The following is a 57,671-nucleotide window of genomic DNA, read 5'->3' on the forward strand; positions in this document are numbered from 1 at the left end:
TTTCGTCCCTTTTCTCCTTCCTCCTCACCTTTAAAATCCTCCCCGATATTTATAAGTGCTTGCTACCTTGTCAATTGCCACAACGTATGCAGCGATCCTGAGGGATATTTTATGTTTTAGTGATGTTTCATATACCTTGTCGAACGAGTCTTTCATGATACGGTCGGTTCTCCGGTTTACCCTTTCGAGCGTCCATTTGTAGCCGATACGGTTTTGCACCCATTCAAAGTAGGAAACCGTTACGCCACCCGCATTGGCCAGGATATCAGGTACTACCATGATACCCTTTTCGTGGATGATATTGTCGGCTTTGGCCGAGGTTGGGCCGTTTGCGCCTTCCACGATCATCCTTGCCTGAATACTTTCTACGTTTTTTCGGGTTATCACATCTTCTTTTGCAGCAGGAACGAGTACGTCGACTGGTAAAGAGAAAATCTCATCTCCAGACATGGCTTCGGCACCAGGGAAACCTTCAAGAGAGCCATCATTATTATTTCGATAGGCCATAGCAGCTTCAATATCAATTCCGTTATCATTGTAATATCCTCCTGACAGATCGCTGATAGCCTTTATTGAAACACCACGTTCCCGAAGAAGCGAAGCAGCGTGAGTGCCGACATTCCCAAATCCCTGAACTACTGCAGTGGCGCGATATGGGTTAATCCTCAATTTTTCCATACCAGCCAAAGCAGAAACCATTACCCCACGACCAGTTGCCTCTGTCCGGCCAAGTGAACCGCCTAACACCAGCGGTTTTCCGGTAACCACGGCCGGAATGGTCATTCCTTTTGCCTTGGAATACTCATCCATAAGCCAGGCCATTTCACGCGGGCCGGTCCCCATATCTGGCGCTGGTATATCCTGATCCGGACCGAAAACATCGAGCATCGCCGTGGTATAGGCACGCATCAATCTTTCAATTTCACCCGCCGACATTTCTCTTGGATTGCAAGCTATTCCGCCTTTTGCGCCTCCGTAAGGTATATCCACAACGGCGCATTTCCAGGTCATCCATGCTGCCAGTGCGCGTACTTCGTCCAGATTGACATCCGGGTCAAAGCGGATCCCCCCTTTACTGGGGCCGAGGATGGTAGAGTGAATGACCCTGTATCCTTCAAAAGTTTTTATTTTACCCGAATCCATCGTAACAGGCAGGCCGACAATGACTTGCTTCCGCGGGACTTTAAGGATATGGTACATTTCATCTGATATTTCCAAAAGTTCAACGGCTTTGTCAAAACGTTGCATCATTGACTCCAAAGGATTTTCCTTGTCCTTAATCGGAGCCGGTTCTATATATGACATATTGATAGGTAACTGGCTGTTATTTAATTAATTAAAATGTGTTATGTCCAATTACGACATAAACATACACCTTTTAATAATATGAATAAATATCAAGCCACAACCAGCCACCGATGCTCGATTTTGGGAAATAGAAGATTGTTTTTTAAGCTTGGTGTAACCTGAAAGGATATGAATACTTCCTCCGAATATTCAAAATAAACAATATGCAATTCCCAATTATGAGAAATCGATAAATTGTATAATTTTTATAAAAAATTTTGTACAACGTATTTATCGCCCAGCGATATGTTTTTTGACTAATAAGTGGTCGTTAGTGCAATCTCGTGAGATTCAAGCCATTTTTTACTGAGTCCAACAAAGTGCTTTAAGTAATTTTCAGTAAAAAATACGTTGGACCAGTTCTCGAATCTGGAAGCCTGGACGCCCAGGTAAAAGATCCAGATGGCGAAACCGACATATGGGATCAGCTTCATTTCGGCATCTGAAATGGGCTGTGTTTTTTGATAACCTTCGAGGAAATGTTTAAGTTTACTTTCATATGCCCCTTTATCAGGTTCTGTGTGAAAGAGTTGCATGATGAAGTATGCAATATCTAGTACCAACCACCCATTCCCACAAAAGTCGAAGTCGAATAGGGAAATTTGGTTTTGCTCCGTGATGTTCATGTTGTCATACCAGATATCCATATGTACGATTCCTGAACGAAATAGCTTTTGATCTACCGTCTCAAATTTCTGCTGAACGATCTTACTCATAGCTCTGACGAATTTCATCTCGTCCAATGATTCGTCGAAGAATTTGAGTGTGGTTTGATAGGGGATATGGAGCAGGGATTCGGTATTATATTGAATTCGATGCACGCTTTTGTTCACAGTAACGGTATGCAGATGCGCCATGATTTCTCCAATTCGGAAGCATTGATCGGCTGACAGATTTCGAACTTTTTTACCTTCTACAAAGGAAAAAAGAACCGCATATCGCAGCCCTTCGGGCGCCAGGATGGACTGTAAATAACCGCCTGATAGTAATGGAACAGGTCGGGAGACGGGAATATTTTCTTCAAAAAGTAGATTCAAAAGTCTGATCTCTTCCCGGATCTCAACTTCGGATCGCCAGCCAAAACTATATACCCTCAGAACATATCTTTCCAGGCCGTCCTGAACCATATAGGAATCGTTGATACCCGTACGAAAAATGGTGCAGGCTGTACTTTCTGAAAAGCCATATGCTGAGATCAGCAATTTTGCAAGGTGCGTGCCGGAAAGGGTGGAGTTGGTGACTGGGAATACTTGCATATGTGGTTTTGTTTAAACGCGGAGTTGTGAAGAGTTTATCTCGGAGTCACGCTGAGTTTTCAGATTTGACTGCGTTACTCATATAACTCTGCGTTAAATTTATAGCTCAAAAGCAACTGCAATTCATAAAAAAAGGAGACGCGAACCGCATCTCCTTTCCAATATATATGAAATGAATTAAACCATTTCAACCTTGTTAGCATAACGCTTACGATCATTTTCTTCCAAATAGATCTTACGCATACGCATGCTTTGAGGTGTTACTTCAAGATATTCATCCTTCTGGATATACTCCATAGATTCTTCCAAAGAGAAGTTAATTTTCGGAGCGATTCTCAATCCGTCATCCGTACCAGAAGCACGCATATTGGTCAATTTCTTCGCTTCCTGCAAGTTAACCACGATATCGTTCGGACGGTTATGCTCACCGATTACCTGGCCACCATAAATTTCATCACCTGGCTCAACAAAGAAACGGCCACGATCCTGCAATTTATCAATGGTATACCCTGTAGCCGGACCTGTGTTTTTCGAAATAATCGAACCACTGATACGACCTGGAATTGGTCCACGGAATGTTCCGAATTCCTTGAAACGGTGCGTCATGATCGCTTCACCTTGTGTTGCAGTCAACACGTTCGAACGAAGACCGATCAAACCACGTGAAGGAATTTCAAACTCAAGGTGTTGCAAATCTCCCTTCGGTTCCATAATCAAAAGCTCACCTTTTCTTTGAGTAGCCAATTCGATTACTTTTCCAGCAGTTGTTTCAGGAACGTCTACTACCAATGTTTCGATCGGCTCAAGGCGTTGACCGTTTTCGTCTTCTTTGAACAATACCTGCGGCTGACCCAACTGCAATTCGTAACCTTCACGACGCATGGTTTCGATCAATACAGAAAGGTGAAGGATACCACGTCCGAAAACAAGGAATTTATCTTCAGTATCCGTAGGCTCAACACGCAAAGCAAGGTTTTTCTCTGTTTCTTTCAACAGACGGTCACGCAAGTGACGAGAAGTAACGAATTTACCTTCCTTACCAAAGAACGGAGAGTTGTTGATTGTAAACAACATATTCATGGTAGGCTCATCAACCGCGATACGAGCGATTGGCTCCGGGTTTTCAAGATCTGCCAGCGTATCTCCGATTTCGAAATCGTCAATACCAGTAACAGCACAAATATCGCCAGCGCCAACTTCGGCAACTTTTATTCTTCCAAGACCTTCAAAAATCTGAAGTTCTTTCACTTTCACTTTTTTGATCACGCCGTCTGCTTTGCAAAGCGACAATGTTTGTCCTTCTTTCAGACCACCACGTTTCACACGACCGATCGCGATACGACCAACGAATGCGTTGTAGTCAAGAGAAGTGATCTGCATTTGCAAAGTTCCTTCTTCGATAACCGGTGCAGGAATTTGCTCAATAATAGTGTCCAACAAGAAAGTGATGTTGTCTGTTGGCTGTTGCCAGTCAGCGCTCATCCATCCTTGTTTCGAAGAACCGTAAACGGTAACGAAGTCAAGTTGGTCTTCAGTTGCACCCAGGTTGAACATCAGGTCAAATACACTTTCCTGAACTTCTTCCGGGCGACAGTTTTCTTTATCTACTTTGTTTACAACCACGATTGGTTTCAAACCAAGCTGAATAGCTTTACCCAAAACGAAACGGGTTTGAGGCATAGCGCCTTCAAAAGCATCTACCAAAAGTAGAACACCATCCGCCATTTTAAGTACACGTTCCACTTCTCCACCAAAGTCGGCGTGACCTGGAGTATCGATTACATTGATTTTTACATCTTTATAACGTACAGATACGTTTTTTGAAACGATAGTGATACCACGTTCCCGCTCAAGGTCATTATTGTCAAGAATAAGATCATCGAACTCCTGATTGTCTCTGAACAATTTTGAAGCATGGATGATTTTGTCAACCAGAGTCGTTTTACCGTGGTCAACGTGCGCAATGATTGCGATGTTACGAATGGCTTGCATTGTGTTATTTTTCAAGTGTTTATGGCCTCCGAATGGAATTAAAATTTCGCCTCAACTAATTCCGCTACATTTTTCCGGCCAAATAGGGTGCAAAGGTACAGAGTTTTTTAGCTGAATCACAGTGTTTTACAATTAATTTATCGTGAACAATCAAAAAAAGGCATACCGACTTTGATAAGTGCAAAAAAGTGAAATTTAATATTGGATGGGTTCAATATCGAGCTTTTGGCGCTAACCCTTTCATTTTGGAGAATGGTAGGGTTAGCCACCGAAAAATGACCTCCGATTGGGTCGCTGGAGAATATTGCCTTTAATCTCAATTGCTTTCTTTCAGGATTAATTCGCGAAATACTTATTAGGGAGTTTCGAAGTATTTACCGAATTGTTCAGCCTTCTTGGGATATATATGTTTAGATAAACTAAGGCTTGTAACCACCGTTGTCTATAGTTATATTTATCTGAAAATAAGTAGAACCCAACTTACTCACCCTCCCATGCCTAACACTTTAACTGAAACTGTAAAAAATCTCCCTATTCTGGGAAAATGGGTCCGCAAATTTAATACTTACAGAACGAGGGTTCCGGCCGGGCATTACTACAGCCCTATCGTTTCAGTCGACGAAGTGAAAAGAAGAGAAGCGCAGATATATCCGGTATTAAAAAAACAGGTTCCCGGAATAGCATTGAATGAAGAAAAGCAATCAGAGCTTTTGGCGCAGTGTGCAAAAAGTTACTATTCCGTCTTGCCTTTCACGCAAGACGTCAGTTCTGAAACGAGGTACTATTACAATAATAAATACTTCGGACACGCCGATGCTACTTCTCTGTACTTTGCTATTCGGCATTTCAATCCAAAAAGAATAATAGAAGCAGGATCAGGATTTTCATCGGCAGTTATGCTGGATGTAAACGAACGGTTTTGCAACAATAGCATAAAACTCAGTTTTATAGAACCTTATCCCGATCGATTGAATTCGCTATTGAAAGACAGCGATCGCAAATCAACGGAAGTGAAAGTAAGTGATTTGCAAGGGGTTGATGTTGAGTATTTTACGCAACTCGAAAAGAACGACATATTATTTATCGATTCGACGCATGTTTCGAAAACCGGTAGCGATGTCAACTATCTGCTTTTTGAAATTTTACCCAAAATAAAGCCCGGCGTAATCATCCATATCCACGATATCTTTTTCCCATTTGAATATCCCAAGGAATGGGTGATATATGGGAACGGCAGATTTGGCTGGAATGAGGCGTATATCCTTAGAGCGTTTTTAACCAACCAGGAGCAGTATGAGATTATTCTTTTCAATGATTTCATGCAGTCATTCCACAAAGAAGGTGTTTTGAAGGATATGCCAAATTATACAATGCATGGGCGCGGAGGAAGCATATATCTCAGAAAACGTGGTTGATTTTTAAACGGAGGTCGACTTCCAGGTGTAAGTTTGTTGATTGGACATCTGGAAAGAAATCGAAATACCGTTTATGGGCTAGGACCGGGGCAGCGGGGCTCTGGTTGGAATCTGTTTTTCAGGCTAATCAACATCATGTTTCCGTCTGTTCGTCTCCGTAAAATATTTTGCAATCGCAGGCTCGTTTCGTTTCTTTGCAAAATATTATTTTCAACATAAGCCCAGAATGAATAGAAACCTATTGGCCGGGGCGTTCCTGGCTTTCAGTACTTTGTGTTATGGACAGGACGATGCAAGCAAATTTGCAGCATCTATTACGCCTGAGGATTTGAAGAAGCATCTCGTCATCATCGCCTCCGATAGCCTGGAAGGACGAGATACCGGGTCGCCGGGGCAGAAGAAAGCTGCTGAATATGTAAGCAAGTATTTTAAGCAGTATGGTTTGGCTCCAATTGCGGTTGGAGAAGATGGTGTGAAATCTTACTATCAGAAGTATAAACTTTACAAAAGAAGCTGGGGTGAGGTTTCGGTTGCAGCAGATGGTCAGAAATACGAATTCAACAAGGATTTTTATATCAATGGCATAATCAACATTCCTAATGAAGTAACTACCGCTGCGGTTTTTGCGGGATATGGTATCGTGGATGCTTCGTACGACGATTATACCTCAATTGACGTGAAAGGCAAAACGGTTGTAATTTTTGACGGTGAGCCAAAAAGTGCAAACGATACCTTTGTACTTGGCGGAAGTTCGGAGAAGTCGAAATGGAGCAACAGTCTGGCTTGGCAAGAGAAGGTAAAACTGGCTCATGAAAAAGGAGCGACGTATGTTTTTATTATCTCCGAAAAGACGGGTGATGATTTTGATAAAGAGGTAAGACAGCGTGCGGTTATGGCCAGAAGATTTGGTGCTCCAACTCTGAAACCTGTTCAGGAGTCTCCAAACAATGTTTCGGCATTTGTAATTTCTCCAGAGGTGGCCGCAAAAATTCTGAAGACTACAGTTAAAGTTATTGCTGATAGCAAAACTAAAATTCAGAAAACCGGCAAGCCACTTTCAAAAACAGTTTCAGGGAGTGTAGCCGTGAAAGCTGAACGTATCGACAGCACAATTGATACTGAGAATGTGGCCGCCTATATGGAAGGTACTGACAAAAAGGATGAAGTACTGGTAATCAGCGCACATTTAGACCATATCGGAATATCTCCAGATGGTCAGATTAATAACGGAGCAGACGACGATGGTTCCGGAACTGTTTCCCTGCTGGAACTTGCTCAGGCATTCAGCGAGGCGAAAGCAGCCGGAAAAGGTCCGCGCAGAAGTATTTTGTTCCTGAATGTTACAGGCGAGGAGAAAGGACTTTTTGGTTCAGAATATTATGCCGAAAACCCATTGCTACCTTTAAAAAACACGATCGCCAATTTGAATATAGATATGATTGGTCGTGTGGATGATGCGCATAAGAACGATCCGAAGTATGTATATGTAATCGGTGCCGATAAGTTGTCTTCCAAATTAAATGAGATTAGTGAAGAAGCAAACAACAAGTATATTCATTACCAGCTGGACTATACCTTCAATGACCCGAAAGATCCGAACCGTTTCTACTATCGTTCGGACCACTATAATTTTGCTAAAAACGGTGTCCCGGTAATTTTCTATTTCACAGGTGTGCATGAGGACTATCACCGCCCGGGCGATGATGTTGAAAAGATACTGTTCGACAAGCAGGCTCCGATTGTGAAGCTCGTATTCTATACCGCTTGGGAGTTGGTAAATCGTGATGAAAGAATAGTGGTCGACAGCAATAAACAATGAGGTGAAATAACCCAATATATAGCATTCAAAGGTCCTGGCGTAAGTCAGGACCTTTTTTTGTTACTTCGGTTTTACTTACTGTATATCAGTTTTTTATATTAAGTAAAGTGTGCAAAACCACGGAGAATTACGTGTTTTGAAAAACGCGTACTCTGACTCTTAAAAAACGATGCAGGCCGACATAATTTTGGGGCATAAAATCTATTAGCCAAAACACCATGAATAAGAGTCGCATAACTTCCTCAGGAGGTAAATCAAATTGCCGGTCGCCAAGCCAGAATCGTGTTGGGTGATTCCCTGATAAAACAAGCTTATCCGTTTTATTCCATTCGTTTTTCGATAAAAATATGGAGCAATTTTATTAGCCATTCTTAACGAGAACATTATGAAAACTTTCAAAATCAAGGACTTAGTGATATCCGTCGGCACTGCCGAAAATGCGAAATTTACGCAGACACTTTGCGCGGTACCGTCTCATTTCTGTAACTGGCCAACACTTTGCGGCCACTTTACTTGTGGTGGATGTAGTGTGTTGTATTGTAGCCATTTGCCATCTCTGATTCCTACCGATATTACCATTTGGAAAACGACAACTCCGATTCAGCAGACGGTTGATGATATTGAAGAAAAAGAGCTTTTGGAATTCAAAAATCACTTAGCAGATCTTCAGAAATATGTGGACGTGAAAATCAAAGAAGCGCCGAATCAACTTGACAATCTGGAGAAAAAGCTGAACGAAGCGATTGAAGAAATAAAAGCACAAAAAGGAAAGTTCAGACCTAGATAGAATTCATCAATTCTATATCAACATACTATCTTCTTTAAACATGGAATTAGAGACGATAGTATGTTGATTACAATTAACAATGCCGCAATTAAAGTCTTGTTCAAAATTAGAAATGCCAGTAGTCATGATAAAGCTTAATTTTCTCCTCAACGCCACGTTTCGTTCCAATCCGGCATTTGAACTTATAGAATGGGGAAATCTAAACCAATCGGAGCAGGAAGCTTTGAACGGTTTGATAGACAACCCGGATATATATGGCGTTTTTCGCCGTCACAACAGTAAAGAATCGACAATCGCTAAACTCGCGTATACGGATGTTGCGTTACTTTTCTTTGCACTTCAAAAACCAGGTAATTTGCCGCAATATTTTCAGGTTGCTTATGATGACGAAGTGAATGAGACAATGGTCAAACTGGTTCTTGAAGGAGTATTTGAAGTTGAGGTGGAAGGTCAGTTTGTTTCCGGAGCATCTGCTCAGCGAACAGTATATCTTACAAACCCGGATGCGGTCAAAACAAATGGCGGTATCCTTTCCAAACTTTCAGAAAAAGCGATCGAATATGCATTGCATTTGAAAGAGGCAGATTCCCGGACATTGGCCAGCAAACTATATGGCTTCAATTCAATGCCCGGTTTCCCTATTTCGGAATATGATTTTGATAGTGTTGAAAAAGTGGAGCATTTCCTGGGTGTTGGAAAGGATGATTTATATAGCTGGGAACTGTATAAAAACTGGAACAAACAGGAGCCAACAGATAGCTATCACTGGCTTTCATGGTCAAGAAAAGACCGGGCAGAGTCGCATAATTCACGCGAAAATGATACCTATAAGATATACATCAGTCCGGTTCTCGCTTCTTTTCCTGAAGTGTTTATCAGAAGTGTGAGAGCCCTGACAAAATCAAAAGCATTCAGTTTTAAGACTGGAATGGACCGTGCAGGGCTGCTTCGCCCAGATAAATTTGTCGTTTACTTTCACCAACATGAAGATCTGCTGGAAGCTGCTGAGTTGTTAAAAGAAACTTTGAAAGGATATGAACCTCAAGGAGTGCCTTTCACTGGCGCACTGGATGACACCGGGATGCTTTCGTGGGGAGTGGATCCGCCCAATCAGGAGATGATGTCTGAGGCCGAAGGAGGAAGCTGGCGCGCCAGAATATCCGAAAAAATTGCCGGCACGATATCCCAAACCGATCTCGAAGGTTTGTCAGAGCAGAAAAAGCTGGATTTTATATTAAACAGAATATCACTAGACGGAATAAACCCGGTCCATTGGATTCCAAATTGAGGCGTTCGCTGGATAACACCATTTAAATAATAGAAATTAAATAATTGAAACCATGGCCGTTAATGATCTATATATATTGCCTGAAGATGTACAGCTACTACCCGTAAAGGAGCTGCCCGCTCAGACAGCCAGTAAATTTGAATACGAGGAGGATGATTTTGTGGTAACCTATACAAATGCCCGGAATACCAGTAAAGTAATAGACGCCGCGTCGGCTGCGCTGTTGAAAGAATTCAGAGCCCCTAAATCGCTGCCGGAAGGTGTTTTTACCTATTCGATGTTAAATAATCTGGACGCTGCCAAAACAATGGATGGCGCATATCCAATGTTGGTAAGATTGAGAAAAGAAGGATTTTTGGTCGCGTTCGACGGAGGGTCGCAGGAACAAAAAGTGAAGGTATATGGCAAAGGCGACAAGTTTAAACAATATGAAATTGTTTCGAAACTGGATGGCCCGAAGGATACGGAAATCTACAAAGTGAAATATAACAATGCCAATTACGCGCTCAAACTTCTTAAATCAACAGCAAAGAATCAGGTGTTGCTAACCGGTTTTTACAATGAGATAGAGATTTTGGAAAAGCTGGACGGCGGCGTAAACCCTCGCCTGATTGAATCCGGTGAATTTGAGCAGGATCACTATATGGTCATGAACTGGGTGGACGGCGAAAATATTATGGAAGCAACGGAACGTTACCGAAATCTTTCCGATTCGAAGAATATGATCGATATGCTGAATACGGCTATCAATGTGCTCGGAGCTTATAGCCATATCCACAGCCAAGGAATTGTTCATTCAGATATCCATCCGGGGAATATTTTAGCTGGCGAAAAAGGAGAAGTTCGGATCATTGATTTTGGCTTGTCCAGAGTGGCTTCAGATGAAAAATATGCTGGTCGCGGAGGGGTTAGTTTTTTCTTTGAGCCTGAATATGCCCATGCTATTTTGAGTCAAAAACAACCGCCTGTTTCCTCATTTTTAGGCGAGCAATATGCGTTGGGCGCGCTGGTCTATCAACTTTTCACAGGGAAACAATATCTTGATTTTTCATATGATCAGGAAAAACTATATACTCAGATTGCACAAAACGACCCGATCCCATTTATAAATTTCGATATCGACACCACGGCCGATGTTGAGGCGGCTTTGCGAAAAGCACTTTCAAAAAATCCGTCGGATCGGTTTGCTTCGGTGCATGAATTTTACGGCGAGTTGACGATGATCAAAAACGGTCTTTTGAACAAAGGGAGAGATAAGAAAAAGCTTTCAAATCTGGTTTACAATCAGTCGCTCAAGGATCAATATGGATTTAGCAGCAAGCTTCTGGCAAAAGGCCTACAGCAATCACCGACTTGCAATGTGAATTTTGGTGCCGCAGGTATCGCATATATGTACTTACGGATGGCGCAGTCGGAATCGGACACGAATCTCCTGTCATTGGCTGATATCTGGTCTGATCGTGCTTTGGGATATATCCATAATTATGAACGCAGCTTTTACTCCAAAGAAATGGACTTGAATCCTGCCACAGTTGGGGCAACATCGATATATCATACCGAAAGCGGAGTACATCTGGTTCAGGCGATGATCAGTAAGGAAATGGGGGACCACCATTCTTTTCTCACCGCAGTCCGGAATTTCATGTCTGCCGTAGAAAAACCATGCGATAATCTGGATTTGACTTTGGGTAAATCGGCTTCCCTGATGGGTTGTGCGCTACTTTACGACACGATGCGCTCTTTTATTCCTGGCATGGATGCGGACCTTTTAGCTTTGGGTAAAAAGATTACAAAAGAGATATGGGATATTTTGGATACCTATGCGGCAATCGGAGAAGAGAATCCAATCAGATATCGCGGAATTGCACATGGCTGGGCAGGTATTTTGTATGCGACATTGAAATGGAAAAAAACGTCCGGACAGTCGCTGCCTGCTAATTTCTTCCAGAGAGTGAATGAGCTTGCTGCCCTGGGTATTGAGGAAGGCGATTCAATGAGATGGAATATTTCAAACGATGAGCCAATATCCTGGACGGGTTGGTGTCATGGGTCAGCGGGATATACATTTTTGTGGACTTTGCTTTACAGCTATACGACTGATATCAAATATCTCACGATGGCCGAAAAAACTGTCCAGCATTTTCTGAAGGCCTCGGAGCCTAAGATCGTCAACGGGAGTTTATGCTGCGGAAAGTCGGGTGAGGGGTATGCGCTTCTGAATATTTACAATACAACAGGAAACGAATACTACTACAACGAAGCTAGAAAAATGGGCAAAAAGTTACTGCCTGGTATGCACGCTGGTCAAATGAAAAATCATAGTTTATACAAAGGAAATGTTGGTGCCGGAGTATTCCTTGTCGAATTGGAGCAACCGGCTTATGCAAAAATGCCTTTGTTCGAGTAGGTCTTACAGAAAGATTCTCCCGCTTGTTTTGACTTTTATTCCGGATTTTTTCTTCTTATTTGAGGTAGAATAAATCCGGAATAATTATGAACAGACTCCTGTTGCTGGGGATATTTTCCCTTTTTTATATACAAGCAAAAGCTCAGAAACCAGCGGGAAACTCGTTGTTGTGGGAGATTAAATCACCCGGCCAGACCCAGTCCAGCTATCTTTTCGGGACTATACATCTGATTTGTGCGAAAGATTTTTCGATCAGCGATTCATTGAAAAATTTGTTTTCAAAAACGCAGCAACTGGCTTTGGAGATCGACATGGACGATCCGACGATGACTGCCAAAATGATGAAAACCATGATGATGAGCGGAGATTCCCAACTCAAAACCTTGCTCACCGAAGTTGAATATACTCGGCTTAATACCTTCTACAAGGACTCAATGGGTATTTCAATTGACATGTTTAATAAAATGAAATCGTTTATTCTGATGGCTCCCCTCTATAGTAAAGTCATGAATTGTGAGCCGCAATCCTATGAAATGAAGCTTGTCGAAATGGCGACCCAACAGAAATCCGAAGTGCTCGGAATTGAAACGATCGAAGAGCAAATGGCGGTTTTTGATACGATATCTTACAAGGACCAAGTGAAAATGGTATTGAATATGGTGGACAGTTTACCAAAGGCCAGGAAGGAATTGTCTGAAATGATAGAGCTATACAAAGCGGGGCAAATGGATAGTTTGTATCAGGTTTCGATACAGAGTGACTATGGTATGGAAGGAGACGAAAAGGTGTTGTTAACAGACCGAAATCACCGTTGGATAGCGAGAATATCAAAAATGATAAAAGATAAACCTACCTTTTTTGCCGTCGGTGCGGCACATTTGGGAGGGCCGGATGGAGTGGTGGAACTATTAAGAAAGAATGGATATCAACTGCGGCCAATTGCAACCAAGTAAGATTCTTTGGGTGTGACGTTGGATTTTTTACCATTCAGAAGTTAAGCAAAGTTAGGTCTTAATGACTCTTAATTTCTAAATGGTTTAATCATAAATATCTTGATATCAGTTTTTAAAACCTTGTAATCCACTGCAAAAGCAACTCCGGTTTAATGAAAAGCGCAATGACCGCTACCAACAATACACCAGCCACAACACGGCCGGTCAAGATGTGATAGGTTTTATTAGCTACTAGATTGCTTGATTCCTGTTTTTTGAAAAACAAAAGATATGGCAGTCGCAAATAATAAGCCAGTGATATCGCTGCGTTCAATATACCTCCAATCAAAAGCCAGAGTATCCACGAATGCTCACGATTCAGGTAACTTTCCCAAAGAGAAGAGAAAATCAGCAATTTGGACGTAAATCCAACCGTTGGGGGTAAGCCTGCCAAACCGACCATTACTACGGTCAGAATACCGGCAATCCACATATTACTTTTACCCAGCCCTTCAAAATCCGACAGTTTTGTTTCTGAATTAGGATTCAGCAAGTCGATCAGGAAAAACGCCGCCATATTTAATATCAGATATCCCGCGGTGTAAAAAACCGCAGATTCGAAACCAAACTGGCTATATGCCACCACACCGACGATCAGATATCCGGCCTGAGCGATAGAGGAATATGCCAACAAGCGTCGCGCATTAGTTTGCCATAAGGCGGAAATATTTCCGATAGTCATACTGATCAGGCCCATTCCGCCAATGATCGGAAGAAACTGGCCGGGCATAATACTCGCCAGTCGCAGCAAAACCAATATGACTGCCGCCTTTGGAGCAACGGAGAGAAACGAAATCAAAGGCGTTGGTGCTGATTCGTACACATCAGGCGTCCAGACGTGAAAGGGTACAAGCGAAAGTTTGAACAGCAAACCACCGAGCGTCAGGATAATGGTACCCGTTACGACCAAATTTGAATTGTTGGCCAAACCGGAGGTCAGTGCCTCATTGGTGATATCCAGCGTGCCGGTAATGCCATATATGAATGATATACCATATAGCATTACCGCGGAGCTTGCCGCCCCGAAAAGTAAATATTTAATACCTCCTTCGGCAGCTTTTTTATACGGGGATATCGCTACGAGCAGATAAGATGATATGGAAACCAATTCAAGCGATAAGTATATCGTCAGAAAGTGAGTGGACATGGTGAGCAAATGAAGCCCCAAAACGACACTGACTATAAGTGCATTGAATTCAGCTGGAAAGTCGTATTTCAAAACACGAATATGCACCAGCGTGAAAAACCAGGCTGTTATAATCATCAGTTTAAAGAAAACAGCCTGATGATCTAGAAATAAAAGTGGCGCGAACCGGAAACTTGCGCGGTCATTCCATTGAGCAAAAACGAGTGCAAAAGTTAGTATGCAACCTGCCAGTGCTATATTCTGCAAGAGGGGAGTTTTCTTTGACGTCTCAGGATTCTTACGAAACAGAATTTCGGCCAGCAACAGGACACAGAATAATATCGCGAGGAAAATTTCGGGGATAATTCCGTCCAGGCTACTTCGTATATTGATCAGCTGTAGATTTAAATCCAATTTTGCAGGTACAATTTTTGTGGCAAAAGTAAACAAAGATGGTAGTGATTCCATCGTAATGTCACTAAACAAATCGTAAAATGAAAAATCTTGTTGGTGTTTTCTATATTTTGACTGTTTTCCTTGGGCATATTTCGATGGCTCAGGATTCAACAGCATTGGCGGGAACGAAGGTTACTGAACTTCAGGCTTCGGCAGGATCTTCACCTTTTCTCTTTGACGACTGGTATTCCGGCGCTGTAACCACAAAGGATGGCCAGGTATATGATGGCGTAAAATTTCGATATGATACCAGTAAGGATCAGCTTGAATTCAAGAAAGGTGCAGATACTTATCGAACGGGGCCGGACGTCACCGCATTTTCTTTACCCACCGGCGATGCGCTTTACAATTTTAGAAATGGCTTTCCGGCTGTTGGCAAAGCATCAGAGCAGTCATTTTATCAGGTTCTTTACGATGGTAATGTGAAATTGTTAAAGAGGTTCAGTCCGACTGGAAACAGCGTAACTGTTGCAAATGGCGGACAACTGTTCATTTTGAAAAACGAGAAAATGAATCCAGTTAGTCTTAGTGACCGGAATAGCTTTTTAAAAGTGCTCGCCGATCAGAAAAACAAGATGAATTACGTGATCAAAGAATCGCTGCTCGACTTTGACCAGGATGAAGATCTGGTGACGTTATTGGAGGAGTACGATTCGTATGTCGCAGGTAAGGGAGGAAATTAAAGAATATCGGGCAAGCCGGGATGATTCGAGGTATGTCTTGCCCGGTATAAATAGTTTACTTTGCCATCTCGCTTTCCGGCTGTTTTTCTCTTCTTCCAAAGAAGTATATTAACCCGAAATTGCTTTTCAACACTCCGCTTTCGAGGTCATCTTTGATATATGGGTTCAGTTCAATCGCAAGCTGTATATTTCTATTTTGTGGAAGTGGAGCAATTCTGGCTCCGAAATTGATTGAATATCCGTCGATTGTGATCAAATCGGCTTTGGGATCAGCTATTCGCAAAAGTGGATTGATTCTTACACCTCCACCGAGGTAATATTGCACGACCTTACCTCTCTTGATATTCACCATAGGAAGCAAATCAAAACTCAGGCCACTGAAAAGTGAATTTGCTTGTACCCGTGTGTCAAGCCAAAGCACTTTTGTGGGATTGGTGCTCACCGTTAAAAGACTATTCCAAGGATAGTAACCAACTGAAGCCTGAGCAAATAATGATGAACCGGATAATATAACCAGGGCAAAAACAAGCGGAATTAACCGTTTCATTAATATGGAGTGTTAAGTTAGATCTATTTCGGCTTCTAATGCAATTCCGTTTAGGCAAAGACTCAAAGGTTAAGATCCTGAATTACAGATCTCTTCGTTCCTTTCAGTCTTTGCTGCCAATCCCATCGCCGCAATGCAATTACCATTTTTCGCCAAACAATAATAGTTCTGGCGAGTGGTAAGATATTTTTATCGTTTCAAGGCTTTGGTCAGCTTGCCGGCCGCCTGCATGGTGTTCATTTTCTTCATCATCTTACGCATTTCATCAAATTGCTTGATCAAATTGTTGACTTGTAAAACGGAAGTTCCACTACCAGTTGCTATTCTTTTCTTACGGCTGCCATCGATGATATCCGGATTTTCTCTTTCCTTTTTGGTCATCGACTGGATGATCGCTTCGATCGGTTTGAAAGACTCGTTGTCGATATCCATATCTTTCATAGCACTTCCCATACCCGGAATCATACCAATCAGATCCTTCACATTACCCATTTTTTTGATCTGCTGAAGCTGACCAAGGAAGTCGTCAAAATCGAATTTGTTCTGACGCATTTTTGCGTTGATACGCTTGGCTTCATCTTCATCAAAAGCCTGCTGAGCACGTTCAACGAGCGATATAACATCACCCATCCCCAATATCCTGCTCGCCATACGATCAGGGTAGAAGGAGTCAAGCGCTTCCATTTTTTCACCAGTACTGATGAATTTAATTGGCTTGTCAACGATCTGACGAATCGATAACGCCGCTCCACCACGCGCATCACCATCCAATTTGGTAAGGACAACTCCGTCGAAATTCAGTCTTTCGTTAAAGGTTTTTGCAGTATTTACCGCATCCTGACCAGTCATTGAATCTACTACAAAAAGAATTTCAGATGGCTTGACAGACGACTTAATTTCTTCAACCTCTTTCATCATCACCTCGTCTACAGCCAAACGACCGGCCGTATCGATGATCACGATTTTCTTGCCGGTTTTGCGAGCATGGGCTACTGCATTTACCGCAATACTTACAGCGTTTTTGTTTTCCGGTTCAGAGAATACTTCAACGCCTACCTGCTCACCCAATACTTTCAGCTGTTCAATCGCCGCCGGACGGTATACATCGCAGGCGGTTAATAGTACCTGACGACCTTGTTTCTTAAGATGCTGAGCAAGTTTTCCGGAAAATGTAGTTTTACCAGAACCCTGAAGACCTGCGATCAAAATCACGGCAGGATCACCTTTGATATTGATCCCTTCTGCCTGGCCACCCATCAATTCGGTCAGCTCTTCCTGAACGATCTTGACAAACATTTGTCCGGGCTCAACCGAGATTAAAATCTTCCGGTCAATGGCTTTATCCTTGATCCGGTCTGTAATTTCTTTGGCAACTTTAAAGTTTACGTCGGCGTCAACAAGTGCTTTTCTTACTTCTTTAGTCGTTGCCGCAACGTTTATATCGGAGATACGATCTTTACCTTTGAGGGTTTTGAACGCGTTATTAAGTTTGTCCTGTAAGTTTTCAAACATGGGATTGAATGAATCAGATTCTGAATGCTATTGGAAATAATTTGCAAATGTAAGAATAAAATAAGGAGTACAGGAATCAACATCCCGTACTCCTTACTTTATTATCAATCTTATAATAAGAAATTACTGCTGTGGCTTCATCGAAACTGTAATGCCGGCCGGAATCGGTGCCCCTATCTCGTCGATCGCATATTGCTTGCTGATACCCTCATGCATGAAGTAATATGTGTCCCAAAAAGTGGCACTTTCGGTCCAAACGCGAACATCAAAATAAATGGCATTTTCAGTCAGCTTCGTAACCAATATATCATGGTCCACATCTCTCAATGCAGTCGGGCACGCATCAATTACCTTTTTAATAGCTGCACGAATCTTGTCTACTCCGTTTTGACTACCTGCAGCAAATACCATATCGACTCTGATTCGGCCTTTCCCTGAGATATTGGTAAGTGGGTTGGTCGACAATGGGCCATTAGGAAGAATAATGGTTTTGTTGTCAACTGTTACCAGAATGGTATTAAATATCTGAATCGCTTCCACAACTCCCACAAAGTCGCCTGATTTGATCAGATCACCTACGCGGAAGGGCTTGAAAATTAAAATCAAAACTCCGCCTGCGAAATTGGCCAAACTTCCTTGTAATGCCAGACCAACTGCTAAACCTGCGGCACCAAGAATGGCAACAAAAGAAGTTGTCTGGATTCCCAATATTCCTGCGATACTGAGGATCAGCATAACGTTTAACGTAACACTTATCAGGGAATTCAGGAAAGGTTGCACATCCCCGTCTACATGCCTGCGGTTCATTGCCGCGCTGAATAGCGATGTAATTTTGGAAATTATCAATCGACCAATAACCAGGACGATGATTGCCAACAAAATTTTGCCACCATATTGAGCCGCAGCGGCTAGAAGTGTGGCCTTAATCAGATCAAAATTTAGATTCTCAGGGATCATAGCTGGTTAAATGATTTGAAGTTGGACGTATACTGGCAAACATTGTCACGATAATACGTTAATTTTTAGCCAATCGCCAGACAGTCAATCGATAATAACAGAAAAATCAAAAAAGAAATGGGGTCGAAATCTGGCATTTTTCCAGATCTCGACCCCAACTAATTTAGCTACTTGTTGTAGTAATTATCTAAACTTTGATGCGATCCAACGGAACATTTTCTTTTCCTTTTCCCAGAAAAATGAGAACTGGCCTAGAAGAAATCCGTATATCAATAGCAGCGATTGATATGTAGGGAAGATGAAAAGAATATAGGTAATTGTTTTCAACCACATGGGTGTGGCGTCATCATATCCGAGCAAATGAAAGAGCCCTTTGCGGAGCCAAACCACAGAAGAGCCTGACAAACTGAAAACGGCTAAAACCAACAAAACCTGTCTGGTTGTTTCCAAACCCCATTTTTCTTGCATTTTTCCCAACCAGGGCTGCGCGTTTTTTGTCATCGTTTCGTAAGCTTGTCTATCAAATTTTTTTGCAAAGAAAGCATGCAATCGTCAATATCCCAGTATTGTAAAGAAGGTTTAATGATGATCCACGTCATTTGATATGTAAAGAACGACTCTTGGTAATTTTACTTAAATCAGTTATTCCGGTAGTCAGTCCTACTTTTTTTCAATAAAATGGGTGGCATCTTCAAGTGAAGTTTCCATCACTTTTTTCACTTCCTCAATTTTTGTTTTCTGATCCTTCAAATATGTTGTGGCCTGTTCTGCCGTCATGCCTTTTAGCGTATCAGCTTTGTACTGGTGCATCCAACCCATCATTTCATGATCAGCTTTTTCTAGTTTTTGAGAAATTTCTATCGCCATCTTTTTACGCGAATCCAGCTTGCTATCGGTCTTTTTAGATAACAGACTGTCCAATGACTTGATCTCTTTCCCAACTTTCGTTTTCATGATCATCAGATCATCCATTCGAGGCATGATGCTGTCATGGATGGCCATAATTTCCGCCGTTCGGGGATCCCCAGCGTGTTCGTGAGACATCGGATCGTGATCGGCTACTTCTTTTTCCTCTTGTTTTTCTTTTTGATTGCAGCTCAAGATAACAGACGCCATGAGAAGCAACGACATGATATGTTTAATCATAATGTCAAGTCAATGATTTAGATATGTTATTCAGCGAATCGGACGCTCGCCCGAGTTCTTTGTTTAAAACAAAAATCCCAACTGGATGAGCCCGCGGGAGTGAGCTTGGACGAAGTCAGCTGAAAGCTTTTGAGCTACTGGCGTTTGAAAATTTACGCCTAAAGTCCAGCGTTCCGAAAATAGGGTTAACCCTGCCGTGGCGTTCACAAGATATCCGCCCGTTTCCAGCACTTCCTTTCCATCCTGACGTCCTTTTTCGCCATTTTCACCATACACGCCTACACTTGGCGTCAGGGTTAGTTTTCCAGCCTGAAAGGAGCGGTATATATCAACAGTTCCAAAAACCTGATTTCCGAACCTGTAGTTTTCTGCATTTTCGGTATTGAATTTTCTGGAAACGTTGGTAGATAAACCCCACTGATCTTTATTAAGTGTGTAGAAAACGTTCAGGATGAAGTCGGTACTTCCCGTTCCGGACTGAAAATTTGGATTAGCAACTTCGGCTGTGTTGTTTTCATCATACTGAAATTTGCCGGTAGGCAGCTTCACCCCACCTCCGACCATTAAAGTATGGTTGAAAGATGTGGCCTTTTCCTTATCCATGAAGGTGTTGAAAATATTGTAGTTAGCCAATACCGTCGCATCTCCAATACCATTTTGCTTTTTGGTTTCAGAAGTTGTGACCTGTTTTGCAAAACGGTAAGGAACAAATGCCATCACCTGAACCCGCTTTACAGGGAAAAAACGACCATATAGTTCAGTGATATGGAAACTCTCCTCCGTTCTGAGTACATGACTGTCCGGATGTGTTACGAAGTTCAGACTCTGATATCTTACTCCTATCAACGACTTATGCGACTGAGGCATCAACCCGAAGTAGGATCCGCTATTGGAACAGCCACATGCGTCGCAGGCCTTTGCAGTCGTATTTGTGATAATTAATATAATAACAAGACCAAGTATCTCTTTGATTTTCATACAATTGAAGTTAATTAGATGTGCCGATGCCCGGATCAGAAAACCGTTTGTCCTGGGTAAATTGCTCATCGCTTAAAGTTCTTAAAAATGCAATAATGGCAAGCTTCTCAGTTCCTGTCAAACGGATTCCCGGATTTTGAGGGTCAGTCAACAACAAAGGATCCAGCGTCGGATTGGGAAACATTATATCTGTGGTACTGCTGTTCTGGTCATTGGCGTAATGATCCAAGACCTCGCTCAAAGCAGTAAATCTTCCGTCATGCATATAAGGTGCCGTCAGACCAACATTTCGCAAGCTGGGTACTTTGAATTTGTACTTGTCTTCTTCATTTAACGTTACATCATATCGGCCTTTGTCATCAATTAGCTTATTAGGTGTTAATCCGTTATTCCGGAAGCTGTAATCCGTAAAAAGCTCACCGGTATGACAGGAACTGCATTTTTGCTGAAACAACTCCATCCCCTGTTTTTCCTGGGTATTCAATGCCGAAGCATCTCCCAATTTATAATAGTCATATTTTGAAGTGGCCGAAACCATCGACAGCATAAATTGGGATAAGGCTTTAAGTGTTCTTTCGGATGTGATTTCCTCAGTTCCAAAAGCGGCTTTGAACATTTTGGGATAATTAACAGCTTTTGAATTGCCTGTCGCGGGCGTGTTTGTGAGTTTAAGTATCACATTGTTCATCGTCTCATCCATCTCGACCACATTCGTTATGGGAGCGATAGGGGCAAAATCCAGATCATGAACGCCGCCGTCCCAGAAAAACGAAGTGTTCCAGGCCATATTCTGTACAGCAATCGAATTCCTGATACCCAGCCGATCATCCACACCATGGCTCAAACTGTGTCCATGATGCGTGAAGGCAAAAGCTTGTTGGTGACAGGTTCCGCAGCCGATGTTTCCCGTTCTTGACAAAATCCCATCGTAAAACAAAAATCTTCCCAACTCCACACCCTCTTCTGTCAATGGGTTTTTGGAAAAATCGTATACGGGATCAGGGAAGTTGGCAGGTTTGGTCCACGTGATGGGAGTGGGGCCAGTAGGTTCCGGTTCAGGGCTATCCTCCCGCTCCGGTTTACACGAAGCGGCGAGAATAACGATGGGCATCATGAAGTATAAAACGGACTTCTTCATGCATTCAAAACCTTTATATGGAACCTTAATCCGCATGAATATGGTCTAAACTAAACATAGTTGAATAGTTTTTCGAAATATTAAGTGAATAGTCGGTGAACATTACGCTTGGATTGGCGGCGATGCTTACCTGCGTACTACCGTTAAATATTTTTAACGCATCTACCATCAAATGTACTTCCGGACTTAACTCCTTCGTTACAGTCGCTTTCTTTCCACCAAAATCAACTTTTACCGTTCTCAAGTTGTTGATAGTCTTCGTGGCATAACCTCCAAAAAAGCCAATATGATACTGAAATTGACCGGTTGGCACGGATGCAACAGAAGAGCCTTCCAACATCAGGAAAATATAACCCGAGTTCCATGCCCAGTACATCGCGTTCGGATTTTGAGGATCCAAAACTCCGGTTCTTTTTGATACATCAGAAACGCTTCTCAAGCTATCCACACCCACCACAAACTCAACTCCAGTGTAATCTGCGGAAGGGACATTTTTAAGATTTACTTCCTGAGAATCCTCATCTTCTTCTCTGATCAGAAAATAGCTGGAATCCTGAGGAACCACGTAGCTTGACCCGTCCGCTTTCAGCAGCTTGATATTGGAGATATAGTAGTTAAGCTTGGAAATTGTAAAAGTTTCTCCGGCAGCATTGGTATAATTGTCGGTATTCAATTTTAGATCGCGGTCACCAACGATGTTATCATATTCAATTGTGATCTCTCCGGTAGCTCCTGGCTCCGCCGCCACGTCATCGTCTGAACATGAGGTTAATACAATACTGGAGGCCGAAAAAAGTACACAAAAGGCAAGCAAAAATATATTTTTCATTTTTGGAAATTCATTAATAAATAAGCAGAATTGAGGAAACCAACAGATATCATGACCTGCGATGTGGAACATCTAAATACCACCTCACTAAAGTCAATGCATCGTTACAATACGGACCTCTTTTAAAAAATAAGAAAGCAAAAGTGATCAGGCCACGCAGGGTGGATGAAAAATATCGTCAGCGGCAAGACGTGCCGCATAGGGAGATTTGTAGCTAAACAGGGAGACGTTTTCAGCAGGGAAAAACGTTTGAGGTTGCAGGCGGAAAGCGTACACTTCCGAGTTTACCGAGGTATCAATCACCTTATTCAGAAGATTCTGTTCGGCTCGCTTTTTTTCCTGTTCTTCCAGCGATTTCAGCTTTTTAGCAAGGTAACATTTGCCGTTACAGTTGAGCATAGGTCTGCTTCTGTTAACGCAAAGATTGGCGGCAATATAGTCGCGGCGAATTTCAAAATCCAGATATAACAACGGTATTACCCATACTTTGATCAGCATGAGGCTTAGAAGGCCTAGGGCAACGGTTTGTCTGGTAAGTTGGTTCACAGATACTAAACGAATCCAATATCAGATTCTGTATTTTGCCTCAAAGGTAAGGCCTAAAATTTTTAAACTATAATTTTATTAAATCCTTATTTCAGATTGTTGAAAGGATGAATGCCTCTGTTAATTCCTCCTGTAAGCATGCCATGCCCTGGAATTGTGTTGGTTCAGTTGAATGCTCTTTTTATAAATCCTCCTATAAAACTTCCTGAAAGCGTCGGGAAAATAGATATATATGTTGCAAAATCTGCAATGTCTCTATGTTCGGGGACGAGCGTTGCGGTGCCAGTGAGCAAGAAATACGAAATCATAGTGGAAGTACCTTGAATAAATGCCAATATCCAACCTTTCCGCGGTTCCAGCCACCCGATGATCACACTTAATAATGTATTGACAAAAATCGGTAAATGGATACTGTCGCTATAACAGTTGCTTACTGCAATGATGACGCCGAAGAGTAAAGCTATTGGGATGTTTCTTAACAACGTGGGAGAAGAATAAATAGGCATAGAAACGTATACAGTATTTGATCACGCAAATATATTCATACAACCCACAGCAACGACAGATTTTTGAGACAACTTTTGATCAAAATGAGGTATTAGTGCAATTTTAAAGTAGGCAGGGAAACTGACTTTGGATGGTAGCTACAAGAGTAATTTTTCTATATTTGCCGCTTAAACAATATGGAGGGTTTTACTCCGTTTATGTTCAAAGCCATTCTATTGGCCACGAGCCGATTGTTATTTGCTAAACTTATCACTTTTCACCGTTTAATATGATGCTTCTTCAAGCACTTGCTGACTCTACTTTGGTGACGCCCTCAGCAGACCCGGGGCTTTCTCTTTTTGACCTGCTTGGAAAAGGCGGATGGGTAATGTTCCCGTTGGGATTGTTATTTCTGGCCACATTATTTTTGATTATCGAGCGCTTTCTGGCCATCAGCAGCAATGGTAAAATCGAAGGGCAGTTTGTGGACAACGTAAAGGATTTTATTCAACAGGGAAACCTTAAATCTGCGGAGTCACTTTGCCGCAATCAGCGTAACGCCGCCGGTCGGATTTTTGAAAGAGCGATCGGGAGAATTGGGTATCCTATTAAAGATATTGAGACAACCATAGAGAACGCAAGTCAGATTGAAATTCAGAGATTGGAAGGAAATCTGCCATATCTGGGTGTTATAGCTGGTATTGCGCCGATGCTAGGTTTTGTGGGAACGATTGCTGGTATTATCCGTATTTTCTACGATATATCTGTTTCTAACGACTTTAATATCAGTACGATCGCGGGTGGTATGTATGAAAAAATGATCACGTCCGGAACGGGTCTGATCCTTGGTTTGGTTGCATATGCCGCGTATCACCTTCTGAATATGAAAATCGACCGTTTCACTTTGCGTTTGCAAATGGCTGCTTCCGATTTCATTGACGTTTTGCAAAAACCGGTAACATCCAAAGGATTATAGGGCTGAGAGGTTTGAATGTTATTTTCTCTCAATCCTCGTCCGAGACCCCGGTTCATTCTCTCATTCACTCATTGAAATTCTTTGTATGAAAATACGTCGTAAGGGTCGGTTCGCGCCGGAGGTGTTCACACACTCGCTCAACGATATCATGTTCTTTCTATTGCTTTTCTTTTTGATCATCTCCACGATGTCAAATCCGAATGTGATTAAACTGATGCTTCCCAAAGCGTCGGCTACACAACAGATGTATAAGAAGCAGATTACACTGTCTATTGACGAAAATAAGGCATACTTTATTGATAAAGAGCCCGTTGCCGCCGATATGCTGGAATCGCAGCTTCAAAGCATTTTTGCAGGCGCAGAAGACAGGACCATCGTGCTTCGTGTTGATAAAACAATCGCAGTTCAGGATTTGGTGGACGTGCTTCAGATTGGCGCCAAGCAGGATATCAAAATGGTGATGGCTACCGCAAAATAGAAATTGGAATTATAAGTCAATATAAAACGAGCTTTGTCGATTTCCGGCAAAGCTCGTTCGTTTTATGATTTTGCGCTGGCGTAAATTTGCTCGACAATTTCCTGCAAAATCGCTCCTTCTTCTGCGTTGCAGATATTTGACGGTTTTCCATCGCAAGCATCCAGAAAAGCCTGTATATTCAGCAGCTGACTATCCGTTGCATTCAGAAATGGAAAATCTACATTGACCAGCTCGCCAGACACCTCAGTTGATATTGACAAGGGATATAGCGTTGCGCCGCCTTTGTCGCCAAAGACTTCGAGGTTGGTAATTTCTTCTTCTTTCTGATTCAAAGCAAAAGAGCAGGACAGCATCAGACTGATATTGCCGGGCAGAGATAAGTATGCAAAACACGCATCTTCCACTTCAAAGGCGGAAGGGTCCCAGGAACCCTTGAGGCCTTTACCGCCAGTTTTTCCAATAAAATCATAGGTATTCGCCAGGATTTTTTCAGGTGCCTGATATCCGGTCAACCCCATGGCCAGATCCAGAACATGCACGCCCAGATCTATCAGCGCCCCGCCACCCTGAATGGTTTTGTTGGTGAAATTTCCCCAGCCCGGAATTCCCCGGCGTCGGAGATAATTTGCTTTGATGTGGTATATAGCGCCTAATCTTTGTTCGATTGCTAATTTTTTCAGTGTGACATATTCGGTAGAATACCTTCTCTGAAAGTTATATGCCAATACCGAACCATTTTTCTTAGCCAGGTCAGCCATTTCTCTTGCTTCCTTCGCGTTGATGCCTGGCGGTTTTTCGCATAAAACGTGACACTTATTTTCCAAAGCCTGCATCGTAAAGCGATGGTGGAGATAGTTTGGTGTGCAGTTGATCACCATATCTGGTTTCACGTCCGAAGCAAACATGTCCGAAGGATCATCATATGCACCTGAGATTGCATGCTTGTCGGCAAGTTCCCGTGCTTTCACAATATCCCGACTGCAAACAGCCACGACTTCGACTTGATCAGACAGGTTTTTTAGCGCAGGTATATGGTTTTGGTCGGCAATATGGCCTCCACCAATAATGGCAGCTTTGTAAATATGAGTACTCTGAGACACGGTGATATTGATAAGGAAGTATTAAAGAATCTTTCGACAGGGATAAAAGAAAGAAATTAATCCATTAAACGAAAATGCATCGGGCGTCAAGCACCGGCTCTGTTTGAGGATTGGTATTACAGCTTGAATGAAAATGCGTCTTTGAAAACAAAATTTATGCAGGTTTGCCGTACATAATGTAAAAAATATTTGTTAATATGTAAAGTAAACTTTACTTTTAGATAAGTTTTAATTTCACCAAAAACACCCGATTCTATGCAAACCAAACTGCTCTTGCCCAACCGCTTCAAACGCCCGGGTTGGTTCATTTTTGTGCCGTGTCTGATAGTGGTCTGTATGCCATTCTTTTTACCAGAAGATTCTAATTTAAATATTTTTAATGCTCACAACATCCTATCGAGGTGGACTTTGTTTGAATTTCCGAATTCGGGCGAATTTTTTACCCCTTGGAAAGTAAAAGAAGAGAACTTTGCTGATGAGATTTTTATGTCCCTTACTGCGATTGGATTCTTTTTTATTGCTTTTTCGCGGGAGCGCATTGATGATGAGCGGATAATGAGCGTCAGGCTAGAGTCTTTATTGTATGCTTTCTACGGGCAAATTGCTGGATTTTTGATAATCCTGTGGTCGACATATGACTTTTCGTTTATGTTCGCACTATCATGGAATATGTTGACGGCTCCACTGATATTCCTGATTAGGTTTCATTGGGTGGTTTATTTGAGGCCTTACTGGGAAGAAAGGAGGGTTGCTGTATGAAAAATACCATTCATGTCGAACGGGCAATTAAACGCATTACACAAGCGAATCTGGCCGAGGCTATTGGTGTATCTCGTCAAACGATCAATGCATTAGAGTCGGCGAAATACCTCCCGTCTATTGTATTGGCGATGAAAATTGCCGCGTATTTTGGAAAATCAGTGGAGCAGATTTTTGAACTGGAGGAGGGTGATTAAAGTACTAAGCCCGGACAATAACCTAGGTTGTCCGGGCTTAATCTATCGAAGATTGCCATCTTTACTCTTGAATAATTCTCCCTGTATTATATCGATAGTTTTGGAATTTGGCGGGAGTTTTTGCGTCTAGAGTTTTAACCATAATCACTCCATTGGTACCATTAATTCCATAGATTGAAGTTGCAGCTGCTCCCACAATCTTGTTTATACTTGTGATGTCTTTTACATTGATTTGAGCGAGAGCAGCAGTTCCTCGTTGTTTCAACGCTACGCCATTTAAAATAATCAGAGGATCGCCAGCAAACGAGGGGATAGTAATGGCGGAGGGCTGGACTTCGGGATCGGCAGTTTGCCTGGGATTTGCGATTGAACCCTGTCTTTTATCCGTCGTTTTTTCTTCCTCCAGAGCAAACATAATCGGCAAAGTATATTCCATTGCAATCGGCTTACCGTTTTGCAAGGCCGGATTCCATTTAGGCATATTGTATATAACCCTTACGGCCTCTTCGTCCATACCGAACCCTATTCCTTTGATGATTTTTGCATTACTGGTTTTTCCATCCGCGTCCACCATGAATGACAGGATCACCCTTCCTTGCACATGGGCTTTTGTTGCACGTGTAGGATATTTTACATTTCGAGCTATAAATTTATACATCTCTTCTGACCCACCGGGAAATTCCGGGTAGCTTTCAACCGGGACAAATGCACTTGATTTTGTATCTTTTGTATCCTGATTTTTCTGCGGATTAACTGAAGGCACATAACCCACAACAACGACTTCGTGAAGAGAATTAGCATCCTTTTTGTCAAGTATCTTTTTGTACTGCGTTTTACCTGCGACTAATGGGATTTCTGCTGATTTATAATGAAGGTGGGATACAACCAGAACACTATTTGCAGGAATATCTTTCAATTCAAACCGACCGTCTTCATCGGTCGCTGTGCCCTTAGTTGAGTTTTTAACGATCACAATCGCCCCTGCAATTTCATGTTTGTTGTTTTCAATGATTACACCTTTTACTGAAACATTTTCGGCTTTAACGGAATTTGGCTCGATTGCTGTCTCGGCTGTTGGCATGTTTTGAACAACGGATTGTGAAGTTGCCGTGATGTTGGTTTTTTGATATGCACCTGAAGTAATTGCAGTGGTTGGTGCATTTTTATCCTCAATATCGATACGTTCCCGCGCGGCCGTCAGGAAAACTGCCAAAACAACAACAGGAATGATAATCGAATATTTGCTTAAAAGCCAGCGCGAAGTACGATGCTTGTAAATCATTTGAATTCGGATTTTAAGTAAACGGGAATTGAAAAAGTGGTTTGTCAGCGATTGGACAGGTGCATTAAGCGCATAGGAAACCAGGAAATTCGAATATGCATTTCTGTTAGGAACTTCTGCGTCGGCCAGAAACTCGTGTACCTCCTGCAGGGCGTTCTTATAGAGCCAAAGTGCGGGATTAAACCAAAATCCTACTTTCAACAGTTCAACAAAGACGATATCCCAGCTATGTCGCTGCTTGATATGAATCAGCTCATGATTCAATATGGTTTCCAGATGGTGTTCATAGTCATCTTTAGTCAAGAAAAGCCATTTAAAAAAAGAGAAGGATCCCGGTTTTCTTTCTTTACCTGATTCGTTGTCAAGAAAAACTATCGAATATTCTTCAAAATCAATAACAGTGTTTAGGTCAACAACTTTTCGAATATTATTCAAACCTCTCAGGAGCTGGAAAATCATGATTCCAAACCCAAAAAGGTATATAACGATCAGGGGTTGCGACCAGTCGAAAACAGCGCGTGAATCGGTTACGGGAGTTAGGTAGCTTAGTGGAACGGCTTGCGATACGATAGCAGAGTTGTAAGCGCTTTCTGATACAGTTACAACAATTTCATCGGACGGAGATGCAGGTAATTCAATCAATGGCAACGCCCATGATATGATCAAAGTGGTGATAAGGTAAACCCGGTTCCACTTGAAAAAAGTGTGTTTTCGAAACAGCAGCCAGTAACAGGCATAAAACAATATCCAATAAAGATTGACTTTAACCAGATACGGAAGTGTTTCGAAAACGTTCAGGGCTATTATTTAGTAGTAACTTGAACAACTCCGTTTTTTCCTGCTTCACCATATTGTTCGACTGCATATTTATCTTTTAATACGGTAACGGATTCGATCGAATTGGGATCCATTCCTTTTAATGTGGTGCCGTCCTTTTGTAGTTCACCGTCAATTACATATAATGGTTGGTTTTCACCAGTCAGTTCATTTACTTTAATTTGAACACTCGTTTCGTCGTCAGCCTCTGTAGAAAACGTTTTCTTTGTTTTTTGCTGGTACTCCTTTAGCTGGAAGTTGATAGGTAAATTATATCTCACATTGACAAGTTGACCGTTTTGTCTTGCAGGGGTCCATTTTGGGAAAGTTTTAAGTACTCTGACCGCTTCTTCGTCACATCCAAAACCTATTCCTTTAAGCACCTGAATGTCTGCAATTTCTCCTGTTTCTGTTACGACGAATGAAAGGAATACGCGTCCGCTTACATATGCCCTGGCAGCGGCTGCGGGGTATTTTATATTATTACTAAGGTGTTCATACATAGCCTTGATGCCTCCTGGAAACACGGGCTGGTCTTCCACAACAGTGAAGATCTTTTTGCCTTTCAGGATATCATTAGGGTTGGTCTCCTTCGATACTTCGCTTCGTGAAATCTTTTCCGTTACTGGTTCCTTATCAGGCTGTTTTGCCTCACAACCTGCTATGATTAATGCAATGATGGATATACTGCCAATAGTAAGCGCATAGGTGGCCAACAGCCATTTCGAAGTCCTGTTTTTGTAGATCATCTGGATTCGGGATTTGATTTGTGATGGTTTGAAAAAGTGGTTGGTAAGTGATGCTATTGGCGCATTGAGGGTATAGCTCACTAAAAACCGCGCATATGTTTCCCTGTTTGACGCTTCCACATCAGCCAAAAACTCGTGTACTTCCTGCAGGGATTTTTTGTAAAGAATCAAAATCGGGTTAAACCAGAACACGATCTTGATGGCTTCAATCAGAAGTACATCCAAACTGTGTTTTTGCTGCATATGCACCATTTCATGACGCAGGATATCATCAAAATGATTTTCATAATCATTAATATTGACCACGATCCATTTCAGGAAAGAGAACGAGCCGATATTGTTGTTGTTGATAATGACCACATTGCAATCTTCCAATTCGACCATTTCTCCCTGGTTAAGAAAATTGCGTAACAATTGAAGATGGCTCATGAATTTGATACTCATCCATACAACGCCTGCTATATATAGCACCCATAAGAACTCGCTCAGAGTGAAAAGGCTATCACTATTCTGGGTCGCAGTTATCGTTATAGCGGGCGCCGTTGCCACATATATTACGGGAAGAACCGGAGCCTGTTCGGGATAAATGACAAAAGGTAACAGAAAAGATGCTACGAGTGACCCTAACAGATAAAAGCGATTCAGTACAAAAAACGTTTGCTTCCACAGAAACAATCGATAACATGCGTAAAATAAGGTCAGATATAAGCTGACCTTGCCGATATAAATCAGGGTCTCCATAGCTCGTAGATGGTTATTGTTCGTTCTTGTGGTCCTCTATCATCTTCATGATCTCATCCAGATCGCGCGTATTCATATCATTTTCTTTCACGAAAAATGACACTAGATTGGACAGCGAATTGCCAAAGTAATTGCTCATGAGCTGAGACATTTCGTGGCGTTTGTACTGCTCTTCTGTAATGAGCGGAAAATATTCATGCGTTTTTCCGAAGGCGGTATAGCCTACCACTTCTTTCTTTTCCAGTATCCGCACTATTGTAGATACAGTATTGTAAGCCGGTTTCGGTTCCGGCATTTCTGCGAGTATATCCTTGACAAAAGCTTTTTTCAATTGCCACAAAATTCGCATGATCTCTTCCTCGGCTCTTGTTAGTGTTTTGATTTCCATTGTAGTGAATTATAGGTAGTTGTATTCGTTTTCCTCCTCAGGGAGGAGTTAATCATTTTCCCGTATCCTCCAATTCAGAAATTGGACTCTTTTTCAAAGCAATAATCTGTTTCGGGACGCCTTTAATAGGTCTTACCTGACTCTCGAAGCCGACAAAACTAACAATCAACTCAGCGGAGTCGGGTGCGGTTATCTTGAAGTAGCCGTCGGAATTTGTTGTCGTTCCCCGCTCTATTCCTTTAACCAAAATTGATGCTCCTGGTATGGCTGTTTTATCGGAGTCATTTGTGACCCAACCTTCCACATCGATATTTTCTCCGGAATGATTTTTCTTTTGACACCCTGTCATTAGTAACGAAAAGGCTCCAATCAATACTGCCACTAAAATAATTGCGCGGCCCGTCTTTTTTAAATAAGATATATTAGTCATAATGATTGATTTTTAATTTGTGACGACGATAAAATGATTCGCATGCGAGACACCATATTAATTGCTGCCTATTAGTACTATTCGTTGTTTCAATTCTGTATTTCAAATTTACGACTATTAATTTAGTTTCAAAACTATTTTCTTAGTTATTTGAAATTTGATATAAAAAAACTGTCTGCAGGTCATACAGACAGTTCTCTCAAATAATATTTTGAACCTATACCTGGCTCAGTTTCACGGTATTAGTTTTGCGCGCTTTGGAAACGGGCATGCTCAACGTATTTACAAAAATATCGCCTCTTTTCAATTCGCCCTTCTCAACAAGAAACGCTTTGATGTCCTCGATCAAAAGATCCGTGGAAACTTCCTGATCTTTGTCGTAGAAGAAAACTTTTGTTCCCCAGTACAGTGCCAATTGGTTCATTAACACTTTGTTAGAAGTGAAGATATACAAGTTAGCTTTTGGACGGTGGTGAGAAAGTCTGAAAGATGTATATCCCGAACGGGTAATGCCGATAATTGCAGCAGCATTTGTATCGCGGGCCAAACGACAGGCACTCATTACGACATTGTCGTTCAGATTATGTTCGCCTGGGTTTTCATTTACATATGAGTGGTATTTGAAATAAACAGAATCAGTTGCCTGTTCTACCTTTTCAATGGTATGAGTCATGCTTTCGACCGCTAATACCGGATATTTACCTGAAGCAGTTTCAGCACTTAGCATTACCGCGTCAGCTCCATCCAATACGGAGTTCGCTACATCGTTTAGTTCAGCGCGTGTTGCACGTGGGCTATCAATCATGCTTTCAAGCATTTGCGTTGCAACGATAACCGGCTTACCAGCTTTGTTACATTTCTCTACGATCATTTTCTGGATCATAGGAACTTCTTCTGCAGGAAGCTCAACGCCCAGGTCGCCACGGGCTACCATGATAGCATCCGTTGCTTCGATGATAGCGTCGATATTTTCGATCGCCTCAGGTTTTTCGATTTTGGCAACCACTTTTGAAAGTTTGCCTCTTTCCTTAATATATTCTTTCACGCGAGTGATTTCATCCGCTGTTCTAACAAACGAAAGCGCGATCCATTCAGCGTTATGTTCAAGACCGAAGTCAAGATCTTCCCAATCCTTTTCAGTTACCGAAGGCATGGATACCTTCGTGTTAGGCAGGTTAACACCTTTTTTAGACTTCAGATAACCACCGTAAATAACTTCCGTAATTACATCACTTGCGGTGATTCCGGTAACCAAAACTTCCAGTTTACCGTCATCCATCAATATTCTGTCTCCGATTTTTACGTCGTTGTACATTCCATCATATGGAGTACTTACCATTTCGGCAGTACCAACTACCGGAGTGTTCGTCAATATCAACTTGTGACCTGCTTCAATAAGAACGCCATCTTTTTCGGCAACCATACCGATACGGATTTTTGGTCCTTGCAAATCCTGTAAAATGGCAAGGTTCAACCCATGTTCTTCATTTAGTTCACGAATAGTATTTAATCTGGCAAGGTGATCCGCATGCGTACCATGGGAAAAATTAAGTCTGAAGACGTTCACTCCGGCCTTTGCCAGCGCGTACAACATTTCTTTTGATTCTGATGCAGGACCAACGGTTGCTACGATTCTAGTTTTTTTGGAAGACATATGTTAATTGTGCAGTATAAAATTATATTAGAAGCAGTCCACGTCAATGACGACATTTATGCTTTTTAATGTTTTGTCAGTCAGTATATCAATTACTTTTTCTTGTATAAATGACTTTGCCGCCTTAAAATTAATCTTTTCTCTCTCAAGTTTAATGAGAATATCTAACAAAAACTGATTTCTTACTCTTTCGACCAGCGGAGCCTGGGGTCCTAAAACCCTGCTTTTTCCCAGATTCTCGATCAATTTGGCGGCCAATTGATCCGCAGCGCGCTTGCACACAGCCGAATCAAAGTGTTTGACGGTAAGTTTTATAAGTCTTGTAAAAGGTGGATAATTGTATTCCTGTCGCTCCTTTACCTCTTCCAGATACATACCTTCGTAATCGTTATTGACGATACGTTCGAGCAGAGGCTGGGATGGATTATTGGTCTGTATCAATACTTTACCTGGCTTGTTAGCCCTTCTACCGGCACGTCCGCTCACTTGTGTAAGCATCTGGAAGGCTCGCTCGGAAGCTCGGAACTCTGGAAAATGGATAATGCGATCAGCGTCAAAAATGCCGACCATGCTGACGTTATCAAAGTCCAGCCCTTTGCTCACCATCTGCGTTCCTACGAGGATATCCACATTTCCGCCCTCAAATTCCTGAATAATCTGCTGATATGCATTTTTTGCTCTCGTCGTATCCATGTCCATTCGCAGCACCCGCGCTGATGGCAATAGAATACTCAGTTCGTCTTCGATTTTCTCGGTTCCGAAGCCCATCGTTTTCACTTTTGGAGAACCGCAGGACGGGCATATACGAGGTACCTCCTCTTTTTGACCGCAGTAGTGACACCGAAGTTCCTTTACTTTCATGTGATAAGTAAGGCTCACATCGCAGTTGGAACATTCCGAAATCCAGTTGCATTCCTCACACTGCAGGTATGGAGAATATCCTCTCCGGTTTTGAAAAAGTATCGTTTGCTCCTTGTTTTCCAGATTGATCTTAAGGTGCTCCATCAAAACAGACGAAAACTCATTCTTCATCTGTTTCTGCTTTTTCTCAAGTTTGGTATTGATCAGTTGAAAGGTTGGTAAGACAGCATTACCATATCTTTCCTTCATTTCGACGAGTCCGTACCGATCATTTTTGGCGTGGTAATAACTTTCCAGTGAGGGAGTTGCGGATCCAAGAAGTGCCTTACCCTTATGCATGTACGCCATGACAACAGCCACGTCGCGGGCGTTATATCTCGGTGCGGGATCAAATTGTTTGTAGGAAGTTTCGTGCTCTTCGTCGACGATGATCAGGCCAAGATTATCAAACGGCAGGAATATGGCGGAACGCACCCCGACGACAAATTGAAATTTACCATCTAATATGCCTTTCCAGACTTCAACGCGTTCATTATCAGAGAATTTGGAATGATATATACCCATAGCATCTCCAAAAACCTTCCTAAGGCGAACCACGATTTGGGTTGTCAGCGCGATTTCAGGAAGAAGGAATAATACTTGCGAACCACTGGCCAACACCTTTTTAATAAGCTCTATATATACTTCAGTTTTTCCACTTCCGGTAATGCCATGAAGTAGCGTAACTTCCTTACTTTGAAACTGTTCCTGGATCTGTTTTAACGCCGTGTCCTGAGCGCCGGTCAGATTGATTTCGGCATTTGAGCCTGCCGGAATATCGTCAAAACGGGAGATGAATATCTCAAATTGCTCGAATATCCCTTTTTTGATCAAGGTTTTTAGAGATGATTCCGAAAACCCGTTCTCTTCTGAAAATGTTGATTTATCAAGACCCTTCTGGTTGAGGTCGGGATTGTTATATACCGGAATAAAACTGAGATATCTTAAAAGTATATCAAGTTGTTTCGGCGTTTTTTCCAAAGCAGAAGTCAGTGCTACCAGCGCATCATTTGTGAGGAACGAAGCGGTCAGCCTGATTTTTTTGGCGACTTTGGGTTTGTATTTCTCTTTTACTTCTTCGAATAAAATAATCGCCCGCTTTCCTACCAGTGATTTGATAAGTGCCGTGACACTTTTACGCTCGAGCAACCTTTCGACCTCTTCGTAAGACAGCGCTTCCTGCTTTTTGAGTACTTCAACAACATCCCTTTCCTGATCGGTCAATATCTCATCATAATCAAACTCAGGATTATACTGAATTTTGGATTGACTCGTAATTTTCAAGCCTGCGGGAAGCGCGACGTTCATTACCTCGCCGATATTGCACAAATAATACTCGGCAACCCAGGCAAATAATTCGAGCTGACGTGCGGTTACGATCGCCTGGTCATCAAGTAATTCAAGGACATATTTTGCCTGATATTTAACTGGTGGCTGAGTATGAAGCCTTGCGACAATACCTGTGATAACGCGTTTTGAGCCAAACTGCACAATAACCCGCGCCCCGACTTTAATTTGGTCAGCCATTTCCCTCGGCACTCTGTAGGTAAACAAAGAGGGGATGGGAACCGGTAAAATCAGATCAGTGAAGTATGTTACTTCTTCCTCAAAAAGGGAGGCCATGTATTGTGCAGCGGTTGACTAGTAATTTGAAAGCAAAGGCAAGTTACGACTAAAAAACAGCAAAGTGAATTCAGAAGGGTCAGTTAGAGGATCAAAGAGGTGGCAAGCTCTGGAGCTATCTCCCAAGATATCATGGCATTGAAAAGACGTATATGACTGTATTTAGAAAGGTCATTTTCTGTAATTTCTTTTTCAAAAATGATCCCGGAATCTAATAGAGAAGATCTTTGAGTACCAATCAACAGGGGCTTGGATGGTGTATACCATTTCTCTCCATCAAACAAAGCAACGTTACAAAATGCACTATCGGTAACCATACCTCTTCGAATGATCAAAATCTCTTCCGCATCTTCTTTTTGAGCATACAAAGCATTCAATTCATCGCGGTTATCGTATTTGAAGGTATAATCGATATCGTCGTTATATACTTTTTTGATTTTGGATATTTCACGACGGGTATATATCGACCAATCAATTTTCTCGGCCTCTTTGGTATAGCTTACCCGGCATTTGTATTTCGTATTTGTCAGGTTGTCAGGTATTTGAATAATATTGGCAAGTTTCCAGTCGGGTTTTAACCCGTAGAGGTTTAATCTTGTACGATCCACTCTTGCCTGGTGGTAGTCCAGATTACAAAATTGATGATTTTCAAAACAGATGGTTTCAAAACAAGGAAGGTGTGGCATGCTCAAATGGTAGATATACTTTGTCGATTACTTCCTGATACTCGCTACGGGCATCGCTTCTTGCGGTAATGCCGCCACCACTTTTGAATATATATTGCTCCCCTTGTTTTTCAATAAAGCGAATCATAACGGCACTTTCGAAATTTTCACCGTCGAAATAACCCATCACCCCAGTATAATATCCGCGGTCATATTCTTCGGCTTCTTTGATGATATTCAAAGTGCTTGGCTTAGGCGCGCCGCATATGGAGCCAGCTGGTAAAAGTTTCCAGACAATATCCCCAAATTCCCGATCATATCCGGCAGGCAATGTTCCCGCGATTTCGGAACTGACCTGCAGTAAAGATTTTTGATTGGTTTTCAAGTGGTCAATATAACGATAGCGTTGTACCCATACATTTTCACAAACCATACTCATATCGTTTCTGATCAAATCCACAATAGTAGCGTGCTCAGCAGCTTCTTTTGGGTCTGATATGATTTTTTCTTCCGCATTTGGGATCGAGGCGTCAATCGTGCCTTTCATCGGGAACGACGAAATTCGGTTTCCTGTGATCCGGATAAATATTTCAGGCGAAAAGCAGACGAACTGATCCTTGAAATAAAAACGGTATAAGGCATCGGACTGCCTGAATATATCCTTCAAAGTCAGATCTGTATCCACCGGAGTGGGCATAGAAAGGTTGACAAGAAAGGAATTCCCTGCCTTGATGTTGGCAACTACTTTGTTAAATTTCGGTTGATATACCTCAAAAGGTAGTGGGCGTCGTGTGAAATGAAAGTCAATTTTATGGCTATCACTACCGCCCTGAAAATTGGTGAAACCGTTGAGGTTATATAAGATTTCATCAGGATTGATATCAGAAATTTGGTATGCCAGTGGCTTTTTCATGGCGTAGTCGACCAGAAAAACGAACGGGACGCCATTTTTCCCCCAAGCATTCAACCTTTTTCTGAAATTTTCCCCAATGTCGTTCAATGAATCAATAAATTTACGTTGTTGACGGCCCGTTGCGGACCATTTTTGCACGGCTTATGGCTAACAGAATTAGAAAATGCAAAGTTCTGCAATATCCGCTACGAAAATTCCTTTTTCCTAAAAAGACGATGAATTAAGGCATTATTAGTGGTGTTACTGAGTAATTAGTGAAAAGATGAAATACAGGATACCAGACAATGAGAATGAGATTTTGCCTAATCTGTTGGGACTTAGTTCTGAAACAAAAATTGGTTTAGCCGAATTTGAGGGCTTCGTTACCGCTGAGATTGTATTGACTGAATCGCTTTCAGAGCTGACGAGATTTGATTTAAAATACATTCTGAAAATACACCATCATGCTTTGAAACACTTATATTCCTTCGCAGGGAATTATAGGGAAGTTAATATATCAAAAGGGGGATTCGTATTTCCGGCTGCTAGATTTTTACCTCAATCCATGGAAAGTTTTGAGACTGAAATTCTGTCGAAACTGCCTGCAATATACTCCGAAAAGGAATCTTTGATCAAGGATGTCGCGAAGGTGCATGCAGAACTCTTATTTATTCATCCCTTTAGAGAAGGAAACGGAAGAACGGCACGGATACTTGCCAATCTTATGCTGAGGAAAGAAGGATATAGTCCTTTGAAATTTGAGCTGATTGAGATGGAGATGCGTGATTTTTATATATCGTGCGTGCAACAAGCCGCGAATCAGGATTACAGCTGTATGGAGAAACTTATACGCGAGATTTTTCCAGATTAATCTCGATCTTTTTCAAAACAGCAGCTGCATCCTTCGGAGAAATGGATATCCCTTCTATTTTAAAAGAAGCTATAGCTGAGTGGAGGATCTGTTTTCTTTGCGCAGAAGATGAGGTTGACTGTCTTGTTTTCATATGTCAAATTTAACAGTTTTTCAGATAGGATTCTTGCCAATTTAACAATTAAATGAGTCCTTGCATGACAACCCGTAAACAAATTTTAGCTGTCGCCGCAGAGCGTGCTGCCCTAGGCTTTCTTCCTTAATAACTATGGAGTTCTCGTTGGTTGAGAAAAGATTAATTTTACCTCATACTTTTTCTTCACTTTGGGCAATAGTTATAGTTGTTAGATGAATAACTTTGTAAACTATTGGGACAAAATCACAAAGTATTGAAGTAGAAGGGGAAATCATTTCATATACCTAAATACTTGATTGAATTTTTGCCAAACCGCACTTTTATTATTTATATCTGAGTTGACATCAATGCATATATACGATTTGATCATTATTGGCGGAGGTCCTTGCGGGCTTGCCATGGGAATCGAGGCGGCTCAAAACGGGCTTGATTATCTTATACTCGAAAAAGGTAACCTTACCGAGTCTATCAGGCGTTATCCTCGTCGGATGAAATTTTTCTCAACTGCAGAAAATATTGAGATAGGAGGCTTGCCATTTGCCATTTCTGAGGTGAAGGCGAACCGGAGTGAGGCACTTCAGTATTATCGCAAAGCGGCGGGGTACTACCATCTCAACTTCAAATTGTTTGTGACAGTCGATCGCACCGAAAAACAGGCCGATGGAATATTTGTGACCTATACCAACAACGGGGAGCTATTTTATTCGAAAAATGTGGTGCTTGCTACCGGATATTTCGATGTACCTCGTCAGTTGAACATTCCCGGTGAAAACCTTCCTCATGTTTCACATTATTATGACGAACCGTTTGAGTATTCATATACGAACGTCGTGTTGGTCGGTGGGTCTAATTCTGCTGTAGAAGCGGCGTTGGAATTGTACCGCCATGATGCCAATGTGACGATTGTTCACAAAGATGAGGATCTGAAAACAAAAGTGAAGTACTGGCTTGTGCCGGATGTGAAGAATCGGATAAAGGAGGGCAGGATAAAGGCTAAGTTTGACAGTCGGGTGACAGAGATAGAGACGGGGAGGGTCTTGATAAAAAACACTAAAACAGGTGAGGAAGAGTGGATGCCCGCTGATTTTGTGTTTTTGCTGGTAGGTTATTTACCAGACGAAACGCTATTGGCCCGTTGCGGTATTATGCTCAATCCTGAAACCAAAGTTCCAACATTTGACCCTGATACTTTTGAAACCAATGTGGCGGGACTATATCTCTGCGGAACGGTGATGGCGGGGTTATTTACCGAGAAGATTTTTATCGAAAATGGCAGAGACCATGCTGCCGCCATTGCGGATCACCTGATGGGGCGGGAGGTAAGAAAAGTAAAAGATTTGATCGATCGCATTTGAATATATTTTCGCGGTTCTGTCAGGCAAAGTAAATAAGAGGAAGAAAAAGAAGCTGCCAAAGTGTCTTATATGAAGACTTTGTCAGCTTCTTTTTTCCTTATGTTGCTTCGCGTGACACCTTAAAAGTCCACAAGCTGTAGTTTCTTCTTCGATTGTTTAATGGAAACTTTGTCGATTTTTCCAATAATCCCTTTGGCCCCCACCGCATATCCCACATTGCCAGCGAAACTAACGGAGTGAAATCCTTCGGTGCCAATTATCCTCCAGGTTTTTCCATAGTCGGCGGACGAGCTGCTTCCCGAAGGACCGACGGCCACGAGTACATAATTGTCTGCCCGGATCTGTGTATTTCCATTCCAGGTTGCATTCGTTTTGTGGTATACATCAACACATTCCTTCAAACCCGTTGGTTTTGTCATATTTTTGTTCAGCGTCCAGGTAATTCCTCCGTCCTCGGTCACCAACACATTTCGCGTGGAATCCGTCGTATTTTTATAGTCCCCACCGACAGCAATTCCATTCTTTTTGGACCAAAATCTTAAGCCAAATATACCGCTACTAGGGCCCGCAGGCAACGGCGTTTCTGAAGCCTTCCATGAGCGACCATAATCTTCGGACCGGAATATCCTCGCTTTTTCGCTTCCGCCCGTTCCTATAAACACATCTCCTTTCCCGAACGCGAGGATAGATGTTCCGCTGGCAGCAAAACAAGCTTCTCCGGGCAAGGCAAGAGGGCGGCTATCAAACGGGAGCTCCTGCCAGGATTTTCCATTATCGTCAGTAGTGAGAACGAATAACCGGCCATTTATCGGATCACCAAGGCAGATGCCCTTATCCTTGCTCCAGAAATCAATTCCATCCAAAAAAACCCCATTTTGTGTAGTCTGATAAACAATTTCCCATGTTTCGCCACCATCGGTCGTGCGGTATATGCGCGCTTTTTTGTCTTGTGCCAGGCCTGCGCTCATCGCTACTGCCGTGTGCTTATCAAAGGCATGAATGTCCCGGAAGTCGAGCGAGTCGCCACTTGGTATTTTAATGGTCGTCCATGATTTTCCACCATTAATAGTCCTGAACACCGTCCCTTGCGATCCCCCGATCCAGCATATGGTGGGAGTTACGGTGTGCACGGCGCGCATATTAACTTTTGTGTTGATATCAAGTATTGTCCACTGCGCATTTACTGCCGTTGAAAGACCGGAAGTGATCAGGGCAAATAGGCAAATTTGAATGTAAAGACCCTTAAAAAAATGATTTGCTTGTTGTTTTGGCACGGTATTTTTGGTTAATTGTATTCGAAAAAGTTGTTGATCACACAAAATAAAGAATTGCTATGAATAAGAACGAGAGATTTTTGATAGGTACAGTTGGAGCATTTTTAACTGGGATTGCCATCGGTTTACTAGTAGCTCCTAAAGAAGGAAAAGAAACTCGCAAGCTTATAAAGAACAAGGCAAATGACCTTGGTGATAATGCCAAGCAAAAATATGAGCAAGGACTCGATGAACTGGCCTTACTCACAGAGAAATTAAAAGATGGTTTCAACAAAAACTTCGATGTTGTAAAAGGCAAGGCAACTTCTGTTGCTGATAATGTTGGTGACCGTGTTAAAAGTGTGGTGAACAGCAACGCTTAATTTTTTAATTTTAGTGGATTATAGAAAGGTTGCCATCTTATAAAGATTGCAACCTTTTCTTTTTTAGTTAGGAATTTTAGCGAAAATGCCATCGACTAATTTGTCGATAGTTTCTTGTAAATCTTTTTTCTCGGGAAGTATCCCCTCGCCACCCCCTTGATATACCATTTTATTATCGGAGGTTTGCACTAAGTCGATCATCATAGTTCCTTCTCGGTAATAACCGACCACTACATCCTCGCTATGCCATGAGTAGTTTCGTTGGCCAATGTACGTCATTCTACCGTCGGTCCGGAAGTCTGTTTGGCGTGTCTGGGCTTTCTTTTCAACGGATATACCAATATTGATTCTCAAGGCTGGATCCTGCGCTTCATTAAGGCCACGCGCTTTGAGATTTCTGGATATTGCGGATTTGATATACTCCAGATTCTGACCAAACTTGGCAGCGATAGTATCACCTTTTGCATCCACTTGATAGAAGCCATAGGTGGGGTAGGATGCCAGATGGAAGTTTTCTTCGGATTTTGATTTAACGATGTTATATGAAGAGCCGCAACTAACGGATAATAATGCAAGGCCAAGAAAACCAAGAGTTGCAATGACTTTCATAAATCTTCGAGCTTGAGTAGTTATGGACTAAATTTGGTAATAACTTATCAGAAATGCAATATGATACTCGCCGCTGGAAGGGGTTTTGGCATGTTGTTCCTTACTGGAGGTACCAGTTGTCAGCGGTTGTCAGGGCATCCGACAATTGGCTTCCCCTGAAAATCGAATATCTTAATAATCCAAGTCAATATATTTCCGTTGCTAACAATCAAATGACATTTCCTGACAAACCTTGTCAATAATTGTCAAGAGTTATATCAGTAAGCTAGCCAATAACGCTGCCAAGCTCTTTCGCTGCAGCCATGCTGATGCCCTTGTAAAACATAAATTCATTCATAATTCGAATCTCATCTTCTTCCGTCTTTGCGTCCGCCAGTTGCTGCTGGCATATCTTCATCTTCTCTTCAATAAAAGCTTTCTTGAGACGCAGAATATTGATGAAAGCAGTTTTGTCTAAAACATCCGTTTCAAACGGGACGTATATCTCAAACTTATCTTTCCACAATTCGCTTAACTCATACTTTTCTGTAACCCAGCTGATGGCTAGTTCACGGATTTCAGTTTCCCGATGATTTAGAAAGTATTCGGTTTCCAACACCGCATTGTTTGCGTGGTGCTCTCGAAACAGATTGAGCAAATGTTGGAAGACCGGATCCTTGAACTCAATACCTTCTATTTCTCCCAAAACATACTGACAAACGGTAATGGTTGGTTCCAGTTCTCTCGCTCCATGTACCACCAGTAAACGGACAAAAGCCTCTTCCTGAAAATAGATTTTTCCGCGTTGGATGGGTTGTTCAGCGACTTCACTTCCGGGCAAGAAAAGGTCGGCAGGGAATTCATCAGGCATGCCTGCAGAGGGCGGCAGTTGTACACCTCCAAAAGATTCCGACCCTCTGGTCGTTTTCTCCTGTGATTTTTGCGTCTGCTGTTTCCTGATCAGCTTGTTCCCTTCCGAAATCAGCATTTGCTCATCCACCTTCATCATTTCTGACGTACGGTGGAAGAATATCTGTCTTTTAATGGAATCGGGAATTTTTACGATACTGTTCACCACCTCGCCAATAACAGCTGCCAGCCGGAAGGGATCGTCGCCCGCATCCTGCAATAATGTTTTGGTTTTAAAAGTGATAAAATCCTGAGCAGCGCTTTTGATGTATTTCTTGAATGCAACGGCCCCAACTTTCCTGACATAACTGTCGGGGTCGTCGCCGTCAGGAAAAAGAACGATACTCACGTTCAATCCTTCCTCCAAAACCAGATCCAAACCACGTAACGCAGCTTTTACACCGGCAATATCACCATCATAAAGAATGGTAACGTTGGGTGTAAATCGGCCGATGAGTTTGATCTGCTCGACAGTCAGCGATGTTCCCGAAGATGCTACAACATTTTCGATTCCAGCCTGATGCAAAGAAATAACGTCAGTATACCCCTCTACCAGATAGCAAAGTTCCTGCTGCCGAATGGCATTTTTGGCCTGGAAAATTCCGTATAGACTTTCGCTCTTGTGATAAACCTCGGTTTCAGGGGAATTTAAATATTTTGGTTGAGACTTATCCGCTTTAAGGATCCTGGCTCCGAAGGCGATCGGTTTTCCCGCCACATTGTGAATCGGGAATATTACGCGCCCACGGAAGCGGTCATATCCCGCCGTTTTGCTCCCTTCTTTCTGAATTAAAAGTCCTGCCTTTTCCAGAATTTCGGCGGAATATCCTTTATCCAACGCCTCCTTTGAAAAAGAATCCCAGTTATCAAGACTGTATCCCAGTTCGAATTTTTTTCGAATATCTTCTGTAAAACCTCGCTCCTTGAAATAACTCAGACCAATCGCCTGTCCTTCATCTGAATGATGCAGCTGGTGCTGGTAATAATTCTTGGCAAAATTGAGAATGATGTATAAGCTCTCGCGCGTATTCTGGCGCAGTGTCTCTTCATCGGTTGTTTCCTCTTCCTCAATTTCAATCTGGTATTTGTTCGCCAGATATCGCAGTGCCTCACCATACCCAACCCCGTCGACATCCATCACAAACTTGATGGAATCGCCCGCGGCTCCACATCCAAAGCATTTATAGATTTGCCTTACAGGATTCACGTTAAAAGATGGCGTCTTTTCATTGTGAAAAGGGCAGCAAGCAGAGTAGTTCGCGCCCTTCTTTTTGAGAGACACGAAATCCCCGACCACCTCCACTATATCGGCAGTTTGTTTAATTCTTTCGACGGTGTCGGGATTAATTCTCATTTTTTTACAATTGTATTATACCAATTTAGTCCTAAGCCTTGCTTACAGCAGCTTTTTTCTTGTCCAAGCGCATGTTCAGCAATTCAACAAAGAAAGAAAATGCCATCGCGAAGTAGGCATAGCCTTTCGGGATCTCGTAATGGAACGCCTCAGCAACCAACAAAGTGCCAATCATTAACAAAAATGAAAGCGCTAATATTTTGATCGAAGGATGACTGTTCACAAATTCGCCGATTTTGGCCGCGAATGCGATCATTATAAAAGTGGAAGCAACCACCGCCGCGATCATAATCGGCACTTCTTTCACCAGGCCCACGGCGGTTAGAACGGAATCAAATGAGAAGATAATATTCAAGAGTGAAATTTGAATTATAGCACTTCCGAAGCTTAATCCTGTATTTCCAGAGCTGCTCGCTGTTGAAACATCGTCTGTTCCGGCGAGCTTATGGTGAATTTCTTTGGTCGTGCTATATAACAAAAACAAACCTCCGCATAGTAATATGAGATCCCTGCCGCTCAGTCCGTGGCCGGCAATGGTAACCAAATCTTGTTTGAGGCCGATTACCCACGAAATACCAAAAAGCAATGCAATCCTCAGACCTAGTGCAATGAGCAGACCATTAGTCTGGGCCTTTTTTCTCTGGTGTTGCGGAAGCTTACTTGCAACAATCGTGATGAAAATTACGTTATCAATACCAAGGACTATTTCAAGAAGTGTTAGTGTAAGAAAACTGATGAAAGCGTCGAGCGTTAGAAGGTTTTCCATTAAGAAATTTATCTGATTTAGTTGTATTTAACTAATAATTTTAAAGACTTAGCATTAAAATTGAAGGAAGGTGAGTAAAACTAAGAAATGCGCCGCTTTTGCCCATGCAGGAATAAGTAAACATAATAAAAAGTTATATTCGTAAAAATGACCGAATAAATATTTTTTTTTAAGATCAAAATTTATTTATTTTGCGGATAGTTTTAAAATCGACGTAAATACTTTAAGTATATAGATATCAAAAATATAGTGTGTGTATAGTGTGAAACAGGGCATGGAAGTTTTTCTATGCCTTTGTTTTTTTATATGGGTTCTGGTTTATATTCTATCCATGGCCTTCAACTTTAATTCTGCCACTTTTTTGGAGTAACCCAATAATATCACGGTTGCAAACCAAGGAAAAAATAAAAACTGACCGCCTGTGAGGTTACTCTCAAAATAAGGGATAATCACAAATGGAGGCAAGAACAAATAGTGTTCTGAGAAATATACCATAAAATTCCAGCCAGGGCGAAGAAGGAAAATGGTCAGAAACAGCAAGAAGATGGGGACACCTGCCCCAAACAGCACCTCAAAGTATGAGTTGTGATAACCAGACCATCCTATCACTGAATTCAACTTTTTAGAGTTGAACATCCCTAATCCGGTGACATAGCTAGATGGGCTTTTATTAAAATATTCTATAATCCGTTTTACGTGCTGAACTCTGGCCTCGCCTTTTTTCTCCTGAATTTTTGACTTTTCAACTCGAGTATTGATAGCGGATTTGGAGTCGGCCAAAAGGTAAGCGACAATGAGCAATGGTATTAAGGAGGCAATTCCCTTCGCGGCAAAGCCTATTCCCTTATATCTTACTATGAAAAGAGCCATCGCAATTGCCAGGCAAAGCCATGACGTTCTGTTGCCCGAAATCAAAACCAAGTACACTGCAATAGGACAGAGCGCAGCAATGAATACTTTCCGCCACATAAACAGCGACTTATTCCTGATGAGGTCAATACCTGTAACTAAGAAGATCGTGGCAGACCAGCCATAGTGGTTTGATACAAAAACCGAAGCTTCATTTTCTACCGAAATGAAATAGATATTCGTGTCGTTCAGGCTTCCCCCCGTAAGAAAAAAACTGATGATCGGAATAAGATAAATCCAATTAAGCCCGTCGAGTATCGCATTGAATACTTCCTTGATCTCGTAAACGAGAAGCAGATACAAAACGGACACAGCAACATACATCATCGGAATGATGAAAGATAGTACTTTGACTAATGATCTAAAGGAATCGCTTGAAAGCAGGGATGAAATAACCAGGAGTATGGAAAGGACAGATATGCCCTGAATGGTGCTGAAAATGACCGAAAAATAGATGATGCGACGAGATAATAAATGATAAATCGATAAAAGTAGCACGGCGTTCTTCAGCAAAAACATAAAAGGCACGGATGCCATGTGCGTTTGAACGGCCAATGCATACCCAATAATCACGAGAGCGCAATTGACTACCAAATACCAATAAGTACGATCGCGATAAATATTTTTCTTCATGATTTAATATTAAGTAATATATCGATGAAGTTCTGAAGTACAGCGGATTCTGAAAATTTGCGGACGTGCTTCAAGCCGTGGGTGGTTTTTCTGGTGCGTAAGTCTTCGTTCTCGATACACTGAGTCAGGGCGTTCAGCAGTTGCTCGGCATCGTTCGGCCCGACAAGCCAGGCTCCGTTATTACCGTCAGTCGCCTCCGGAATACCTCCCACCCAAGTGGAAACTACGGGTACTCCATGGGCAAGCGCTTCCAAATTAGCTACGCCGAGGGCCTCCATATGCGAGGGTACACAGAACACATCTGACTCCGCTAACAAGGAGCGCACCTCTAACTGTCCTATTTTTCCTTTAATTGATAGCTTTGATATATTTTTTGACTGAAAAAGCTGCTGCAGGTATAATTGATCGTTTGGGTTATTGCCTACGATTGTGACTTCGCAATTAAACTTTAATCCCAATATAGCTTTTGCCAAGATATCAATTCCACCTCTTCTGATATCATTTTTGATAAATAAAATTCTAACGGGCTTTGTTTGATCCAGTCTTTTTAATAAAACGCCTTCAGAAATTTCGACCCCTTTATATAAAAGTATTACCTTATGATTCTGTAGTTTATACCTTGAGATTAGTTTGGTTCTCAGGTAGTTGGAGTTGACGATTGTCAGTCTTGCCATCTTACAGGTTATCAGTTCGGCTAGTCGAAATGTCTGCCGCTTGAGACCGTTTCGTGTAAAAAGCTGGTGTTTAAATGCCTCCATGTTATTATCGTCATTCACCATCACTACTGTTTTACCGAAAAATAGGGAACTTAAAAATCCAACCAGGGCGTGGTTATATACCAGCACATCAAAAGGATACGATTTGCGGATTTTCATGGCTTTTCGATGATATATCCACATTCTGATATATTGACTTAAAATGCTCTTCCTCCAAAATAAGGGCATGTTAATCTTAAAGGTAGTTGCGTCAGTTTCTGTTATATCCTCTGTTAAAATTCTGATCTCGTGTATAGGGTATAGTTCGTTGATTTTTGGTAGTAGACGCGCAAACTTCACCGGTCCATTCTCTACGATCTGAAAAACGTTGGTGCAGAAGAGAATTTTCATAGTCGATGAGCTCTAATCAGTTCGATTGAAACATTTTCCCAAGTGTATGATTGAATTATCTCTTCTGAAAAGTGGTAGGTCCCTTTGACTCTGGTCAGGTCGTGCACTATGGCGTCCCAATTTTCAGGGTCGTATTTTTTTAAAATATATCCGATTTGCTGAGTCTCTACAAAACTCGATACGGCGACTTCCCGATTGATGATAACGGGCACTTTCAACTGAATCGCATCGTAGATTTTGTTGGGGCTGGCATTCACGTTGTTCTGGTTTATGGGTGCATATACACAAAGAATATAGTCTACATTCGCCGCCACTCTTAATGCCTGGTTCTGTTCGAGTGTTCCTAACCAGGTTACACTCTTATGACGGGATAACTGCTCCGATAGCTTGTCGGCAATCCATCCCGCCATCATTACTTTAAGCGGAATTCCTGTTTCAAGCATGGAAAGAATGGTCTCCGTCCCACGTTTGGCTCCAAGCCAGCCAAAGTACATAATCGTCAAATCCTTATTCCTTTCTTTTTGCGTGATAGATTCTGCCCATCGATGAGGATAATTGGGCAATACAAACGCATTGTTTTTCATAAAATCAGGTAACAGGCCTAAACGATTAGTATCCGTAACTAAATAGTCGTCGGCAGGCATATACACCAACCTTTTTGCAAAACTCCACTGAGCGCCAGGTTTGTTTTTTCTCAGAAACCATGAGTCGAAGATATCAAGGGTGACATGACTCTGGAGAAACAAAAAAGGCCATAGTATCAAAAGCTGAGGCTCATTGATGATGTGCACGGAGTAATACCGTCTTGAAATCAATAACCAGATTGCCGTTGCGAAGTATCGTATCTTGGGAAAAAGCAATCTTCTGTCTCCGCTGATCCAATAAAGCGTTTTAATTGGCTTTTGCGCGACATAGCAGACGTTTTTATCCAACCCAATTCCTAAAAATTCAATTGTTGCTGCTGCTGTTAATGATTGGATTTCTTTATTGATTCGCATGTCCGAACCGTCGTTAAACGAAAGATAAAGAATAGATGCAGGTTTAGGCTTTTTGTACAAAATGGTGAGTATGCCCGAAATTATAAGTACATAATTCCCAAACATATAGGCCGGGACGGGAGGGTAATAAATGGTATAAATCAGCGATATGCAGCTAATGGATATGATGTGAATCCAAAGTTTGTGTTTGCAGAAAAGCAGAAAAATACCTAACCCAATAATGGCAAGGACGTAGTTTACAATATCACCTGCACCCGTAATATAGCCAGTTCCGAATGCCAGCATAGTGTTAACGAAAGCATTTTTAACATAAATCATTGGAGTAGTATGCAACTGACTTAATGTTGATTGTCGCGTTATTGACTTATATCGATCAAATACCTCATTCGAATACATATTGCCACCTGCGCTGGTACTGATATTATCTCCGGTGATCTTTTTGAAGAGTCTTGACCCTTCGTCGTCACTTAGCTTGATATCATAAGGATTTTGGTAGGCACCAATTCCGATATAAGCGGTGTGCCATACGTTCTTTTGGGAAGGAATACCTAATAACCAGAAGATTGAAATGAAATATATGCCAGAAGTGATGAATACGAGTTTCCTTGTCTTTTGATAAATCAGATAAAACAACACCAACAAAATAGGTAGCGTTGACATACGTGCAAGTAGAGCCCAAGGCAGCAAAAATACCATTAATAAAAAAGGTGGATTCCAGAACCTGTAGCTGTCCTTTTTGAGCGCATATAAATAGATTAGGAAAATGGAAGGGACCGACTGCCAGAAATAATAGTGGTTAAAAACTACAAATCTTAAAATGAGGGGATTAAGCGCATATAAGACAAAAAAGCCGATCCGCCATTTGGGAGGCAATGATTTCGATATAATTAAGAATGAACACAGCAGCAAATGAACAAGTCCCTGTAAAAGTATGATGGCGAGCTGATCGCCAACGAAGGGAAATAGCAGTTTTGCGACCCATATCAGATATACATAACCGATATCGTTGTAGCTATAATGTGTTGTGGCGTCTGATTTTGAGAACTTGAAACCATCCTCCAGTGTTGCGTTATCCAGTTTATCGAATTTCGTAAGGTTCTCATTGTCAACATAGAATGCAGGAGGCCATTCCAGGTTGGCGGCGGCAGAGAGATAAGGCCCCATCCACGTGGTCTTTTGTCTTTTTAAATGATCCAGCCCATACAGATAGACTACGATCTCCGCGACTGCCAGTAAAACAATCAAAATGACATATCTGCCATTTATTTTTTTTACCATAAGGTTTTACTTTTCAATGGGTTGTATGAAATCTCTGTTTCAGTAGAAGCTTAACCGAACCAAGAGGGCCGGGTTTGATTGTGGGAATCAACCTTGATCTATAACTTTCAATTTGTTGGTTAGGAAAAGCACAGATCTGAAATTATTGTCGAAGCAATATTTCTACTATTTTTTCGCTAGCAGTCCCATCGCCATAAGGATTACTCGCCTTGCTCATTCGTTTATATTCCTCCGGGTTTTCCCACAACACATCAACAGCTTCGCAAATTTTTTCGCAATCGGCACCCACCAATCGAACTGCGTCAGCCTCAACTGCCTCTGGTCTCTCAGTCGTATCGCGCATTACCAGAACTGGCTTACCAAGTGACGGTGCCTCTTCCTGCACACCACCCGAATCTGTGAGTATGACCCAGGAATTTTTCATTGCATATACAAAATCGGCATAGTCGAGAGGATCGGCGAGATAAATGTTGTGGATATCTGAGAGTCTGTTAAACACTACATACCTGACATTCGGATTTAAATGCACTGGGTATACAATTCCGATTTCAGGATATTTTAATGCAATTGCCGTGAGCGCATTACAGATTTGGTCAAATCCATCACCAAAATTCTCTCGCCTATGCCCGGTTACTAACAGGATCTTACGATGGGTAGTGTAAGCCTGCTGAATCGTAAGAGGCACTTGGTCCGAAAACTTCTCTACTTTATTTTGCGCCCAAAGCAGCGCGTCGATCACAGTATTGCCAGTAATATGAATGTTGCTCGTCGGGATGTTCTCGGCAACGAGATTCTCAAAATTTTTACGAGTTGGCGCGAAATATAAAGTTGCCAGTTTGTCTGTCAGTACTCTGTTGGCTTCTTCCGGAAAGGGAGATTTGAGATTCCAGGTTCGGAGACCTGATTCAATATGCGCGACTTTTATTCCAGCATAAAATGCAGAAAGGGTAGCGGCAAAGGAAGTGGAGGTATCGCCATGCACCAAAACCCAATCTGGCCGAAAATTTAGAAAGACTTGTCGCATACCGAGGAGTATATTGACTGTAATATCAGTAAGATCCTGAGCTTCCCGCATTATTTCCAGGTCAAAATCAGGCTGAATTTCAAAAAAACTTAAAACATGGTCCAGCATCTCCTTATGCTGTCCCGAGGAGCATAACCGATGATCAATTGCCGGGTTCTGATGTAGTAATTGAATAAGCGGAGCCATTTTGATGGCTTCGGGCCGGGTACCAATTACAGTCAGAATTTTCATTTATACCGATTTATAATGTTAGTTTATTTTTAAAGTTGAATTTCAAGAAGCTTATCAAAATAGACTACTGCGGTAAGATCGTCACTGAAAATCGAATAACTGTTTCCTGACAAAACCCGGCTACCAAACAATCAATTTAGAGTGCAGCCAGATCATTTGGTAACTGAGATTTCGTTTCCTTAATACCAAAGCAATTTTGAAAGTCGGTCCATCTATAATTTTCAACCTGCCGTAAATTGTTTTGACCAATAATACTTAGCTCCAAATTGCTCATTTTAAGACTATAATCTATTTTCTCCTGCAAACTATTTTCACAAAATAGTAAAGATTTTTGGTGTGCTAGCCGTGATCGGAGAGAGCCGACGTCTGGCGCTATAATTGGTTTTGAAAATCCCATTGCCAATATGGCCGAACCGGAGTTTTCGATTTTGTTAAAAGGTAAAACGACAATATCGCAAGCCTCGAAATAATATTGTAGGTCGTTCTTGTCGATATACTTATCTATTACAATAATGTCGTCTTCCAGATTTTCTGCAATAAGTTGCCCGTACCCTGAATTCATTATTTTGCCAGCGATCACTACTAATGAGTTATCGCTTCGCACCCTTTTATAGGCCTCAATCATTTCTAATATCCCCTTGTAAGGTTTTATATATCCAAAAAACAGAAGTACGCGCTTGTCCAAAGGGATATGTAATTTCTCTCTGGCGGTTGGAGTGTTCGTTTCGTGTGGGTAGTAATTAACATAGCTCCCTTCAGGAACTACTTTAAAATTTTCTTCCGGCTGCTGCAGCACAAATACTGCCTCATTGACGCTCTGCTTTGAAAAAATGCGAATCCAACAGCAATTTTTAGCCAGAAACCTTTGACAAAAAACATGAATTCGGGTTTGATCCAGATCGTGAGGAGTTATGTTATGTAATGTCCAAACCAGTTTTGAATTGAAGACCTTTTTAACCACCCAAATTTGTATGCAAAAGGAGAGAACGCTAAGCCATGTAAACCATTTCCATCGCCGGTAATAATAAGATACAATCCAGTCAAAATGAATATATTCAGGTTTGTACCGGAGCGCGGATCTGATAATTCCGAAAAATCTGTCATCAATTCCACTGATCGCATGGAGCCGGTCCGAGTCATTCAGACCGTCCATCATTAGCTTCTGATAGGGGTTTTCAATGCCGGCAACAGGCAAGCAGACGATCAGCGTTTTTTTCATCTAAACCAAGGTTGATGGTTGAGCGTATAGGTCAACTTACTTTGTCTCAATCCGATTCGCCTGGCGGGTATTCCTGCGACAATTGCCATGGGTGCAACATCATGAGTTACCACGCTTCCGGTTCCTATAACTGCTCCGCGTCCTATCGTCACACCAGGCAGGATCGTCGCGCGCGCTCCGATCCAAACATAGTCTTCAATTGTGACTGGTCTGCCAACAGTTGCATGGTTGTCGGTATGAGGATCATGGGAAAGCGTCCAAATATTAACCTCCTGAGCGATATCCACATTATTGCCGATATAAAGTGTCCCACCCCTTCCGTCGAGCAATACCTTTTTGTTGATGATTGTGTTGTTGCCGATAGTTATATTTTTCCCCTTTCTCGTTTCAACTCCCATAGACAAAAAGGCTTCATTACCCAATCTGACAATGGTTTTACGAATGAAAAAAGCCCTTACTATGTAAAAAGGAATAAACATGATTACTTCCCGAAACAGGTAGTCTTTAAATCCAAGATATGCAACGTACAGAGTAGTCAGGAGCTTCTTCATATCATTGTTATAAGGTCACTGGCGAAACTCTTAAATGATTTAACGTGATATTGCTGTTGAATTTTTTGATTCAATAGTAGGTGATCCTGATTGTCAAGTTGGTTTAGTATTTGACAGAAATGTTCGCTAGAAATGATGACATTTTGAGGAGAAATGCCGATCAGATGCTTGTCATTCTGATATTGATGAATGAAATTATACAGGCTCAGGTTGCTTTTTGAAGTATATCCAAAATCAATTATGAATGATCGAGTATTCGTCAAGCACGCCTCGAGTCCCATGGTTGTGCCCAAATGAAAAAATGCCTTAGCGTGATCTAAAGTATGATATTTTCTCAATATCTCTACTTCGTTGACAGCGCTATCTTTGCCTTTAAATTGCTCATCGAAAACGATGTTTGGTAGTTTCCTAACGGGTTCATACAGCTCCCAGTTGGCAAGGACGGGATATGGGCGTAAAAGCAGTTTCCAATCGGGTCGCACCTTTGACAAACCCATTGCGAGGGCCTTAATTACTTCTATTTCGGAGGGGACAAGATCAGGAATGCCGATCGCGCAGCCAAAATATATATACTCAAACGGGTAAGGATTGAATACTAAGTCGGTTGTTCTGTAACGATCAACGTACGAGAACTGACTAGCGCCAATCACCTTGATTTTTTCCTCAGGAATTCCCTGAAGGTTACACAGATCTAATTTAATCTCATTTGACCAACATAAATAATCGACATTTTTAGAAAAGCAAGTGTGCTTGCAAGGGTGGTCCCAGCTGTAGACATACACCGACACTTTTTTATTTTCATCAATGAGCCGACTCAGAAAATAGTCGTTAGAAATAGCTGTAAAAAAAATAAAACTATCAATATCGGCTATGTCGGTATGGCGGGTGTATTGTAGGTTTCGAATGAATGTATCATATGAAATAATCTTGGGTAGTCGTTTTGACCATTTCAGAATTGTTTCAGCTTTTTTTCGATGGGCAGGATTTTTTAGATTGCTAATTTTAAATAGCTCCATCAAAAAGTAGTTATTTCTACTTTTGGGAAGAACTTTAAACAACAGGTGTATCCTTTCCCAAATGATATTCCATAACGATCGCCTGTTTTCTGAAATACGCCTGAATGCAACGTTGGTTGGTAAATGCTCTCTGATCTTTGCCTCTTCCTCCTCATTTCCGAATACTACCACTTCATGACCAAGAGAAACCTCTTTGATCACTTGCCTAACGTCATTTCTAAAATCAAAAAAGGATACGACGAAAGCTATTTTCATATACTATTTAAAATTTCCACCCATTTTTTTGCCTGACCTTCGGCCTCAAAGTTTTCCAGTACTCGTTTTTTGCCGTTTTTGCCCTTAATTTTGCCTAAATCAGGATTGTTGATAAAATGTAGAATCCCTTCAGCTAGGCCGTCCGCCGTTCGGTCTTTTACAAGATATCCTGTTTCGGAATCAATTACCTCTCGAACGCCGCCCACGTCCATTGCTACCACGGGTTTTTCGCAAAGTAAAGCTTCCAAAACAACCAGTGGAAAGGCCTCAATACGGGATGGCAGAACGAATATGTCTATTTCTGAAAAGTATGAGCGCATATTTGCCGAGTATGGAAGAAAATAAAAGTTGCACTCAATTTTCAGCCGGGATGTGGTAGCCTCGAGCGACCTGTAAAATAGTTGTTTTTTATAAATTTCAGGATCTCCCCCTTGCCACACAAAAACTATTTTTTTTGCCGACAACGATGAGATATCTAGCAAAATTCTGCATGCGTTGATAAACGTGTCTACGCCTTTTCTGAAAATGACGGAGCCAGATCCTCCTATAACTATCGTGTCTTGCGATATATTCAGTGATGCTCGGAAACTTATGTTGCGCTGGTTCGACAATCTTGAAAAAGATACGGTTTCGTGTAAAAGCCTCACTTTGCTGAGGTTTACGTTATATGAATCTTGATAAAACAATGTTGCTGCGTTAGCAGGGCTAATTGCAACATCAGTTTTGTTCAGCAGCTTTTGAATCCACTTTTCTGACATTCTTTGTGTTACAACAAAATCAATTTCATGTATATGAGTAATTAGCTTGAACTTCGAGTCGACTGCTACTCTACTGAATTCATTTTCATTGACGGTATTGACATAAATGATGTCAGGTTCAAAGTTTTTTAAGGCGCGTTTGCAGTATGCTTGTTTTAAAATCTTGTAAAGTGGTACGGAGAGACGACGAATAAATCTTCTTAAACGAGGCGATTCATCCAGTGGGAAAGTGGAAACATCGACAAGTTGGCGAAAATCGGTATGTAATTCCCCTTTCTGATAATCAAGAATATGAAAAGAGAAATGTGAGATATCAATTGATTGTAATAGATTAAATATAACCTGAGAGTCTCCTCCGGGACCAGTGTGAGGTAATATAATGAGAATTTTCTTTTTCAAGGTAGAAACAGCGCTTTGGTTAAATGTCAGCAACTTCTTAGATCACAAGTGAATATAAATTATACCTTGGGTTTTATAAGACTTATCAAATAACGTTTCGTAAGGAGGGTAATATTGTAAAGCAAATCGGAAAGCGACTTAGGGATATAAAAAGCCAATTCTCGATTACGAGCCTTGAGTGATTTGATTTCCTCGATTTGTTTCAGCAATGTTTTCGGGAAATATTTGGCATATATATTCTCGTTTTTGATGAATATATATTGATATAATGGCTGGTAGTTCTTTTCAGATTCAGCTAGCATAGACACTGAATGTTTACGATAGTAAAAGAGGGGCTGTTCAATGATTTGCACACTCAAACCCAGATCTGTCAACCGAATCCAAAAGTCCCAATCTTCGAATGATGATAGTTTCTCGTCATACCCCAATAATTGTTCCCAGCATGATTTTCTGACCAATGCCGCGGAAGAGGAATTGTTTTTGGCAAGGAAATCGAGGGTATTTCCGCCAGTACAATGCCAAACATGATTTATTCTTCCAAAGAATTGAACCCAACAGGACACAGCCCCCGCGGAGGTGTCATCGCTTATGACCTCAATAGCTTTCTCAACAAATGTTGGAGCAAAATAATCGTCTGCATCGATTACCAATACCCATTTCCCGAGGGACTCTCTGAAACCAGTATTCCTTGCCGCAGGAAGCCCCTGGTTGTTTTGAGTGATGACTCTTGTTTTTGGAAAACTGAGATTTTTTAAAATTTCGATGGTTTCTGTCTCAGTCGAGCCGTCATTAACAACAATAATTTCATCTACTTCTGATGTCTGATTAAGAATGGATTCAATGCATTCAGATATAAACGCACCTTGGTTGTAACAAGGGATAACGGCAGATATAGTTGTCATCGTTTTTATATTCTGGAAGTTAATATAGCAAAGTAATCTTATCCTTCACGCTTGCAGTACTTAGTAAGCAGGCCAATAACAGTAGCCCCGCTCCAATTTCTGAAGGAGAATTGAAATAAGCATAGACACAAACCTTTCAAACCAAATTTTTCAATTAGTGCAACTTCCCAGTTGGTCACGTTGACTTTACTAAAATAGGTTTTGTCAAGATCGTCAAAATCGGGAAGGTGCAAAACATTCAGCAACAACGTTTTACCTGCTTTAAATTCTTCCCATGTTTTCGGATTTCCCTCTAAATATGTTCGTTCATTGCTAGAAAGGGGCCTTTTTAGGACTAACTCGTGCCACAATACCCTGGCTTTGGTGCGGCCCCTTACAAGCGAATTATCAGTAGTAGTCATATTGCTGTCGTGCCAACGATACAAAAGCAATGGTTGTTCTATGGAAGTAATATGGGAAATTTGGCTGATTCTAATCCAAAACGCGTAATCGGCCGCATATTCATACTCAGCTTCATATCGAATATTGTGCTGATGCAGTAAATCAGCCCGGATGATGGAACACGGATGCCCGATGGCAGAGTTGAATGATAAATGCGTAAAAGCTTTTTGATATCCGATTGGAGGTGTATATATATTGTGCTTATCTCCGAAAAGCTGATAGGCTGTGCCAGACGCACCTATATTTTTATTTTCGTCCATTAATTTTACCTGAATATCAAGTCTTTCAGGAAGGGATATATCATCAGCGTCCATTCGGGCGATGTATCTGCCAGTGGCGCAATTTATTCCATCATTCAATACGGCCACAAGTCCGCGATTGAGTTCGTATTTTATATATCGGATCCGTGTATCGTCGTATGACAAAATAATATCCTCACTTGCGTCGGAAGAGCCATCATTAAGGATGAGAAATTCAAAATCAGTATAGGTTTGATTTAAAATGCTGTCGATTGCTTCCCGCAAATACATTTCGGCATTTAAAACGGGCATTAACACACTCACCTTTGGCGTCACATTTTTATCCATACTTCGGGTACGATATCGTGGGATTGATTTTGAAAGTCGTCGTCGGCAAACCATTGTTTAGGGGCTATGACGATCTTTTCGGGATTTGAATTAAACCATGCTCCCCACCAGCTGAAAGAACTATTGGCAATAATATGGTGATTGCAGAGGCTCATGAGTATCATATCAATATTATCATCCTGGTTTTTGTTTATATAGGTGAAGTCGATGTCCAGGATCAGATTTTTTTTGGCCCACTCCACATCATCGGAAAATATAAAGACATGAACGTCCCTCAATTTCTCAATCAAATATTGAATGGCGGAATAATAATATTGGAGTGGAAGCAAACCATGTACTTTTTTGATGCTTTGAACATTTGCATAATCTCCACGCCTAATATGCAGACCAAC

At 41.7% G+C, this 57,671-nt stretch carries 53 protein-coding genes (1 of these 53 running past the window's edge); 14 read left to right on the top strand and 39 right to left on the bottom strand.

All coding sequences use genetic code 11. From position 1 onward, the window contains the following. Positions 1-30: 30 nt before the first annotated feature. From AC1XUD_RS24890 to typA, 3 genes are all read right to left on the bottom strand, one after another. Positions 31-1,305: a Glu/Leu/Phe/Val family dehydrogenase gene (locus AC1XUD_RS24890; protein ID WP_483363755.1), complete on the bottom strand. Its 1,275-nt coding sequence runs from the start codon at positions 1,303-1,305 to the stop codon at positions 31-33. A gap of 299 nt (positions 1,306-1,604) precedes the next feature. Then, positions 1,605-2,603: a phosphotransferase enzyme family protein gene (locus AC1XUD_RS24895; protein WP_483363756.1), complete on the bottom strand. Its 999-nt coding sequence runs from the start codon at positions 2,601-2,603 to the stop codon at positions 1,605-1,607. A gap of 177 nt (positions 2,604-2,780) precedes the next feature. Further along, entirely contained in the window at positions 2,781-4,595 is a 1,815-nt protein-coding gene (gene typA / locus AC1XUD_RS24900) for a translational GTPase TypA (RefSeq protein ID WP_483363757.1), read from the bottom strand. Between the two features lie 494 nt (positions 4,596-5,089). On the opposite strand from typA, the gene AC1XUD_RS24905 reads away from it, so the two are divergent. The 6 genes from AC1XUD_RS24905 (at position 5,090) to AC1XUD_RS24930 (ending at position 13,264) form a co-directional block, all read left to right on the top strand. Beyond that, on the top strand, positions 5,090-6,010 hold the full coding sequence (locus AC1XUD_RS24905; RefSeq protein WP_483363758.1) for a class I SAM-dependent methyltransferase: 921 nt from the start codon (positions 5,090-5,092) through the stop codon (positions 6,008-6,010). A gap of 226 nt (positions 6,011-6,236) precedes the next feature. Further along, entirely contained in the window at positions 6,237-7,829 is a 1,593-nt protein-coding gene (locus tag AC1XUD_RS24910; protein ID WP_483363759.1) for a M28 family peptidase, read from the top strand. Positions 7,830-8,214: 385 nt separating this feature from the next. Next, positions 8,215-8,616: a hypothetical protein gene (locus AC1XUD_RS24915; RefSeq protein WP_483363760.1), complete on the top strand. Its 402-nt coding sequence runs from the start codon at positions 8,215-8,217 to the stop codon at positions 8,614-8,616. Positions 8,617-8,740: 124 nt separating this feature from the next. Next, positions 8,741-9,904 carry a hypothetical protein gene (locus AC1XUD_RS24920; protein ID WP_483363761.1) on the top strand — a complete coding sequence of 388 codons (1,164 nt, stop codon included), beginning with the start codon at positions 8,741-8,743 and terminating at the stop codon, positions 9,902-9,904. Positions 9,905-9,956: 52 nt separating this feature from the next. After that, positions 9,957-12,311 carry a lanthionine synthetase LanC family protein gene (locus AC1XUD_RS24925; protein ID WP_483363762.1) on the top strand — a complete coding sequence of 785 codons (2,355 nt, stop codon included), beginning with the start codon at positions 9,957-9,959 and terminating at the stop codon, positions 12,309-12,311. 86 nt (positions 12,312-12,397) lie between these two features. After that, positions 12,398-13,264 carry a TraB/GumN family protein gene (locus AC1XUD_RS24930; RefSeq protein WP_483363763.1) on the top strand — a complete coding sequence of 289 codons (867 nt, stop codon included), beginning with the start codon at positions 12,398-12,400 and terminating at the stop codon, positions 13,262-13,264. A gap of 112 nt (positions 13,265-13,376) precedes the next feature. Here AC1XUD_RS24930 and AC1XUD_RS24935 read toward each other — a convergent pair whose 3' ends face one another. Further along, a complete protein-coding gene (locus AC1XUD_RS24935; protein WP_483363764.1) occupies positions 13,377-14,897 on the bottom strand; it encodes an NADH-quinone oxidoreductase subunit N in 1,521 nt (506 codons plus the stop codon). Positions 14,898-14,923: 26 nt separating this feature from the next. On the opposite strand from AC1XUD_RS24935, the gene AC1XUD_RS24940 reads away from it, so the two are divergent. After that, entirely contained in the window at positions 14,924-15,568 is a 645-nt protein-coding gene (locus tag AC1XUD_RS24940; protein WP_483363765.1) for a hypothetical protein, read from the top strand. 55 nt (positions 15,569-15,623) lie between these two features. Here the strand turns inward: AC1XUD_RS24940 and AC1XUD_RS24945 are convergent, their stop codons facing one another. From AC1XUD_RS24945 to AC1XUD_RS24990, 10 genes are all read right to left on the bottom strand, one after another. Further along, complete coding sequence (locus tag AC1XUD_RS24945) at positions 15,624-16,115, bottom strand: hypothetical protein (protein ID WP_483363766.1); 492 nt, start codon at positions 16,113-16,115, stop codon at positions 15,624-15,626. A gap of 189 nt (positions 16,116-16,304) precedes the next feature. Then, positions 16,305-17,627: a signal recognition particle protein gene (ffh, locus tag AC1XUD_RS24950; protein WP_483363767.1), complete on the bottom strand. Its 1,323-nt coding sequence runs from the start codon at positions 17,625-17,627 to the stop codon at positions 16,305-16,307. Positions 17,628-17,750: 123 nt separating this feature from the next. Continuing rightward, positions 17,751-18,584: a mechanosensitive ion channel family protein gene (locus tag AC1XUD_RS24955; protein WP_483363768.1), complete on the bottom strand. Its 834-nt coding sequence runs from the start codon at positions 18,582-18,584 to the stop codon at positions 17,751-17,753. Positions 18,585-18,767: 183 nt separating this feature from the next. Beyond that, complete coding sequence (locus tag AC1XUD_RS24960) at positions 18,768-19,085, bottom strand: DUF6787 family protein (protein WP_483363769.1); 318 nt, start codon at positions 19,083-19,085, stop codon at positions 18,768-18,770. A 159-nt stretch (positions 19,086-19,244) separates the two neighbouring features. Continuing rightward, complete coding sequence (locus AC1XUD_RS24965) at positions 19,245-19,730, bottom strand: hypothetical protein (RefSeq protein WP_483363770.1); 486 nt, start codon at positions 19,728-19,730, stop codon at positions 19,245-19,247. A 63-nt stretch (positions 19,731-19,793) separates the two neighbouring features. Then, positions 19,794-20,708, bottom strand: coding sequence for a transporter family protein (locus tag AC1XUD_RS24970; protein WP_483363771.1), 915 nt, complete (start codon positions 20,706-20,708; stop codon positions 19,794-19,796). A 10-nt stretch (positions 20,709-20,718) separates the two neighbouring features. Beyond that, positions 20,719-21,846 (bottom strand): cytochrome-c peroxidase, encoded by a 1,128-nt coding sequence (locus AC1XUD_RS24975; protein ID WP_483363772.1) that lies wholly within the window; start codon positions 21,844-21,846, stop codon positions 20,719-20,721. 25 nt (positions 21,847-21,871) lie between these two features. Next, positions 21,872-22,675, bottom strand: coding sequence for an MbnP family protein (locus AC1XUD_RS24980; RefSeq protein ID WP_483363773.1), 804 nt, complete (start codon positions 22,673-22,675; stop codon positions 21,872-21,874). Between the two features lie 147 nt (positions 22,676-22,822). Then, a complete protein-coding gene (locus AC1XUD_RS24985; protein ID WP_483363774.1) occupies positions 22,823-23,173 on the bottom strand; it encodes a hypothetical protein in 351 nt (116 codons plus the stop codon). Positions 23,174-23,385: 212 nt separating this feature from the next. Further along, entirely contained in the window at positions 23,386-23,727 is a 342-nt protein-coding gene (locus AC1XUD_RS24990) for a hypothetical protein (RefSeq protein WP_483363775.1), read from the bottom strand. Positions 23,728-23,996: 269 nt separating this feature from the next. On the opposite strand from AC1XUD_RS24990, the gene AC1XUD_RS24995 reads away from it, so the two are divergent. Both AC1XUD_RS24995 and AC1XUD_RS25000 read left to right on the top strand, forming a co-directional pair. Beyond that, positions 23,997-24,683 carry a MotA/TolQ/ExbB proton channel family protein gene (locus AC1XUD_RS24995; protein WP_483363776.1) on the top strand — a complete coding sequence of 229 codons (687 nt, stop codon included), beginning with the start codon at positions 23,997-23,999 and terminating at the stop codon, positions 24,681-24,683. A gap of 85 nt (positions 24,684-24,768) precedes the next feature. After that, entirely contained in the window at positions 24,769-25,161 is a 393-nt protein-coding gene (locus AC1XUD_RS25000) for an ExbD/TolR family protein (RefSeq protein WP_483363777.1), read from the top strand. Positions 25,162-25,223: 62 nt separating this feature from the next. Here AC1XUD_RS25000 and AC1XUD_RS25005 read toward each other — a convergent pair whose 3' ends face one another. Next, complete coding sequence (locus AC1XUD_RS25005; RefSeq protein ID WP_483363778.1) at positions 25,224-26,261, bottom strand: Gfo/Idh/MocA family protein; 1,038 nt, start codon at positions 26,259-26,261, stop codon at positions 25,224-25,226. A gap of 255 nt (positions 26,262-26,516) precedes the next feature. On the opposite strand from AC1XUD_RS25005, the gene AC1XUD_RS25010 reads away from it, so the two are divergent. Both AC1XUD_RS25010 and AC1XUD_RS25015 read left to right on the top strand, forming a co-directional pair. Continuing rightward, the gene (locus AC1XUD_RS25010; protein ID WP_483363779.1) at positions 26,517-27,020 is read left to right on the top strand and encodes a hypothetical protein; all 504 of its coding nucleotides are present in this window, start codon (positions 26,517-26,519) and stop codon (positions 27,018-27,020) included. Further along, positions 27,017-27,217, top strand: a complete 201-nt coding sequence (locus AC1XUD_RS25015) for a helix-turn-helix transcriptional regulator (RefSeq protein ID WP_483363780.1) — start codon at positions 27,017-27,019, stop codon at positions 27,215-27,217. The genes AC1XUD_RS25010 and AC1XUD_RS25015 overlap by 4 nt, the downstream gene beginning before the upstream one ends. Positions 27,218-27,278: 61 nt before the next feature. Here AC1XUD_RS25015 and AC1XUD_RS25020 read toward each other — a convergent pair whose 3' ends face one another. The 8 genes from AC1XUD_RS25020 to AC1XUD_RS25055 form a co-directional block, all read right to left on the bottom strand. Further along, complete coding sequence (locus tag AC1XUD_RS25020; protein WP_483363781.1) at positions 27,279-29,243, bottom strand: TonB family protein; 1,965 nt, start codon at positions 29,241-29,243, stop codon at positions 27,279-27,281. Positions 29,244-29,302: 59 nt separating this feature from the next. Further along, positions 29,303-30,805 (bottom strand): M56 family metallopeptidase, encoded by a 1,503-nt coding sequence (locus AC1XUD_RS25025; RefSeq protein ID WP_483363782.1) that lies wholly within the window; start codon positions 30,803-30,805, stop codon positions 29,303-29,305. Positions 30,806-30,818: 13 nt separating this feature from the next. Beyond that, complete coding sequence (locus AC1XUD_RS25030; protein ID WP_483363783.1) at positions 30,819-31,193, bottom strand: BlaI/MecI/CopY family transcriptional regulator; 375 nt, start codon at positions 31,191-31,193, stop codon at positions 30,819-30,821. A 52-nt stretch (positions 31,194-31,245) separates the two neighbouring features. Beyond that, entirely contained in the window at positions 31,246-31,623 is a 378-nt protein-coding gene (locus AC1XUD_RS25035) for a carboxypeptidase-like regulatory domain-containing protein (protein WP_483363784.1), read from the bottom strand. Between the two features lie 217 nt (positions 31,624-31,840). Beyond that, complete coding sequence (gene pyk, locus AC1XUD_RS25040; protein ID WP_483363785.1) at positions 31,841-33,277, bottom strand: pyruvate kinase; 1,437 nt, start codon at positions 33,275-33,277, stop codon at positions 31,841-31,843. Between the two features lie 27 nt (positions 33,278-33,304). Then, on the bottom strand, positions 33,305-35,800 hold the full coding sequence (gene priA / locus AC1XUD_RS25045) for a replication restart helicase PriA (protein ID WP_483363786.1): 2,496 nt from the start codon (positions 35,798-35,800) through the stop codon (positions 33,305-33,307). Positions 35,801-35,883: 83 nt separating this feature from the next. Next, on the bottom strand, positions 35,884-36,486 hold the full coding sequence (locus tag AC1XUD_RS25050) for an aminotransferase class IV family protein (RefSeq protein WP_483363787.1): 603 nt from the start codon (positions 36,484-36,486) through the stop codon (positions 35,884-35,886). Continuing rightward, positions 36,464-37,516, bottom strand: coding sequence for an aminodeoxychorismate synthase component I (locus tag AC1XUD_RS25055; protein ID WP_483363788.1), 1,053 nt, complete (start codon positions 37,514-37,516; stop codon positions 36,464-36,466). The genes AC1XUD_RS25050 and AC1XUD_RS25055 overlap by 23 nt, the downstream gene beginning before the upstream one ends. 124 nt (positions 37,517-37,640) lie before the next feature. Between AC1XUD_RS25055 and AC1XUD_RS25060 the strand changes: the two genes are divergently transcribed. Further along, complete coding sequence (locus AC1XUD_RS25060) at positions 37,641-38,228, top strand: Fic/DOC family protein (RefSeq protein WP_483363789.1); 588 nt, start codon at positions 37,641-37,643, stop codon at positions 38,226-38,228. Here AC1XUD_RS25060 and AC1XUD_RS25065 read toward each other — a convergent pair. Further along, a complete protein-coding gene (locus tag AC1XUD_RS25065) occupies positions 38,203-38,361 on the bottom strand; it encodes a hypothetical protein (protein WP_483363790.1) in 159 nt (52 codons plus the stop codon). The two genes, AC1XUD_RS25060 and AC1XUD_RS25065, sit on opposite strands and share 26 nt — an antisense overlap. 350 nt (positions 38,362-38,711) lie before the next feature. Between AC1XUD_RS25065 and AC1XUD_RS25070 the strand changes: the two genes are divergently transcribed. Then, positions 38,712-39,719 carry a YpdA family putative bacillithiol disulfide reductase gene (locus tag AC1XUD_RS25070; RefSeq protein WP_483363791.1) on the top strand — a complete coding sequence of 336 codons (1,008 nt, stop codon included), beginning with the start codon at positions 38,712-38,714 and terminating at the stop codon, positions 39,717-39,719. Between the two features lie 119 nt (positions 39,720-39,838). On the opposite strand, the gene AC1XUD_RS25075 is transcribed toward AC1XUD_RS25070, so the two are convergent. Further along, entirely contained in the window at positions 39,839-40,993 is a 1,155-nt protein-coding gene (locus AC1XUD_RS25075; RefSeq protein WP_483363792.1) for a WD40/YVTN/BNR-like repeat-containing protein, read from the bottom strand. Positions 40,994-41,052: 59 nt separating this feature from the next. On the opposite strand from AC1XUD_RS25075, the gene AC1XUD_RS25080 reads away from it, so the two are divergent. Further along, positions 41,053-41,355, top strand: coding sequence for a YtxH domain-containing protein (locus tag AC1XUD_RS25080; protein ID WP_483363793.1), 303 nt, complete (start codon positions 41,053-41,055; stop codon positions 41,353-41,355). A 63-nt stretch (positions 41,356-41,418) separates the two neighbouring features. On the opposite strand, the gene AC1XUD_RS25085 is transcribed toward AC1XUD_RS25080, so the two are convergent. From AC1XUD_RS25085 to AC1XUD_RS25150, 14 genes are all read right to left on the bottom strand, one after another. Next, complete coding sequence (locus AC1XUD_RS25085; protein ID WP_483363794.1) at positions 41,419-41,964, bottom strand: DUF4136 domain-containing protein; 546 nt, start codon at positions 41,962-41,964, stop codon at positions 41,419-41,421. A 265-nt stretch (positions 41,965-42,229) separates the two neighbouring features. Beyond that, complete coding sequence (gene dnaG / locus AC1XUD_RS25090) at positions 42,230-44,206, bottom strand: DNA primase (RefSeq protein WP_483363795.1); 1,977 nt, start codon at positions 44,204-44,206, stop codon at positions 42,230-42,232. Between the two features lie 31 nt (positions 44,207-44,237). Then, on the bottom strand, positions 44,238-44,972 hold the full coding sequence (locus AC1XUD_RS25095; RefSeq protein WP_483363796.1) for a TerC family protein: 735 nt from the start codon (positions 44,970-44,972) through the stop codon (positions 44,238-44,240). 318 nt (positions 44,973-45,290) lie between these two features. After that, the gene (locus AC1XUD_RS25100; protein ID WP_483363797.1) at positions 45,291-46,514 is read right to left on the bottom strand and encodes an O-antigen ligase family protein; all 1,224 of its coding nucleotides are present in this window, start codon (positions 46,512-46,514) and stop codon (positions 45,291-45,293) included. After that, on the bottom strand, positions 46,511-47,620 hold the full coding sequence (locus AC1XUD_RS25105; protein WP_483363798.1) for a glycosyltransferase family 4 protein: 1,110 nt from the start codon (positions 47,618-47,620) through the stop codon (positions 46,511-46,513). Before AC1XUD_RS25105 ends, AC1XUD_RS25100 begins: the two co-directional genes overlap by 4 nt. Then, the gene (locus AC1XUD_RS25110) at positions 47,617-49,896 is read right to left on the bottom strand and encodes a glycosyltransferase family protein (protein WP_483363799.1); all 2,280 of its coding nucleotides are present in this window, start codon (positions 49,894-49,896) and stop codon (positions 47,617-47,619) included. The genes AC1XUD_RS25105 and AC1XUD_RS25110 overlap by 4 nt, the downstream gene beginning before the upstream one ends. A gap of 142 nt (positions 49,897-50,038) precedes the next feature. Next, a complete protein-coding gene (gene wecB / locus AC1XUD_RS25115) occupies positions 50,039-51,151 on the bottom strand; it encodes a non-hydrolyzing UDP-N-acetylglucosamine 2-epimerase (RefSeq protein ID WP_483363800.1) in 1,113 nt (370 codons plus the stop codon). A 136-nt stretch (positions 51,152-51,287) separates the two neighbouring features. Then, positions 51,288-52,370, bottom strand: a complete 1,083-nt coding sequence (locus AC1XUD_RS25120) for a glycosyltransferase (RefSeq protein WP_483363801.1) — start codon at positions 52,368-52,370, stop codon at positions 51,288-51,290. Further along, positions 52,367-52,921, bottom strand: coding sequence for an acyltransferase (locus AC1XUD_RS25125; RefSeq protein WP_483363802.1), 555 nt, complete (start codon positions 52,919-52,921; stop codon positions 52,367-52,369). The genes AC1XUD_RS25120 and AC1XUD_RS25125 overlap by 4 nt, the downstream gene beginning before the upstream one ends. Continuing rightward, positions 52,918-54,192, bottom strand: coding sequence for a hypothetical protein (locus AC1XUD_RS25130; protein WP_483363803.1), 1,275 nt, complete (start codon positions 54,190-54,192; stop codon positions 52,918-52,920). Before AC1XUD_RS25130 ends, AC1XUD_RS25125 begins: the two co-directional genes overlap by 4 nt. Further along, entirely contained in the window at positions 54,189-55,349 is a 1,161-nt protein-coding gene (locus AC1XUD_RS25135) for a glycosyltransferase family 4 protein (RefSeq protein ID WP_483363804.1), read from the bottom strand. The genes AC1XUD_RS25130 and AC1XUD_RS25135 overlap by 4 nt, the downstream gene beginning before the upstream one ends. 59 nt (positions 55,350-55,408) lie before the next feature. After that, positions 55,409-56,251 (bottom strand): glycosyltransferase family 2 protein, encoded by an 843-nt coding sequence (locus AC1XUD_RS25140; RefSeq protein ID WP_483363805.1) that lies wholly within the window; start codon positions 56,249-56,251, stop codon positions 55,409-55,411. A 38-nt stretch (positions 56,252-56,289) separates the two neighbouring features. Next, on the bottom strand, positions 56,290-57,279 hold the full coding sequence (locus tag AC1XUD_RS25145; RefSeq protein ID WP_483363806.1) for a glycosyltransferase family 2 protein: 990 nt from the start codon (positions 57,277-57,279) through the stop codon (positions 56,290-56,292). Then, positions 57,264-57,671: the 3' portion of an alpha-1,2-fucosyltransferase gene (locus AC1XUD_RS25150; protein ID WP_483363807.1), read on the bottom strand. It continues 459 nt past the right edge of the window; the window shows 408 of its 867 coding nt (coding positions 460-867); its start codon lies off the right edge, out of view — the gene reads right to left on this strand; the stop codon is at positions 57,264-57,266. Before AC1XUD_RS25150 ends, AC1XUD_RS25145 begins: the two co-directional genes overlap by 16 nt.

The sequence above is a fragment of the Dyadobacter sp. HNCC25DJ184 genome (genome assembly GCF_056895215.1).

Excerpts from the sequence above, each read along its gene's own strand:
- AC1XUD_RS24890 (WP_483363755.1), bottom strand. The coding sequence starts at position 1,305 with ATGTCATATATAGAACCGGCTCCGATTAAGGACAAGGAAAATCCTTTG.
- AC1XUD_RS24895 (WP_483363756.1), bottom strand. The coding sequence starts at position 2,603 with ATGCAAGTATTCCCAGTCACCAACTCCACCCTTTCCGGCACGCACCTT.
- typA (WP_483363757.1), bottom strand. The coding sequence starts at position 4,595 with ATGCAAGCCATTCGTAACATCGCAATCATTGCGCACGTTGACCACGGT.
- AC1XUD_RS24905 (WP_483363758.1), top strand. The coding sequence starts at position 5,090 with ATGCCTAACACTTTAACTGAAACTGTAAAAAATCTCCCTATTCTGGGA.
- AC1XUD_RS24910 (WP_483363759.1), top strand. The coding sequence starts at position 6,237 with ATGAATAGAAACCTATTGGCCGGGGCGTTCCTGGCTTTCAGTACTTTG.
- AC1XUD_RS24915 (WP_483363760.1), top strand. The coding sequence starts at position 8,215 with ATGAAAACTTTCAAAATCAAGGACTTAGTGATATCCGTCGGCACTGCC.
- AC1XUD_RS24920 (WP_483363761.1), top strand. The coding sequence starts at position 8,741 with ATGATAAAGCTTAATTTTCTCCTCAACGCCACGTTTCGTTCCAATCCG.
- AC1XUD_RS24925 (WP_483363762.1), top strand. The coding sequence starts at position 9,957 with ATGGCCGTTAATGATCTATATATATTGCCTGAAGATGTACAGCTACTA.
- AC1XUD_RS24930 (WP_483363763.1), top strand. The coding sequence starts at position 12,398 with ATGAACAGACTCCTGTTGCTGGGGATATTTTCCCTTTTTTATATACAA.
- AC1XUD_RS24935 (WP_483363764.1), bottom strand. The coding sequence starts at position 14,897 with ATGGAATCACTACCATCTTTGTTTACTTTTGCCACAAAAATTGTACCT.
- AC1XUD_RS24940 (WP_483363765.1), top strand. The coding sequence starts at position 14,924 with ATGAAAAATCTTGTTGGTGTTTTCTATATTTTGACTGTTTTCCTTGGG.
- AC1XUD_RS24945 (WP_483363766.1), bottom strand. The coding sequence starts at position 16,115 with ATGAAACGGTTAATTCCGCTTGTTTTTGCCCTGGTTATATTATCCGGT.
- ffh (WP_483363767.1), bottom strand. The coding sequence starts at position 17,627 with ATGTTTGAAAACTTACAGGACAAACTTAATAACGCGTTCAAAACCCTC.
- AC1XUD_RS24955 (WP_483363768.1), bottom strand. The coding sequence starts at position 18,584 with ATGATCCCTGAGAATCTAAATTTTGATCTGATTAAGGCCACACTTCTA.
- AC1XUD_RS24960 (WP_483363769.1), bottom strand. The coding sequence starts at position 19,085 with ATGACAAAAAACGCGCAGCCCTGGTTGGGAAAAATGCAAGAAAAATGG.
- AC1XUD_RS24965 (WP_483363770.1), bottom strand. The coding sequence starts at position 19,730 with ATGATTAAACATATCATGTCGTTGCTTCTCATGGCGTCTGTTATCTTG.
- AC1XUD_RS24970 (WP_483363771.1), bottom strand. The coding sequence starts at position 20,708 with ATGAAAATCAAAGAGATACTTGGTCTTGTTATTATATTAATTATCACA.
- AC1XUD_RS24975 (WP_483363772.1), bottom strand. The coding sequence starts at position 21,846 with ATGAAGAAGTCCGTTTTATACTTCATGATGCCCATCGTTATTCTCGCC.
- AC1XUD_RS24980 (WP_483363773.1), bottom strand. The coding sequence starts at position 22,675 with ATGAAAAATATATTTTTGCTTGCCTTTTGTGTACTTTTTTCGGCCTCC.
- AC1XUD_RS24985 (WP_483363774.1), bottom strand. The coding sequence starts at position 23,173 with ATGCTGATCAAAGTATGGGTAATACCGTTGTTATATCTGGATTTTGAA.
- AC1XUD_RS24990 (WP_483363775.1), bottom strand. The coding sequence starts at position 23,727 with ATGCCTATTTATTCTTCTCCCACGTTGTTAAGAAACATCCCAATAGCT.
- AC1XUD_RS24995 (WP_483363776.1), top strand. The coding sequence starts at position 23,997 with ATGATGCTTCTTCAAGCACTTGCTGACTCTACTTTGGTGACGCCCTCA.
- AC1XUD_RS25000 (WP_483363777.1), top strand. The coding sequence starts at position 24,769 with ATGAAAATACGTCGTAAGGGTCGGTTCGCGCCGGAGGTGTTCACACAC.
- AC1XUD_RS25010 (WP_483363779.1), top strand. The coding sequence starts at position 26,517 with ATGCAAACCAAACTGCTCTTGCCCAACCGCTTCAAACGCCCGGGTTGG.
- AC1XUD_RS25015 (WP_483363780.1), top strand. The coding sequence starts at position 27,017 with ATGAAAAATACCATTCATGTCGAACGGGCAATTAAACGCATTACACAA.
- AC1XUD_RS25025 (WP_483363782.1), bottom strand. The coding sequence starts at position 30,805 with ATGGAGACCCTGATTTATATCGGCAAGGTCAGCTTATATCTGACCTTA.
- AC1XUD_RS25030 (WP_483363783.1), bottom strand. The coding sequence starts at position 31,193 with ATGGAAATCAAAACACTAACAAGAGCCGAGGAAGAGATCATGCGAATT.
- AC1XUD_RS25035 (WP_483363784.1), bottom strand. The coding sequence starts at position 31,623 with ATGACTAATATATCTTATTTAAAAAAGACGGGCCGCGCAATTATTTTA.
- pyk (WP_483363785.1), bottom strand. The coding sequence starts at position 33,277 with ATGTCTTCCAAAAAAACTAGAATCGTAGCAACCGTTGGTCCTGCATCA.
- priA (WP_483363786.1), bottom strand. The coding sequence starts at position 35,800 with ATGGCCTCCCTTTTTGAGGAAGAAGTAACATACTTCACTGATCTGATT.
- AC1XUD_RS25050 (WP_483363787.1), bottom strand. The coding sequence starts at position 36,486 with ATGCCACACCTTCCTTGTTTTGAAACCATCTGTTTTGAAAATCATCAA.
- AC1XUD_RS25060 (WP_483363789.1), top strand. The coding sequence starts at position 37,641 with ATGAAATACAGGATACCAGACAATGAGAATGAGATTTTGCCTAATCTG.
- AC1XUD_RS25065 (WP_483363790.1), bottom strand. The coding sequence starts at position 38,361 with ATGAAAACAAGACAGTCAACCTCATCTTCTGCGCAAAGAAAACAGATC.
- AC1XUD_RS25070 (WP_483363791.1), top strand. The coding sequence starts at position 38,712 with ATGCATATATACGATTTGATCATTATTGGCGGAGGTCCTTGCGGGCTT.
- AC1XUD_RS25080 (WP_483363793.1), top strand. The coding sequence starts at position 41,053 with ATGAATAAGAACGAGAGATTTTTGATAGGTACAGTTGGAGCATTTTTA.
- AC1XUD_RS25085 (WP_483363794.1), bottom strand. The coding sequence starts at position 41,964 with ATGAAAGTCATTGCAACTCTTGGTTTTCTTGGCCTTGCATTATTATCC.
- dnaG (WP_483363795.1), bottom strand. The coding sequence starts at position 44,206 with ATGAGAATTAATCCCGACACCGTCGAAAGAATTAAACAAACTGCCGAT.
- AC1XUD_RS25095 (WP_483363796.1), bottom strand. The coding sequence starts at position 44,972 with ATGGAAAACCTTCTAACGCTCGACGCTTTCATCAGTTTTCTTACACTA.
- AC1XUD_RS25100 (WP_483363797.1), bottom strand. The coding sequence starts at position 46,514 with ATGAAGAAAAATATTTATCGCGATCGTACTTATTGGTATTTGGTAGTC.
- AC1XUD_RS25105 (WP_483363798.1), bottom strand. The coding sequence starts at position 47,620 with ATGAAAATTCTCTTCTGCACCAACGTTTTTCAGATCGTAGAGAATGGA.
- AC1XUD_RS25110 (WP_483363799.1), bottom strand. The coding sequence starts at position 49,896 with ATGGTAAAAAAAATAAATGGCAGATATGTCATTTTGATTGTTTTACTG.
- wecB (WP_483363800.1), bottom strand. The coding sequence starts at position 51,151 with ATGAAAATTCTGACTGTAATTGGTACCCGGCCCGAAGCCATCAAAATG.
- AC1XUD_RS25120 (WP_483363801.1), bottom strand. The coding sequence starts at position 52,370 with ATGAAAAAAACGCTGATCGTCTGCTTGCCTGTTGCCGGCATTGAAAAC.
- AC1XUD_RS25125 (WP_483363802.1), bottom strand. The coding sequence starts at position 52,921 with ATGAAGAAGCTCCTGACTACTCTGTACGTTGCATATCTTGGATTTAAA.
- AC1XUD_RS25130 (WP_483363803.1), bottom strand. The coding sequence starts at position 54,192 with ATGAAAATAGCTTTCGTCGTATCCTTTTTTGATTTTAGAAATGACGTT.
- AC1XUD_RS25140 (WP_483363805.1), bottom strand. The coding sequence starts at position 56,251 with ATGACAACTATATCTGCCGTTATCCCTTGTTACAACCAAGGTGCGTTT.
- AC1XUD_RS25145 (WP_483363806.1), bottom strand. The coding sequence starts at position 57,279 with ATGGATAAAAATGTGACGCCAAAGGTGAGTGTGTTAATGCCCGTTTTA.